At 64.9% G+C, this 54824-nt stretch carries 58 protein-coding genes (2 of these 58 running past the window's edge); 37 read left to right on the top strand and 21 right to left on the bottom strand.

The window, feature by feature from the left end; genetic code table 11:
• The 5 genes from ASC68_RS19330 to ASC68_RS19310 all read left to right on the top strand — a co-directional run.
• Nucleotides 1-937, top strand: the 3' portion of a protein-coding gene (locus tag ASC68_RS19330; protein WP_055882908.1) for an extracellular solute-binding protein. Its footprint begins 335 nt before the window's first position; only the last 937 of its 1272 coding nucleotides appear in the window; its start codon lies beyond the left edge, outside the window; the stop codon is at nt 935-937.
• Nucleotides 938-1094: 157 nt separating this feature from the next.
• Nucleotides 1095-1922, top strand: coding sequence for a sugar ABC transporter permease (locus tag ASC68_RS19325; RefSeq protein ID WP_082528324.1), 828 nt, complete (start codon nt 1095-1097; stop codon nt 1920-1922).
• Complete coding sequence (locus tag ASC68_RS19320) at nt 1919-2800, top strand: carbohydrate ABC transporter permease (protein WP_082528299.1); 882 nt, start codon at nt 1919-1921, stop codon at nt 2798-2800. Before ASC68_RS19325 ends, ASC68_RS19320 begins: the two co-directional genes overlap by 4 nt.
• An 11-nt stretch (nt 2801-2811) precedes the next feature.
• A complete protein-coding gene (gene ugpC, locus ASC68_RS19315; RefSeq protein WP_055882904.1) occupies nt 2812-3900 on the top strand; it encodes a sn-glycerol-3-phosphate ABC transporter ATP-binding protein UgpC in 1089 nt (362 codons plus the stop codon).
• 65 nt (nt 3901-3965) lie between these two features.
• Nucleotides 3966-5978 (top strand): aldo/keto reductase, encoded by a 2013-nt coding sequence (locus ASC68_RS19310; protein ID WP_055882902.1) that lies wholly within the window; start codon nt 3966-3968, stop codon nt 5976-5978.
• Nucleotides 5979-6132: 154 nt separating this feature from the next.
• On the opposite strand, the gene ASC68_RS19305 is transcribed toward ASC68_RS19310, so the two are convergent.
• Together ASC68_RS19305 and ASC68_RS19300 are read right to left on the bottom strand one after the other, a co-directional pair.
• Nucleotides 6133-6870 (bottom strand): SRPBCC domain-containing protein, encoded by a 738-nt coding sequence (locus ASC68_RS19305; protein WP_055882900.1) that lies wholly within the window; start codon nt 6868-6870, stop codon nt 6133-6135.
• Between the two features lie 11 nt (nt 6871-6881).
• Nucleotides 6882-7478, bottom strand: a complete 597-nt coding sequence (locus ASC68_RS19300; protein WP_055882898.1) for a helix-turn-helix domain-containing protein — start codon at nt 7476-7478, stop codon at nt 6882-6884.
• Between the two features lie 162 nt (nt 7479-7640).
• Between ASC68_RS19300 and ASC68_RS19295 the strand changes: the two genes are divergently transcribed.
• Both ASC68_RS19295 and ASC68_RS19290 read left to right on the top strand, forming a co-directional pair.
• Complete coding sequence (locus ASC68_RS19295) at nt 7641-8246, top strand: TRAP transporter small permease subunit (protein ID WP_055882896.1); 606 nt, start codon at nt 7641-7643, stop codon at nt 8244-8246.
• A 5-nt stretch (nt 8247-8251) separates the two neighbouring features.
• On the top strand, nt 8252-9730 hold the full coding sequence (locus ASC68_RS19290) for a TRAP transporter large permease subunit (protein WP_055883297.1): 1479 nt from the start codon (nt 8252-8254) through the stop codon (nt 9728-9730).
• Nucleotides 9731-9890: 160 nt separating this feature from the next.
• Here ASC68_RS19290 and ASC68_RS19285 read toward each other — a convergent pair whose 3' ends face one another.
• Complete coding sequence (locus tag ASC68_RS19285) at nt 9891-10994, bottom strand: TRAP transporter substrate-binding protein (RefSeq protein WP_055882894.1); 1104 nt, start codon at nt 10992-10994, stop codon at nt 9891-9893.
• A gap of 226 nt (nt 10995-11220) precedes the next feature.
• Here ASC68_RS19285 and ASC68_RS19280 point away from each other — a divergent pair, with 226 nt between their 5' ends.
• The 4 genes from ASC68_RS19280 to ASC68_RS19265 all read left to right on the top strand — a co-directional run bounded on the left by ASC68_RS19280 (nt 11221) and on the right by ASC68_RS19265 (nt 13937).
• Nucleotides 11221-11613 (top strand): hypothetical protein, encoded by a 393-nt coding sequence (locus ASC68_RS19280; RefSeq protein WP_055882892.1) that lies wholly within the window; start codon nt 11221-11223, stop codon nt 11611-11613.
• A gap of 15 nt (nt 11614-11628) precedes the next feature.
• Nucleotides 11629-12135 (top strand): sigma-70 family RNA polymerase sigma factor, encoded by a 507-nt coding sequence (locus ASC68_RS19275; protein ID WP_055882890.1) that lies wholly within the window; start codon nt 11629-11631, stop codon nt 12133-12135.
• The gene (locus tag ASC68_RS19270) at nt 12132-12953 is read left to right on the top strand and encodes an anti-sigma factor (protein ID WP_055882888.1); all 822 of its coding nucleotides are present in this window, start codon (nt 12132-12134) and stop codon (nt 12951-12953) included. Before ASC68_RS19275 ends, ASC68_RS19270 begins: the two co-directional genes overlap by 4 nt.
• Nucleotides 12954-13172: 219 nt before the next feature.
• Nucleotides 13173-13937: an aminoacyl--tRNA ligase-related protein gene (locus ASC68_RS19265; protein WP_055882886.1), complete on the top strand. Its 765-nt coding sequence runs from the start codon at nt 13173-13175 to the stop codon at nt 13935-13937.
• A gap of 114 nt (nt 13938-14051) precedes the next feature.
• Here the strand turns inward: ASC68_RS19265 and ASC68_RS19260 are convergent, their stop codons facing one another.
• A complete protein-coding gene (locus ASC68_RS19260) occupies nt 14052-15224 on the bottom strand; it encodes an alpha-hydroxy acid oxidase (protein WP_055882884.1) in 1173 nt (390 codons plus the stop codon).
• 242 nt (nt 15225-15466) lie between these two features.
• Between ASC68_RS19260 and ASC68_RS19255 the strand changes: the two genes are divergently transcribed.
• Nucleotides 15467-16033, top strand: coding sequence for a hypothetical protein (locus ASC68_RS19255; protein WP_055882882.1), 567 nt, complete (start codon nt 15467-15469; stop codon nt 16031-16033).
• A 34-nt stretch (nt 16034-16067) separates the two neighbouring features.
• Here the strand turns inward: ASC68_RS19255 and ASC68_RS19250 are convergent, their stop codons facing one another.
• Nucleotides 16068-16742 carry an alpha/beta hydrolase gene (locus tag ASC68_RS19250; protein ID WP_055882881.1) on the bottom strand — a complete coding sequence of 225 codons (675 nt, stop codon included), beginning with the start codon at nt 16740-16742 and terminating at the stop codon, nt 16068-16070.
• Nucleotides 16743-16867: 125 nt separating this feature from the next.
• Here ASC68_RS19250 and ASC68_RS19245 point away from each other — a divergent pair, with 125 nt between their 5' ends.
• Nucleotides 16868-17704: a helix-turn-helix transcriptional regulator gene (locus ASC68_RS19245; RefSeq protein WP_055882879.1), complete on the top strand. Its 837-nt coding sequence runs from the start codon at nt 16868-16870 to the stop codon at nt 17702-17704.
• A gap of 48 nt (nt 17705-17752) precedes the next feature.
• Here ASC68_RS19245 and ASC68_RS19240 read toward each other — a convergent pair whose 3' ends face one another.
• Complete coding sequence (locus ASC68_RS19240) at nt 17753-20338, bottom strand: heavy metal translocating P-type ATPase (RefSeq protein WP_055882877.1); 2586 nt, start codon at nt 20336-20338, stop codon at nt 17753-17755.
• A gap of 130 nt (nt 20339-20468) precedes the next feature.
• Between ASC68_RS19240 and cueR the strand changes: the two genes are divergently transcribed.
• Both cueR and ASC68_RS19230 read left to right on the top strand, forming a co-directional pair.
• Nucleotides 20469-20876 carry a Cu(I)-responsive transcriptional regulator gene (gene cueR / locus ASC68_RS19235; protein WP_055882876.1) on the top strand — a complete coding sequence of 136 codons (408 nt, stop codon included), beginning with the start codon at nt 20469-20471 and terminating at the stop codon, nt 20874-20876.
• The gene (locus ASC68_RS19230) at nt 20863-21276 is read left to right on the top strand and encodes a GNAT family N-acetyltransferase (RefSeq protein ID WP_055882874.1); all 414 of its coding nucleotides are present in this window, start codon (nt 20863-20865) and stop codon (nt 21274-21276) included. The genes cueR and ASC68_RS19230 overlap by 14 nt, the downstream gene beginning before the upstream one ends.
• A gap of 199 nt (nt 21277-21475) precedes the next feature.
• Here the strand turns inward: ASC68_RS19230 and ASC68_RS19225 are convergent, their stop codons facing one another.
• Entirely contained in the window at nt 21476-22948 is a 1473-nt protein-coding gene (locus tag ASC68_RS19225; protein WP_055882872.1) for an NAD-dependent succinate-semialdehyde dehydrogenase, read from the bottom strand.
• Nucleotides 22949-23063: 115 nt separating this feature from the next.
• Between ASC68_RS19225 and ASC68_RS19220 the strand changes: the two genes are divergently transcribed.
• On the top strand, nt 23064-23972 hold the full coding sequence (locus ASC68_RS19220) for an SMP-30/gluconolactonase/LRE family protein (RefSeq protein ID WP_055882870.1): 909 nt from the start codon (nt 23064-23066) through the stop codon (nt 23970-23972).
• Nucleotides 23973-24144: 172 nt separating this feature from the next.
• Here ASC68_RS19220 and ASC68_RS19215 read toward each other — a convergent pair whose 3' ends face one another.
• The 5 genes from ASC68_RS19215 to ASC68_RS19195 all read right to left on the bottom strand — a co-directional run bounded on the left by ASC68_RS19215 (nt 24145) and on the right by ASC68_RS19195 (nt 27404).
• Nucleotides 24145-24366, bottom strand: a complete 222-nt coding sequence (locus tag ASC68_RS19215) for a hypothetical protein (protein ID WP_055882868.1) — start codon at nt 24364-24366, stop codon at nt 24145-24147.
• A gap of 167 nt (nt 24367-24533) precedes the next feature.
• The gene (gene rnk, locus ASC68_RS19210) at nt 24534-24938 is read right to left on the bottom strand and encodes a nucleoside diphosphate kinase regulator (protein WP_055882866.1); all 405 of its coding nucleotides are present in this window, start codon (nt 24936-24938) and stop codon (nt 24534-24536) included.
• A 257-nt stretch (nt 24939-25195) separates the two neighbouring features.
• The gene (locus ASC68_RS19205; protein WP_055882864.1) at nt 25196-25567 is read right to left on the bottom strand and encodes a DUF1493 family protein; all 372 of its coding nucleotides are present in this window, start codon (nt 25565-25567) and stop codon (nt 25196-25198) included.
• Nucleotides 25568-25572: 5 nt separating this feature from the next.
• The gene (locus ASC68_RS19200) at nt 25573-25851 is read right to left on the bottom strand and encodes an acylphosphatase (RefSeq protein ID WP_055882862.1); all 279 of its coding nucleotides are present in this window, start codon (nt 25849-25851) and stop codon (nt 25573-25575) included.
• A complete protein-coding gene (locus ASC68_RS19195; protein WP_055882860.1) occupies nt 25851-27404 on the bottom strand; it encodes an altronate dehydratase family protein in 1554 nt (517 codons plus the stop codon). The genes ASC68_RS19200 and ASC68_RS19195 overlap by 1 nt, the downstream gene beginning before the upstream one ends.
• A gap of 165 nt (nt 27405-27569) precedes the next feature.
• Between ASC68_RS19195 and ASC68_RS19190 the strand changes: the two genes are divergently transcribed.
• From ASC68_RS19190 to chrA, 11 genes are all read left to right on the top strand, one after another.
• Nucleotides 27570-28325 (top strand): GntR family transcriptional regulator, encoded by a 756-nt coding sequence (locus ASC68_RS19190; RefSeq protein WP_055882858.1) that lies wholly within the window; start codon nt 27570-27572, stop codon nt 28323-28325.
• A gap of 92 nt (nt 28326-28417) precedes the next feature.
• Nucleotides 28418-28849: an RbsD/FucU domain-containing protein gene (locus ASC68_RS19185; RefSeq protein WP_055882856.1), complete on the top strand. Its 432-nt coding sequence runs from the start codon at nt 28418-28420 to the stop codon at nt 28847-28849.
• A 3-nt stretch (nt 28850-28852) separates the two neighbouring features.
• Complete coding sequence (locus tag ASC68_RS19180; protein ID WP_055882854.1) at nt 28853-29863, top strand: DUF3616 domain-containing protein; 1011 nt, start codon at nt 28853-28855, stop codon at nt 29861-29863.
• An 86-nt stretch (nt 29864-29949) separates the two neighbouring features.
• Nucleotides 29950-30801, top strand: a complete 852-nt coding sequence (locus ASC68_RS19175; protein ID WP_055882852.1) for a fumarylacetoacetate hydrolase family protein — start codon at nt 29950-29952, stop codon at nt 30799-30801.
• A gap of 189 nt (nt 30802-30990) precedes the next feature.
• A complete protein-coding gene (locus tag ASC68_RS19170; protein WP_055882850.1) occupies nt 30991-31554 on the top strand; it encodes a dihydrofolate reductase family protein in 564 nt (187 codons plus the stop codon).
• A 332-nt stretch (nt 31555-31886) separates the two neighbouring features.
• On the top strand, nt 31887-32624 hold the full coding sequence (locus ASC68_RS19165) for an FCD domain-containing protein (RefSeq protein WP_055882848.1): 738 nt from the start codon (nt 31887-31889) through the stop codon (nt 32622-32624).
• Nucleotides 32625-32759: 135 nt separating this feature from the next.
• The gene (locus ASC68_RS19160; protein WP_055882847.1) at nt 32760-33896 is read left to right on the top strand and encodes a sugar ABC transporter substrate-binding protein; all 1137 of its coding nucleotides are present in this window, start codon (nt 32760-32762) and stop codon (nt 33894-33896) included.
• 174 nt (nt 33897-34070) lie between these two features.
• Nucleotides 34071-35624 carry a sugar ABC transporter ATP-binding protein gene (locus tag ASC68_RS19155; protein ID WP_055882845.1) on the top strand — a complete coding sequence of 518 codons (1554 nt, stop codon included), beginning with the start codon at nt 34071-34073 and terminating at the stop codon, nt 35622-35624.
• Nucleotides 35621-36694 (top strand): ABC transporter permease, encoded by a 1074-nt coding sequence (locus tag ASC68_RS19150; protein ID WP_055882843.1) that lies wholly within the window; start codon nt 35621-35623, stop codon nt 36692-36694. Before ASC68_RS19155 ends, ASC68_RS19150 begins: the two co-directional genes overlap by 4 nt.
• Before the next feature lie 10 nt (nt 36695-36704).
• Nucleotides 36705-37670: an ABC transporter permease gene (locus tag ASC68_RS19145; protein ID WP_055882841.1), complete on the top strand. Its 966-nt coding sequence runs from the start codon at nt 36705-36707 to the stop codon at nt 37668-37670.
• Between the two features lie 201 nt (nt 37671-37871).
• Entirely contained in the window at nt 37872-39041 is a 1170-nt protein-coding gene (chrA, locus tag ASC68_RS19140; RefSeq protein ID WP_248310568.1) for a chromate efflux transporter, read from the top strand.
• Here chrA and ASC68_RS19135 read toward each other — a convergent pair.
• Complete coding sequence (locus ASC68_RS19135; RefSeq protein ID WP_055883295.1) at nt 39038-39412, bottom strand: RidA family protein; 375 nt, start codon at nt 39410-39412, stop codon at nt 39038-39040. The genes chrA and ASC68_RS19135 overlap by 4 nt on opposite strands.
• Nucleotides 39413-39709: 297 nt before the next feature.
• Here ASC68_RS19135 and ASC68_RS19130 point away from each other — a divergent pair, with 297 nt between their 5' ends.
• From ASC68_RS19130 to ASC68_RS19105, 6 genes are all read left to right on the top strand, one after another.
• Nucleotides 39710-40411 (top strand): DedA family protein, encoded by a 702-nt coding sequence (locus tag ASC68_RS19130; RefSeq protein WP_055882837.1) that lies wholly within the window; start codon nt 39710-39712, stop codon nt 40409-40411.
• Between the two features lie 57 nt (nt 40412-40468).
• Complete coding sequence (locus tag ASC68_RS19125; RefSeq protein ID WP_055882835.1) at nt 40469-41170, top strand: DedA family protein; 702 nt, start codon at nt 40469-40471, stop codon at nt 41168-41170.
• Nucleotides 41171-41212: 42 nt separating this feature from the next.
• A complete protein-coding gene (locus ASC68_RS19120; protein WP_055882833.1) occupies nt 41213-41788 on the top strand; it encodes a tetratricopeptide repeat protein in 576 nt (191 codons plus the stop codon).
• A 90-nt stretch (nt 41789-41878) separates the two neighbouring features.
• On the top strand, nt 41879-42172 hold the full coding sequence (locus ASC68_RS19115; protein ID WP_055882832.1) for a GNAT family N-acetyltransferase: 294 nt from the start codon (nt 41879-41881) through the stop codon (nt 42170-42172).
• 150 nt (nt 42173-42322) lie between these two features.
• Nucleotides 42323-43342: a L,D-transpeptidase gene (locus tag ASC68_RS19110; RefSeq protein WP_055882830.1), complete on the top strand. Its 1020-nt coding sequence runs from the start codon at nt 42323-42325 to the stop codon at nt 43340-43342.
• A gap of 101 nt (nt 43343-43443) precedes the next feature.
• On the top strand, nt 43444-43893 hold the full coding sequence (locus tag ASC68_RS19105) for a hypothetical protein (protein ID WP_055882828.1): 450 nt from the start codon (nt 43444-43446) through the stop codon (nt 43891-43893).
• Between the two features lie 107 nt (nt 43894-44000).
• Here the strand turns inward: ASC68_RS19105 and ASC68_RS19100 are convergent, their stop codons facing one another.
• Nucleotides 44001-44606: an alpha/beta hydrolase gene (locus tag ASC68_RS19100; protein ID WP_055882826.1), complete on the bottom strand. Its 606-nt coding sequence runs from the start codon at nt 44604-44606 to the stop codon at nt 44001-44003.
• The gene (locus ASC68_RS19095) at nt 44606-45550 is read right to left on the bottom strand and encodes a VOC family protein (RefSeq protein WP_055882824.1); all 945 of its coding nucleotides are present in this window, start codon (nt 45548-45550) and stop codon (nt 44606-44608) included. Before ASC68_RS19095 ends, ASC68_RS19100 begins: the two co-directional genes overlap by 1 nt.
• Nucleotides 45551-45749: 199 nt before the next feature.
• On the opposite strand from ASC68_RS19095, the gene ASC68_RS19090 reads away from it, so the two are divergent.
• Nucleotides 45750-46541: a siderophore-interacting protein gene (locus ASC68_RS19090; protein WP_055882823.1), complete on the top strand. Its 792-nt coding sequence runs from the start codon at nt 45750-45752 to the stop codon at nt 46539-46541.
• A 4-nt stretch (nt 46542-46545) separates the two neighbouring features.
• Here the strand turns inward: ASC68_RS19090 and ASC68_RS19085 are convergent, their stop codons facing one another.
• The 5 genes from ASC68_RS19085 to ASC68_RS19065 all read right to left on the bottom strand — a co-directional run bounded on the left by ASC68_RS19085 (nt 46546) and on the right by ASC68_RS19065 (nt 50807).
• Complete coding sequence (locus tag ASC68_RS19085; RefSeq protein WP_055882821.1) at nt 46546-46860, bottom strand: hypothetical protein; 315 nt, start codon at nt 46858-46860, stop codon at nt 46546-46548.
• A gap of 88 nt (nt 46861-46948) precedes the next feature.
• A complete protein-coding gene (locus tag ASC68_RS19080; protein WP_055882819.1) occupies nt 46949-47704 on the bottom strand; it encodes a TIM barrel protein in 756 nt (251 codons plus the stop codon).
• Between the two features lie 81 nt (nt 47705-47785).
• Nucleotides 47786-49093: a nicotinate phosphoribosyltransferase gene (gene pncB / locus ASC68_RS19075; protein WP_055882818.1), complete on the bottom strand. Its 1308-nt coding sequence runs from the start codon at nt 49091-49093 to the stop codon at nt 47786-47788.
• A gap of 252 nt (nt 49094-49345) precedes the next feature.
• Nucleotides 49346-50089, bottom strand: coding sequence for a sugar transferase (locus tag ASC68_RS19070; RefSeq protein ID WP_082528297.1), 744 nt, complete (start codon nt 50087-50089; stop codon nt 49346-49348).
• A 259-nt stretch (nt 50090-50348) separates the two neighbouring features.
• Nucleotides 50349-50807 carry a hypothetical protein gene (locus tag ASC68_RS19065; RefSeq protein ID WP_055882816.1) on the bottom strand — a complete coding sequence of 153 codons (459 nt, stop codon included), beginning with the start codon at nt 50805-50807 and terminating at the stop codon, nt 50349-50351.
• Nucleotides 50808-51099: 292 nt separating this feature from the next.
• Here ASC68_RS19065 and ASC68_RS19060 point away from each other — a divergent pair, with 292 nt between their 5' ends.
• The 3 genes from ASC68_RS19060 (at nt 51100) to ASC68_RS19050 (ending at nt 54538) form a co-directional block, all read left to right on the top strand.
• Nucleotides 51100-51870: an SDR family NAD(P)-dependent oxidoreductase gene (locus ASC68_RS19060; protein WP_055882814.1), complete on the top strand. Its 771-nt coding sequence runs from the start codon at nt 51100-51102 to the stop codon at nt 51868-51870.
• Between the two features lie 177 nt (nt 51871-52047).
• A complete protein-coding gene (locus ASC68_RS19055) occupies nt 52048-53196 on the top strand; it encodes a mandelate racemase/muconate lactonizing enzyme family protein (protein ID WP_055882812.1) in 1149 nt (382 codons plus the stop codon).
• Nucleotides 53197-53362: 166 nt separating this feature from the next.
• Nucleotides 53363-54538, top strand: coding sequence for an ROK family transcriptional regulator (locus ASC68_RS19050; protein WP_197421307.1), 1176 nt, complete (start codon nt 53363-53365; stop codon nt 54536-54538).
• A gap of 165 nt (nt 54539-54703) precedes the next feature.
• Here the strand turns inward: ASC68_RS19050 and ASC68_RS19045 are convergent, their stop codons facing one another.
• Nucleotides 54704-54824 carry the 3' portion of an FGGY-family carbohydrate kinase gene (locus ASC68_RS19045; RefSeq protein WP_055882808.1) on the bottom strand. Its footprint extends 1277 nt past the window's final position, so the window shows 121 of its 1398 coding nt (coding positions 1278-1398); the start codon falls outside the window, past its right edge; it ends in the stop codon at nt 54704-54706.

Raw genomic sequence — 54824 nt, 5'->3', positions numbered from 1 at the left:
CAACGGCAAGGTCGATTATGCCGGCTTCGCGCCCTATAAGGTCGAGCTTGCCACGGTGAACGGCCAGACCTACTCGCTGCCCTTCGACTCCGGCGTCACGGGCCTGTTCTACCGCTCCGACTACCTCTCGGAAGCCGGCTTCGATGCCGCGGCGCTGCAGGATATCACCTGGGAGCAGCTGATCGACATCGGCAAGACCGTCAAGGAGAAGACCGGCCACCCGCTGCTCGGCGTCGACATCAATGACGCGGGCACCATCCGCATCATGCTGCAATCGGCCGGCAAGTGGTACTTCACGCCCGATGGGCAGGCCGACATCGCCGGCAGCCCGACCTTCAAGGCGGCGCTCGAGACCTATTCGAAGCTGCTGCAGACCCCCGAGATCTACAAGCCCGTCGCCGGCTGGAACGAATATACCGGTGCGTTCGTCTCGGGTGAGACCGCCGCCGTCTATACCGGCGTGTGGATGACCGCCACCATCAAGGCCGCCAACCAGTCCGGCAAGTGGGGCGTTGCGCCGCTGCCCAAGCTCTCGAACGTCGAAGGCGCCACCCACGCCTCAAACCTCGGCGGCTCGAGCTGGTACGTGCTCTCGTCCTCGGCTGAAAAGAACGAAGCCTCTGACTTCCTCGCCACGGTCTGGGGCAAGGACGTCGACTTCTACCAGAAGATCCTCGTCGACCAGGGTGCGCTCGGCTCGCTCCTCGCCGCTCGTGAAGGCGCCGCATACAAGGCCAGCGACGAGTATTTCGGCGGCCAGGCCGTGTGGCAGAACTTCTCCGATTGGCTCGCTGCCGTGCCGGCCGTGAACTACGGCATCTTCACCCAGGAAGTCGATGCGGCGATCGTCGCGCAGCTTCCGGCCCTCGCCAAGGGCGGTTCGGTCGATGAGGCCATCGCGGCCATCGACGCCCAGGTGAAGCAGCAGATCCAGTAAGATCCTCCCCGGGGGCGGGTTCGCCCGCCCCCATCTCCGGCATATTGCCGCCCCCCGGGCGGCAAATGTCATTGGCATCTTTTTGGGCGGGAGCGTTTGCGTGGCAGCACAAACGAAACTCGAGCGTTCCGAGCAGATCAACGGCTGGCTCTTCGTTATGCCCGCCTTGGTGCTGCTTGGGCTCTTCATGGTCTACCCCATCGTCTGGTCGCTCTGGATGAGCTTCCAGACCGGTCGCGGGATGAATTTCAGCTTTGGCGGCTTCGCCAATATCGTGCGCCTGACGCAGGATCCGATCTTCCTGCGTGCCCTCGGCAACACCTTCACCTTCCTGATCATCCAGGTCCCGATCATGCTGGTGCTGGCGCTGCTGTTCGCGACAGCGCTGAACGACACGAGGCTGTGGGGCCGCGGCTTCTTCCGCACCGCCATCTTCCTCCCCTGCATCACCTCGCTGGTGGCCTACTCGATCCTGTTCAAGTCGATGTTCGCCAATGACGGCGTGATCAACGATTTCCTGCTCGCCAGCGGGCTCATCGCCGACCCGATCCCGTGGCTGGGCGACCCGTTCTGGGCCAAGGTCGTGGTGATCTCCGCCATCACCTGGCGCTGGACCGGCTACAACATGATTTTCTATCTGGCCGCGATGCAGAACATCGACCGCTCGATCTATGAAGCAGCGCGCATCGATGGCGTGCCGGCCTGGGCTCGCTTCTGGTACATCACCGTGCCGATGCTGAAGCCGGTGATCCTGTTCACCTCGGTGATCTCCACCATCGGCACGCTGCAGCTGTTCGACGAGGTCAATGTGCTGACCCTGGGCGGCCCGTCGGATTCGACGCTCACCCTGTCGCTCTACATCTACAACCTGACCTTCAAGTTCATGCCGAACTTCGGCTACGCCTCGACTGTCTCCTACGTCATCGTGGTGCTGGTCGGCATCCTGAGCTTCCTGCAGTTTCTGGTCGCGAGGGACCGTCGATGAGCACGCTCGATCAAGCCACCGAACTCAGCCCTGCGATTGCGGCGCGGCGTTCGAACCCCTCGTTCAACCTGCTCGCGCTGGTGAGCCGCGGTCTCGTCTACCTGCTGCTCAGCATCGCCGCCTTCGTTTCGATCTTCCCGTTCATCTGGATGTTCGTCTCGAGCACCAACACGGCCGCCGACGTGCTCACCGGCAAGGCGACCCTCGGCAATGCGCTATGGGCCAATATCGTCACCTTCTTCACCACGGTCGACGCGCCACGCATCTTCTGGAACTCGGCGTTTCTCGCCATTGTCGGGACGGTGCTGACGCTGATCATCTCCTCGCTGGCCGGTTACGGCTTCGAGATGTTCAAATCCCGCTTCCGCGAGAAGATCTTCGGCGCCTTGCTGCTGATGCTGTCGATCCCGTTCGCCGCCCTGATGATCCCGCTGTTCATCATGATGGCCAACCTCAAGCTCATCAACACCTACGCCGCGATCCTGCTCCCGGCCATCGCCTCGATCTTCATCATCTTCTATTTCCGCCAGGCGACGAAGGCCTTCCCGTCGGAACTGCGCGACGCGGCCCGCATCGACGGGCTCAAGGAGTGGCAGATCTTCCTCTATGTCTACCTGCCGGTGATGCGCTCGACCTATGCGGCGGCCATCATCATCGTGTTCATGGCCAACTGGAACAACTACCTGTGGCCGCTGATCGTCCTGCAGACCAACGAGCAGAAGACCATCACCCTGGTGATCCAGTCGCTGAGCTCGGCCTACTATCCCGAATGGGGCGTCATCATGGTGGGGACCATCCTCGCCACGCTCCCCACCCTCCTCATCTTCTTCGTGCTCCAGCGCCGCTTCGTCGAAGGCATGCTGGGCGCGGTCAAATAAGGTCTCTCAACATGAGCAATCTGAAGCTGAGGGGCATCCGCAAGGCCTTTGGCAACCTCGAAGTGATCAAGGGCGTCGACCTCGACATCAACAGCAGCGAGTTCGTGGTCTTCGTCGGCCCGTCCGGCTGCGGCAAGTCTACCCTCCTACGCATGATCGCCGGACTCGAGCCGATCACCTCGGGTGAGCTCGATATCGGCGGCGAGCGCATGAACGATGTCGATCCCAGCAAGCGCGGCATCGCCATGGTGTTCCAGACCTATGCGCTCTACCCGCATATGACGGTGCGCGAGAACATGGGCTTCGCGCTGCGCTTTGCCGGCAAGCCCAAGGACGAGATCGAAAAGCAGGTGAAGGAAGCCTCGCGCATCCTCGAACTCGACCCGCTGCTCGATCGGCTGCCCAAGCAACTCTCCGGCGGCCAGCGCCAGCGCGTCGCCATCGGCCGTGCCATCGTCCGGCACCCGCAGGTGTTCCTGTTCGACGAACCGCTGTCGAACCTCGATGCCGAGCTACGCGTCCACATGCGCATCGAGATCGCGCGGCTGCACAAGGAACTCAAGGCGACGATGATCTACGTCACCCACGACCAGGTCGAGGCGATGACGCTGGCCGATAAGATCGTGGTGCTGCGCGAGGGCGAGATCGCCCAGGTCGGCGCCCCGCTGCAACTCTATGACAACCCCGACAACCTGTTCGTCGCCGGCTTCATCGGTTCGCCCAAAATGAACTTCATGGCCGCCGAAGTGGTGGATCGCGACAACGGCAAGCTGGTCGTCGCGCTCGCCAACCACGGGGGTACGAAGGTCGCGTTGCCGATCGCCGATTCCAGTGCCAACAAGGGCGATAAAGTCACCCTGGGGGTTCGGCCGGAGCACTTCGCCGATGCCGGCAAGGGGGACAGCGACATCACCGTTGGCATCGACGTGGCCGAGCATCTCGGCCAGACCAGCTACCTCTATGCCCGGGCGCCGGGCGGCGAGCAGCTCATCATCGAGCGCGAGGAATCGCGCGACCATGGCGCTCTCGACAGCCTCACCGTCGCGATCAGCGCCCGGCACGCCTTCCTGTTCGACGCCGCCGGCAAGCGGCTGCGCTGACAGCATTTCCACCCAGGCTCCGCGCGGCGCGGCGCCGTTCTTCCGATTTCGAAGAGGACTTCCAATTGACCAAAATCACCGCACCGATCCGCTGGGGGATCATCGGCCCGGGCGCCATCGCCAAGGACTTCACCCGCGGCCTCAAGGACTCGCGCCTCGGCAAGCTCGAAGCCATCGCCACCCGCAACCCGAACAAGCCCGGCCTCGCCGAGGATTTCCCGGGCGCCCGTGTCATCCACGGCTATGACGCCTTGCTCGCCGACCCCAACGTCGATGCGGTCTATCTCGCTTTGCCCCATACCGGCCACGCCGAGTGGGCGATCAAGGCGGCCGAAGCCGGTAAGCACGTGCTGGTCGAAAAGCCGATGGCGCTGACCGCCTTCGAGGTCGACGCGGTGATCCATGCGCACAAGAAGGCCGGCACCTTCGTTGGCGAAGCCTTCATGTACCGCCTCCACCCGCAGACCCAGAAGCTCTGGGAGCTGGTGAATTCCGGCACCATCGGCGAAGTGCGCGCCATCAAGTCGAGCTTCGGCTTCCAGATGGGCAAGTTCATCCCCGACCACCGCATCTTCGCCTCCGAACTGGCCGGCGGCGGCATCCTCGATGTCGGCGGCTACCCGGTCTCGATGTCGCGCTTCATCGCCGGCGCCTCGCTCGGGCGGCCGTTCGCCGATCCGGTGAAGGTGTCCGGCATGGCCCGCCTCAATGCCGAGGGCACCGATGACTGGGCTGCGGCGCTGCTGCAGTTCGAGAACGGCATCATTGCTGAGGTCAGCTGCTCGGTGTTCGTCAACCAGGACAACGTGCTGCGCATCCTCGGCTCCGATGGCCGCATCGAAGTGCCGAACTTCTGGTTCGCCGATGGCGGGCGCGAAGGCGGTAACGGCAAGATCGACATCATCCGCAATGACGGCAGCCGCGAGACGATCAGCGTCGGCAAGCAGAAGCACCTGTTCTCGTTCGAGGCGGATGCGGCTGCCGAAGCCATCCTCGCCGGCCGGCAGGAGCTGACCGCGCCGGGCATGACCTGGGCCGACAGTCTTGGCCAGGCCCGCGCGCTCGACAAATGGCGCGCCGATGCCGGCATCGAGTTCAGCATCGAGAAGTCGACCCGCCGCATCAACACGCTGTCGGGCCGGCCGCTCAAATCCGGCGGCACGGTGATCCCCAAGCGCACCATCCCGGGTGTGCAGAAGCCGGCCTCCGCCGCTGCCCTCGGCTTCGAGGATTTCCGCACCTTCGCTTCGGGCGCCATCCTCCTCGATGCGTTCTGGGAAAAGGGCGGCAACATCTTCGACACCGCCTTCATTTACGCCGGCGGCTACACCGAAAAGCTGTTCGGCGAGTGGCAGAAGTCGCGCGGCGTGCGCGAAGAGGCCGTGGTGATCGGCAAGGGCGCCCATAGTCCGCTGGTCTACCCGGACGTCATCTCCAAGCAGTTGACCCAATCGCTCGATCGCCTGCAGACCGACTATGTCGACGTCTACTTCATGCACCGCGACAATCTCGACGTGCCGGTCGGCGAGTTCGTCGACGCCATGGATGCCGAGGTGAAGAAGGGCCGCATCCGCGGGCCGTTCGGCGGCTCCAACTGGACCCGCGAGCGTTTCGACGAGGCCATCGCCTATGCCGACAAGCACGGCAAGCAGCGGCCCGGGGCACTCTCCAACAACTTCGCCCTTGCCGAGATGCTCGACCCGATCTGGGCCGGCTGCGTCACCTCGTCGACCGCGGAGTGGAAGCAGTGGCTGAAGGATCGCCAGATCCCGAACTTCTCCTGGTCGAGCCAGGCCCGCGGCTTCTTCACCGACCTCGCCGGCCGCGATAAGCGCGACAACGAGGAGATGGTCCGCGTCTGGTACAATGAGCAGAACTTCGTCCGCCGCGACCGGGCGATCGAACTGGCCACCAAGCTCGGCAAGAGCCCGATCCACGTGGCCCTCGCCTATGTGCTGGCGCAGGACTTCCCGTCCATCCCGCTGATCGGCCCGCGCAAGCTGGGCGAACTCGACGACAGCATGAACGCCTTCGACATCAAGCTGACGCCTGAGCAGGTGCAGTGGCTGGAGGGGTAATAGCCCCTCTATTACTGAAGCAGACGCCCCCCTCCCATCCTCCCCCATAAAGGGGGAGGTGCCCCGCCGGTGTGGTTGGCACGATCGAAGACAGAGCCTCGGCTCTTCACCTCCCCCTTTATGGGGGAGGCCGGGAGCGGGCCGTCTCTATCCGTCAACCCACCTTCACGAACCGCTCGCCCCACCACGCCGTCCAGCGCTGCTGCAGCGCCGCGAACACCGCGTCCGACAGCCCGAACGTCGTCAGCACCGCGGTGCCGCCGCCGTTGGGTCCGCCATTCGGCGCCGGCTGGTCGGTGATCACCATGAGCCCATCGCCCCAGCCATCGACGCTCATCCCCACCTGGTGCCCCGAGTGGTGCCACACAGTACCCGCCACCCGCTCACCCACCGGCAGCTCGAATGCCGCCTTGCTGCCCGCAGCGGCGCTCCATAGCGGCTTGAGCCCCAGCGCTTCGACCGGCAGCGCCCCCGGCGCCTGCAGCTTGCCCGACAGGAACAGCGTCCGCCGTTTCGCTCCCGGGTGCCGCTCGAGATAGTGCCGCAGTTGCTGGAAGAACGTCGTCCAGCCCTCCCAGGTATCCTCGTAGAACGCATTCCAGTCGCCGGTCACCGCGCTGCTGCGCACCACGCGCAGGACCGTGCCGCCAGGCGCGGTTCTGAGCTCCATCCGGTCGGCAATCCCCTCGTGCTCGTGGATGGCAACGACCTTGTTGGCCGCATCCGCGGTGGCATGTTCGAAGAAGATGAACTGGATTTCGTCTTTCAGCGTATCGGCGTCCCAGCCGAACCAGTTGAGCATCTGCGCGGGGTCGCGCAGCGCCGCCCACACAGTCTCGATCGGCGCCGCGATGGTCATCTCGACGATAACCCGGTCCTGCTTCTCAACCATCTGCAACTCCCTCAGTTGATCTTGTCTGGCCTCTTGGCCTTGATCGCCGGGTGCCCGCCGATCAGCAGCCGGTAGCGCCGGCCCTCGGCCTTCGGCGCAAACTCTTCGGCCAGGCCCGCGACCATCGCCGTCAGCCGCTCGGCAAAGGCCTCGATATCCTGCGGCGCGGCAAAGCCGATATCCGCCTCAATGGTGAAGGTGAGCAGCCGCGTACCCTCATCTGCCGCGGCGGCCTGCATCCGCGTCACCTCACGCACCGTCTCGGCTGACCGCGCCACCAGGTGCTCGGCGGCGAACCGATCCTGCTTTTCCACCGCCGGCGGGACGCCAAAAATGGAGGGATCGACGACGAACGAACCGGCCCTGGCGACGAACAACCGCTCGGTGAAGCCGCGCCGCTGCCGCTCGCCGGCAGGCATCACCAGCCCCGCCTTCTCCAGTGCATGCAGGTGATAGCCGACCTTCTGCCGCGGCAGCTCAAGCGCCACCGCCAGCGTTGCCGCCGAACCCGGCTCGCGCAGCAGCGCCAACAGCTTCAGCCGCAGCGGCGTCATCGCCTGCCGCGCCTTGTCCGCATCCTCGAGCAATACCGCGGTGGTGTTATCCATGCACCCTGCTACAATAGACAACTTTTGTTGTCAAATGTACCAGTTCACAACAAACCGTCTGCGTGGCGGTTGACGCGACCCGCCGACACATGTTGCCTTGCGGTCTGGACTTCGCCAGCAGAGCGGGCCGGACAGGAACGAGGGCCGGGGGAACAGCTGCCTATGGCGCTGGCTTTGCGCTTTACGCGCATCATTGACGAATTGAGCCGCCAGGTCGGCCTTATCGCCATCTGGCTGGTGCTGTTCTCGGCGCTGGTCTCGGCCTTCAACGCGATTTTCCGCTATTCGATCAGCGGCATGATCTGGCTCGAGCGCAGCTATGGCGGCGGCGTGTTCGGTGGCCTGGTGTGGTTCTACACCCAGTATTCCAACGTCCTCAGCGAGTCGGTCTGGTACATGTTCGGCGGCATGGTGATGCTGGGCGGCGCCTGGACGCTGAAGCTCAACGAACACGTACGCGTCGACCTGTTCTATGGCGCCATCAGTGAGCGGGCGCGAACCTGGATCGACCTGCTCGGCGGGCTGTTCTTCCTGCTGCCGCTCTGCATCCTCCTGATCTGGTTCACCTGGCCGTGGTTCCTGCAGGCCTGGACGCAGAACATCATGTCCAACGCCGCCGGTGGCCTGCCACGCTGGCCGGTGCGGTTGATGCTGCCGCTCGGCTTCGGTGTGCTGCTGCTGCAGGGCATCGCCGAGATCATCAAGTGCATCGCCGCGCTCACCACGGATTATGTCCGCGAGTTCGCCTACGAGAAGCCGCTGCAATGATCGACATGATCCGCGAAAACATGGCGCCGATCATGTTCGGCGGGCTGGTGGTGTTTCTCATCATCGGTTACCCAGCCGCCTTCTCGCTCGCGGCGATCGGCCTCTTTTCCGGCCTCGTCGCCATCGAGCTCGGGCTGATCGCGCCGAACTTCCTCGGCAACCTCACCTACCAGCTCTACGGCGTGCTCAGTAACGAGCTGCTGCTGGCCATCCCATTCTTCACCTTCATGGGGGTGATCCTCGAGAAATCCGGCCTCGCCGAGGATCTGCTCGATGGTTTTGGCCAGCTGTTCGGCGGCATTCGCGGCGGGCTGAGCTACGCGGTGATCATCGTCGGCGCCATTCTCGGCGCCATCACCGGCACCGTCGCCGCCTCTGTGATCGCCATGGGGCTGATCTCGCTGCCGGTGATGATGCGCTACGGCTACAATGTGCGCCACGCCACCGGCGTCATCGCCGCATCCGGCACCATCACCCAGCTGATTCCGCCTTCACTGGTGCTGATCGTCCTCGCCGATCAGCTGCAGCGCTCGCCGGGCGAAATGTATATCGGCGCCACCGGCGCCTCGATCGTCCAGGTCCTCTTATTCATGGGCTGGGTGTTCATCCTGTCGATCTTCCGCCCCGAGGATGTGCCGGCCCTGCCCCCCGAGGCCCGCACCCTGCGCGGCTGGCCATTGTGGAAGAAGATCATCCGCGGCACGGTGCCGAGCCTGGCGCTGATCTTCATCGTGCTCGGCACCATCTTGCTCGGTCTTGTCACCCCCACCGAAGCGGGCGCCATGGGCGTCGTCGGCGCCATCCTCCTCGCCTGGTTCAACCGCCGGCTGAGCTGGGGGCTGATGTGGGAGGGCATGAACTCGACCATGCGGCTCACCGCTATGGTGGTGTTCATCCTGTTGGGCGCCCGCGTCTTCAGCCTCGTCTTCCAGGGCGTCGGCGGCGGTCACTGGATCGAGCACCTGCTCTCTCACCTGCCCGGCGGCGTGGTCGGCTTCCTGATCTTCGTCAACATCTTCATTTTCGTGTTGGCGTTCTTCCTCGATTTCTTCGAGATCGCCTTCATCGTCATCCCGCTGCTGGCGCCGGTCGCCGAAGCCATGGGGATCAACCTGGTCTGGTTCGGCGTGATGATCTGCGCCAACATGCAGACCAGCTTCATGCACCCGCCCTTCGGCTTCGCGCTGTTCTACCTGCGCGGCATCGTCCCCCGCGACAAGGTCAAAACCCGTGACATCTATATGGGCGCCATCCCCTGGCTGATCTTGCAGCTGATCCTCGTCGGCATCCTCATCGCCTTCCCCGAGCTGGTGACCTTCTTCCTCGATAAGCCATCGGAGGTCGACCTCAACACGGTCGAGATCGTGCTGCCGTCGAGCGGCGGCGGCGCAACCCCCGCCCCGAGCTTCGAGGCGCAGCCTCCACCCTCGTTCGGGGCGCCAGCGCCAGCGTACGAAGCCCCGCCTCCGCCGAGCTTCAACTGACCCCGGTCTGGCCTCTCCCACCGGGTCATTCCCGCGAAAGCGGGAACCTCCGTTTGCGATGCGAGCCCCAAAAAACAGAGATCCCCGCTTTCGCGGGGATGACTACTGAACGGCCGGGTGGACGGAGGCGGCGGAACGAACCGCCGCCCCGGTGCCAACCTTACAGTGCGTTGTTGCGCTGCTGCGCCTGCAGGAACGCGTCGAAGTTGAGCTCGGCAACCTGGTTCCACAGGTAGTGGTCCTTGCGGAACGCCTTGATCGAGTCCCAGATCTTCTTGAAGTTCGGGCTCGATGCCTCGAACTCGGCATAGGCCTCGGTCGACGCCTTGAAGGCCGCTTCCATGATTGCCGGGCTGAACGGTTTGAGCTGCGCCCCGGCCGCCACCAGCTGCTTCAGCGCAGTGGGGTTCACATAGTCGTACTTGGCCAGCATGTCGTTGCTCGTCGCCTGGCAGGCGGTCTTCAGCAGTGACTGGTAGGCCGGCGGCAGTTCTTCGAACTTTGCCTTGCCGATCAACGCATGCACGGTCGGGCCACCTTCCCACCAGCCCGGATAGTAGTAGTACGGCGCGACCTTCTGGAAACCGAGCTTCTCGTCGTCATAGGGCCCCACCCACTCGGCCGCATCGAGGGTGCCCTTCTCCAGCGCGTTGTAGATTTCGCCACCCGGCATCGGCGTCGGAATCACGCCGAGCTTGCTCATGATCGCCCCGGCAAAGCCGATACGCATCTTGAGGCCCTGCAGGTCCGCGATCGAGTTGATCTCCTTGCGGAACCAGCCACCCATCTGCGCGGCGGTATTGCCGCACGGAAAGCCGACGATGTTGTAGTTGGCGAAGAACTCGTTCGACAGATCCAATCCGCCGCCGTGATAGTACCAGGCGCTCATGCCACGCGCATTGAGCGAGAACGGGATGGCGGCCAGTGCCGCCCAGGCGACGTCCTTGCCGGAGAAATAATACCCGACGGTGTGGGCCATCTCGACCGTACCGGCCGAAACCGCATCCACCACTTCGAACGGCGGCACGATTTCGCCGGCGGCGAACACATCGATGGTGAAATTCCCGTCGGTCGCCTCGCTCACATATTTCGCCAGCGTTTCGCCGCCGCCATAGATGGTGTCGAGTCCCTTGGGGAACGACGACGCCAACCGCCAGCTTACCTTGGGCTGGCTCTGCGCCAGCGCTGGCGCGGCGAGGGTTGTCGCTGCTGCGGCACTGGCGGTGATCGCGGTGGCCGACTTGAAGAATTCACGCCTCTTCATTCAGGTAGTCCTCCTTGGCTGTTGCCTGGCCGTCCCATCCGGCCTTGTGCGTAGATGAACAGGCGTTACTGCGGCTGTCCACCCGCCGCGAACCTCGACGCTGTGGCAGCGTGATCAAATTCCTCACAAAATCGTTCGGCCGCGGGAATAAACCCCGAGCTGCGGTGTTGGAGACAATGAGGCGCGGCCTAATGCCCGTGCCCGAAAAGCCCAACGGAGGGACATCATGAAACTTGCAGTCACGCTCGGCGCTGCCGCGCTCGCCCTGTTCGCCACTGCCGCCATCGCCGAGGATTATGTCGGTGGCGCCATCAAGACGATGGAGATCGGCGGCAAGGAAGTGCTGGTCGGCGCCAACGACATGACGCTCTACACCTTCGACAAGGACGCTGTCGGCGTCACCAACTGCTATGACAAGTGCGCCGAGAACTGGCCGCCGCTGATCGCTGATGCCGGCGCTAAGCCCGAGGGCGATTTCACCCTGGTTGACCGCACCGACGGCTCCAAGATGTGGGCCTACAAGGGCTGGCCGCTCTACTTCTGGGTGAAGGACGAGAAGCCTGGCGACACCACCGGCGACATGGTTGGCGAGGTCTGGCACACTGCCGTCGAAAAGTAAGCCGGCCAGAGCCACATGGACTTCCTGGATGAGATCGAGGCGACGGTTCCGGCGTTGCGCCGCTATGCGCGCGCGCTGACGCGCAACGCCGACCGCGCCGACGACCTCGTCCAGGATTGCCTCGAACGGGCGATCCGCAAGCGGAGCCTGTTCGCCCCGACCGGACCGCTGCAGGCCTGGCTGTTCCGCATCCTGATCAACCTCTGGCGCAACGACCTTCGCTTCGAGCGCCGCCGTGGAGAGCACGTTCCCATCGACAGCCTTGTTTCCGAACCCGCGGTGCCTCCGGCCCAGCCGGGCCGTATCGCCCTCGCCGAAATGTCCCGCGCCATCGACCGCCTGCCTGACGACCAGCGCGAGGCGCTGCTGCTGGTCGTGCTTGAAGGCATGAGCTACCAGGACGCCGCCGATGTCCTCGGCATTCCCGCCGGCACGTTGATGTCACGCCTCGGCCGCGCCCGGGCGGCGCTCCGCGCATTGACCGGCAGCGGCGAGGAACCCAGATTGAGGTCGGTCAAATGACGAACCTCGCCCCAATTTCCGAAACTGACCTGCACGCCTTTGTCGATGGCCAGCTGCCGCCGGAGCGTGCCGCCGAGGTCGAGGCCTGGCTCGCTGCCCATCCCGACAAGGCCGCCGAACTGGTCAACTGGCAGCGCCAGAACGAGGCGCTGACCGCGCTGTTCGGCAGCACGGCCGACGAGACCGTGCCATCGCGGCTCGACCCGCATCTGATCGCCCGCTCACCCGCCGCTACCCGCAGCTTCGGCTGGGCGCAGGCCGCCGCCGCGGCGGTGGTGACGCTGGCGCTGGGCGGCGCCCTCGGCTGGGCCGGCCGCGACTATTTCAGCCCGCCGCCGCGCCAGGAGCTGATCGCCTCGGCGGTCTCGGCGCACGCCCTCTACGTCAAGGAAAACCGCCACGCCGTCGAAGTCGCCGCCGCCGACAAGGAACACCTCGTCTCGTGGCTGTCCAACCGCGTCGAGCGCCCGATCAACCCACCCGACCTTGCCGCCGACGGTTTCACCCTGGTCGGCGGCCGGCTGCTGCCCGGCTATGGCGCAGAGCCCACCGGCCCCGCCGCGCAACTGATGTACGAGAACGCCGCACAGGAGCGGGTCACCGTCTACATCACCGCCGCCTTGCCCGACCGCCGCACCGACAAGGAGTTCACGGCGCGCGACAATCTCGACGCCTTCTACTGGGCCAACGACAAGATCACCTGCACGGTCGTCGGTGATCTGCCCGAAGTGCAGATGCAGGCGGTGGCAAAGAAGGTGTACCAGCAGCTCACCTGGCGTCCGGACGGCGCGCCGGGCGGTGCCTGGGGCGGCGTCTGACGCGGGCGCTTGCGCCGCGGCACACGCTCGCATAGGTTCGCGCCCATGTTCCAGTCTGCGAACATTGCTGCATCCATCGTTCCGGCCGCGCTCCGTGGCGCCGGTCGTCGAGGTATGGGCGTCTTCGGCTAGACGCGGGGGTTCGGCATGCGCCGTCTCCGCCCGCCGGAGACGTAAAGCCCGAACCACATCCCCACACCGCTAGAACGAGAGAGCAGCATGCTTTCCCTTTATGACGCCAACGGGCTCGTCCACTGGAACGAGCGCGAAATCCGCCTGCGCGACAGCGCCATCTCCTACATTTCGGCCGAGGTCACCGTGCTCCTCCGCTCGATCAACCCCGCCTGGGATATCCGGCGCGTCGAAGCGCCGATCCTGACGCCGCGCGAACTGATCTCATCGGCCTACGGCCCGGACGATATCTACGTGCCGCAGCGCAGTTCCGACACCGAGCGCGAACTGGTGCTTCGGCCGGAGACCACGCCCTCGACCTATGTCTACATGACGCACCAGCTCAACACTCACGCCAAAACCCGGCTGCCGTTCTGCGTCTGGCAGGCCGGCAAGTCGTTCCGCCGCGAGCAGGACCAATCGACCCGGCACGTCCGGCTCAAGGAGTTCTGGCAGATGGAGTTCCAGTGCGCCTATGCCGCCGATACCGCCAACGACTACCACACCGCGGTGCTCGAACCGGTGCGCCGGATGATCGCCGCGGTGACCCGCCTGCCGACCCGTATCGTGCCGTCTGACCGGCTGCCGGCCTATTCCGAGATCACCATGGATATCGAGGTGGACAATGGCGACAAATGGATGGAGGTCACCTCCATCTCCCGCCGCACCGATTTCCCGCAGAAGGCTGTGGTCACCGGCAAGAACGGGACGCGCGAGATCGACGTGCTGGTGGTCGAAATCGCCATCGGCCTCGATCGTTGCATCTACAACTGGTCAATCGCCGACGAGCGCGAAGCGGCTCTTACCGCCTGATGCAGGATGGGCGGGGAGCAGCGATCCCCGCCTACCACTGCTCCCCTCCCCCTTGAGGGATGCGACAGCGTCGGCCCCGTGCATCGCAATCGTGCGGTGATTATCCCCGCCAGCTCAGTAGCCCTGCCGCTTCTGCAGGTCGTTCGAGTAGATATTGTGGAGCCCGATATTCCTGACGTCGCGCTCGCCCATCAGGGCCATGGTGACGTCCATCTCCTTGTTGATGATCTGCAGCGCCCGGGTGACGCCCGCCTCGCCGCCGGCGCCCAGCCCGAAGGCCATGGCGCGGCCGACAAAGGTGCCCTTGGCGCCGAGCGCCAGCGCCTTCAGCACGTCCTGACCGGAGCGGATGCCCGAATCCATCAGCACTTCGGTGCGGTTGCCCACCGCATCGACGATCTCGGGCAGCACCCGGATGGTCGAGGGCGCGCTGTCGAGCTGCCGCCCGCCATGGTTGGAGACGATGATGCCGTCGGCGCCATTCTCCACCGCCAGCCGGGCATCCTCGGCATCGAGGATGCCCTTGACGATCACCGGACCGCCGAAGCGCTTCTTGATCCAGGCGATGTCCTTCCAGTTCAGCGTCAGGTCGAACTGCGTCGCCGTCCACTGGCTGAGCGAGGCAAGGTCCACCGCCTCGGTGACGTGGCCGGCAATATTGCGGAAGGTGCGGCGTTTGGTGCCCAGCATGCCCAAGGCCCAGGCCGGCTTGGTGGCGATCTCGAACAGGAATTTCGGGGTGATCGGCGGCGGCGCCTTCAGCCCGTTGCGGATATCCTTGTGGCGCTGCCCAAGAATCTGCAGGTCCATCGTCAACACCAGCACCGGGCACTTGGCCGCCTTGGCGCGGTCGATCAGCCGTTCGATGAACGGCTTGTCGCGCATCACGTAGAGCTGGAACCAGAACGGCTTGGTGGTGTTCTCGGCCACGTCCTCGATCGAGCAGATCGCCATGGTCGAGAGGGTGAACGGGATGCCGAACTTCTCCGCCGCCCGCGCCGCCTTGATCTCGCCGTCGGCCGACTGCATGCCGGTCGACCCCACCGGGGCGATCGCCACCGGCATCGACACCGGCTGGCCCATCATCGTCGTCGCGAGGTTACGGTTCTCGAGATTGACCGCCACGCGCTGCCTGAGCTTGATCTTTTCGAAGTCGGTGGTGTTGTCGCGATAGGTGCTCTCGGTCCACGACCCCGAGTCCGCGTAGTCGAAAAACATCTTGGGCACGCGGCGCTTCGCGGCCTTCATCAGGTCTTCGATGGTGAGATACTTGTCGAGATTGGCCATGTGCGCCCCGGAGAAACCTTGGCGCTTTCTAGTTCTCTGACATGTCAGTGGTCAATGCGACGTTGGACGTTCATTCGGAACCAGGCGTTGAACCAACGCAAATCCGGCGCGGGCTGACCCCCTACCGCGTCCCTACGGGGGGAGGGGACAGGGGTGGGGGTCAGCTCGCACCAGCTCCGCGGCGTTCATCACCGCTTCATCCTCGGCCGCGCACGTTCGCCGCCTTCAACGGAGAGACTCCCATGCGCATCGCCACCCTTGCCGCATTATCCGCCATCGCCTTCACCGCTCCCGCCCAGGCCGACTGCCTCGCCGACCTGAAATCGGTCCTCACCGGCTCGCTCACCGGCGGCCCCTATGTGATGGAACTCGTTTCCGACGATATGACCATGACTGCCGAAGTCGTACCCCCGGCGTCGATCCACGCCACCACCCATATCGGTGGCGCGACGCAGGAAATGACCGTGCATGACGGCAAGGCCTGGATGCAGATGGGCGGCGCCTGGACAGCAATGCCCGACAGCATGGCCGCCCAGATGACGGCCGGCATCAGCGGCGCCGCCGGGATGATCGACCAGGTGGCAGGCGCCGAATGCCTCGGAAGCCAGAATTTCGAGGGCAAGGACTACCTCGCCTTCAAGTACGACTTCGCCATGGCCGGCGTCGAAAGTTCATCGACGCTTTATGCTGACCCGGCCACCAAACTGCCGCTGCTGATTCTCGGCACCTCGACCGCCGCCGGCAAGACCACCGCCACCCGGGCCACCTACCGCTACGACCCGAGCGTGACGGTTTCCGCTCCGATGTGAGTTGGGAGACGCAAGCGGTCGGCGGGCGCCGTAATCACTGCATCGCGTTGAGCGTTGTCAGGATGGCCAGGAACTGCTCTGGGGCCGCGGCGATGACGTTATGCCGAACTGGCAACTCCTCGATCCGCCAGTCCGGCAGTTTCCTCAGGCGAGCAACGGTCGGCGGGAATGGGCTGTCGCTCCAGCCGGTCGCATAGACGAAGAGCTTTTCACGAACCTCCTGCCACCGCCCGGTCAGATGGATGGTCTGGAGAAACGACGCCAAAGGGTGTGGCCGGCAGCGGACGTCCATGCCCGCTGGCGGGCTAACGCCGAAGCCGTCGCCGTCGGCTCCTTCGATGGCGATGGTTCGGAAATAGTCGTTCATCAGCCGCCACCAGGAGTCACCGTCCTCCGGCACCAGCGCGTCGATATAGACGAGCGCCGATATGCGCTCGGCCAGCCGATCCGCCACGCCTGTGATCACCATCCCGCCGTAACTGTGCGCGCAGAGAACCACATTCGAGAGGTCCTCGAATTCAACGACGTTCGTCACGTCCTCGATGTGCGTGTCCAGGTTTGGCCGCATGACCGCCAGGTGCGATCTCTCACCCAGTCCCGTGAGGGTTGGCGTGAAGACGTCATGCCCGAGAGCGCGCAACCTGCGTGCGAAGGGCGAAAGTTCGCATCCGCCATGCCAGCCGCCCGGCACAATGACCACGTTTGCCATGAGTTACCTCTCGATCGACCAAGCCCGCGGGGGCGCCGCCAAACGTGTAGCGCCTTTCGCGGCACATGAATTTCGATATAATGGCAATTCATTATTGAAAACGGTCAAATGCGTGACGGTTAAACATGCGGCAGGCGCTTCAATACCCATGGACGGACCTGGACGTAGACCGGATCTCCGCCCCGGCAGTGTCGGTGCGGATCGACGTCGGCGAGGCGAGAGCGGAAGTACCCGAGCATCAGCACCGCAAGGGGCAGTTGGTTTTCGCGCTGGCGGGTGGGGTCACGTGCCGCATTCCGAATGGCCTCTGGATGGTGCCACCACATTGCGCGGTGTGGATACCCGGCAGTCTTCCACACAGCAACATCGCGACCGCCAATGCCAGGCTCTTCTTCGTGTACCTGGAGCCCGGTGCGGTCGAGCTCCCAGACCAATGCTGCACCCTCTCAATTTCGCCACTGCTGCGCGAACTGATCATTGAACTTGCCGACCGCGAGAACGCGAACGAAATCGATGATCTGCTGATCAAGGTCCTCCTGGCCCAATTGCCGCTGATGCCCGTGCAACAGCTGCATCTGCCGGTGTCCGCAGAGCCACGTCTCGCCACCATAGTGAACGCACTTGCAGCCAATCCCGCCGACCGCGCGACGTTGGGCGTCTGGGCTGGGCGCGTGGCGATGAGCGAGAGCAGCCTCAGCCGCCTGGTGGTTCAGGAGACAGGATTGACCTTCGGTCGCTGGCGGCAGCAGCTGCATCTGATTGTCGCGATACGCGAATTGTCCGACGGCGTGACGGTTCAGCAGGTCTCGGCTGATCTCGGCTACGCGTCGGTCGCATCCTTCATCACCATGTTCAAGAAGGCGCTCGGCAAACCGCCGGCCAAGTACCTCAGCAGCATTGCTCATGAGAGCGGCTCGCGCGGGTCGCCGTCGAGGCGTGGGCAGGCTGTGGGGGTGATCTGAGAGTCCCCGCGGAGACGGCTTTTGGCCGTCTCCCGTCCGTGGCCGACGCTACAACTTCACCGAGTTCAGCCGCAGCGCGTTGGCGATGACGCTCACCGAGCTCAGCGCCATGGCCGCCGCAGCGAGCATTGGCGAGAGCAGCCAGCCGGTCAGCGGGTAGAGCACGCCCGCCGCCACCGGAATGCCCAGCGCGTTGTAGCCGAAGGCGAACAGCAGGTTCAGCTTGATATTGCTGAGCGTCGCCTTGGAAAGCTTGCGCGCCTTGACGATGCCGTTGAGCTCGCCCTTCAAGAGCGTGATACCGGCGCTTTCGATCGCCACATCCGCCCCGGTGCCCATTGCCACCCCGACATCGGCTGCCGCCAGCGCCGGCGCATCGTTGACGCCGTCACCGGCGAACGCCACCGACTTGCCCTTGGCCTTCAGGCTCTCGATCAGCGTGTGCTTGTCCTCGGGCGCCATGCCCGCCTGTACCTCGCTGAGGCCGAGCTCGCGCCCCACCGCTTCGGCGGTGCCCCTGGCATCGCCCGTCGCCATCACCATCGCCACGCCATCGGCCCGCAGCGCCGCGATCGCTTCCTTTGCCCCCGCTTTGATCGGGTCCGACACCGTCACCACGCCGATCGCCACCCCATCATGGGCGACGAGGATCGCCGTCTTGCCCGAGCCAGCCTGCTGCTCGAGCAGCCCCGCCAGCTTGTCGTCGACGGTGATGTTCTGCTCCTTGAACAGCTTGAGGTTGCCGAGCAGCGCCGGCTTGCCGCCGACCATTCCCTTGATGCCGCGCCCGGTGAGCGAGGTGAAGCCTTCGGCCTCGTAGACCCGCGCGCCCCGCACCTCGGCGCCCTTGACCACCGCTGTGCCGATCGGGTGCTCCGAGTGCTTTTCGAGCGCCGCGGCGACAGCCAGCACGAAGCCTTCGTCGACGCCCTTCACCGGGATCACCTGGTCGAGCGTCGGCTTCCCCTCGGTGAGCGTGCCGGTCTTGTCGACGATCAGCGTATCGACCCGGGCAAAGCCCTCGAGCGCCTTGGCATCCTTCACCAAGACGCCGGCATGCGCGCCGCGCCCGGTCGCCACCATGATCGAGATCGGCGTCGCGAGACCCAGCGCACAGGGACAGGCGATGATCAGCACCGAGATCGCCGCGACGATCGCCTCGGCGAGGCCAGGGCCCCAGATCATCCACGCCGCGAACGCGGCAATAGCGATCACCACCACCAGGGGCACGAACCAGTTCGCCACCTTGTCGGCCAGCGCCTGAATCGGAGCGCGGCTGCGCTGCGCCTTGCCCACCAGCTCGACGATCTGGCTGAGCCGGGTTTCCGAACCGACCCGCAGCGCCTGCATGACGAAGCTGCCCTCGCCATTCAGCGTACCGCCGGTCACCGGCTCGCCCTTCAGCTTTTCCACCGGCACCGGCTCGCCGGTCAGCATCGATTCATCGACGAACGACTGCCCTTCGAGCACCTCGCCATCGACCGGCACCGCCTCGCCCGGCCGCACCCGCAGCCAGTCACCGGCCCGCACCTCTTCGATCGGCACTTCGATATCCCTGCCCTGCCACACCTTGCGCGCCGTCTTCGGCGCGAGGTTGAGCAATGCCCGGATCGCCTTGCCGGTGGCGTCGCGGGCCCTGAGCTCCAGCACCTGGCCGACGAACACCAGCGCCACGATCACCGCCGCCGCTTCGAAATACACCGGCGGCACGCCGTTCATATGCGTCATGCTCATCGGGAACAGCTGCGGGAACAGCACCGCCACCACCGAGAACAGGTAGGCCGCGCCCACTCCGAGCCCGATCAACGTCCACATATTGGGCGAGCGGTTCTTGAGCGAGTTCCAGAAGCGCCGGAAGAACGGCCAGGCCGCCCACAGCACCACCGGCGTGGCCAATGCCATTTCGATCCAGGTGGCCAGCGGCTCGCCGATCCACTCGCGCACCGGCAGGCCGACCATGCCGCCCATCGAGATGATGAGGATCGGGATCGACAGCCCGGCGCTCACCCATAGCCGGCGGGTGAAATCGACGAGTTCGGGGTTCGGGCCGTCATCGAGCGAGGCCACCATCGGCTCGAGCGCCATGCCACAGATCGGGCAATCGCCCGGGCCGTCCTTGACGATCTCCGGATGCATCGGGCAGGTCCACTTGGTCCCTGCCGCGACGGTCGACGGGTCGACCGGCGGCGCGCCATGCGAGTGGCCGTGGTGGCTGTGGTCGTGGCCCGCATGATCGTGTCCACCCTTCGCGGCGGTGCCGTGATCATGCCCATGCCCATCCCCGCAGCCGCAGGCGTCGTCCTTCGGTGCATTGAGGTATTTCTGCGGCTCGGCTTCGAACTTGCTGAGGCACCCGGCGCTGCAGAAATAGTAGCGCGTCCCCTCGTGCTTCAGCATGTGTTTGGCGGTCGTCCGATCCACCTGCATGCCGCAGACCGGGTCGGTCGCCGTCAGGTACTTTGCCGGCTCCGCCTCGAACTTGGCCTTGCAGCCGCCACTGCAGAAGCCGATCTCGCGGCCCTCATGCATGGTGCGGTGCGGTGTCTTGGCCATATCGACGGTCATGCCGCAGACCGGGTCGCGACTGACCGCGCCCCCTGACCCGTGCGAATGCTTGTGTTCAGCGTGATCCATGCTCGGCTCCTGTAGAACGTCTCCCGGCGGCTGAGCCCGGCGGAGACGCGACAAACGAAATCGTACTGGGCCCTGTTCTGCACCTTCCCATCATGGTAAGGTCAAGCACATTGTTCAGATAGGTGTTCCCATGCAGATCGGCGAGGCCTCCCGGCTCACCGGCGTATCGGCCAAGATGATCCGTCACTACGAATCCATCGGCCTCATTCCCAATGCCGACCGGCGCGACAGCAATTATCGCGATTACGGCCATCATGACATCCACCGTCTCGGTTTCATCCGCCGCGCTCGCGACCTCGGCTTCTCGATGGACGAAATCCGCGATCTGCTCCGCCTCTGGGGCGATACGCAGCGCTCGAGCGCCGACGTCAAGGCGCTGACCCAGAGCCACATCGCCGAACTCGACCAGAAGATCCGGCTGCTCGGCGAGATGCGCCACACCCTCGCCACCCTCGCCGATGCCTGCGATGGCGATCACCGTCCCGATTGCCCGATCATCGAAGGCCTCGCCGGAACGGAACTGCATGCAGGAAACTAAAGACAACACTGGCATCGAGATCGCCTACCGGCTCGATCCGTTCCCGAGCGAGGAAGAACTGGCCCCGCTGTGGCGCGCCGCCTGGGGCGACGACTGGGGCGGCGACCTCGCCTTCATCCTTACCCGCAGCCTCACCCACGCCTGCGCTTATGCCGGTACCCGCATGGTCGGCTACGTCAATGTCGCCTGGGACGGCGGCGTCCACGCTTTCCTGCTCGATACGACTGTGGACCCCGCTTTCCAGCGCCGCGGCATTGCCAAGGAGCTGGTGCGGCAGGTGGCCGACGCCGCCCGCGAGCGCGGCGCGCATTGGCTGCATGTCGATTATGAGGAGAAGCTGGATGGGTTCTACAAGGCGTGCGGGTTCAGGCCGACCGCGGCGGGGTTGATCAGGCTTTAGCCTCTGGCCCCGTGCGGGTGGCCACCCCCACCCAGCTCCGCTAAGGCTCCGCCTAGCTGCGCTACCCTCCCCACAAGGGGGAGGGAGACGACAGAGCCGAAGCCTGCAGTCGGGTCTCCCTCCCCTTGATGGGGAGGGTAGTGGAGCTTGGCAGCTTGCTGCCTAGCGAAACTGGGTGGGGTGGGGCCAATGCACCGCCTCAAACACTCAGGCAAAGATACTTGATGTCGAGATAGTCCTCGATGCCGTACTTCGATCCCTCGCGCCCATGCCCCGATTGCTTCACGCCGCCGAACGGCGCCACCTCGGTGGAGATCAGCCCGGTATTGATCCCGACCATGCCGTAATCGAGCGCCTCGGCCACCTCGAACACCCGGCCAAGGTCGCGCGCATAGAAGTATGACGCGAGCCCGAACTCGGTAGCGTTGGCGAGCCGGATCACCTCCTCCACCGTCTCGAAACGGAACAGCGGCGCCAGAGGCCCGAACGTCTCTTCGCGTGCCAGCATCATGTCGGCGGTCGCGTCGGCGACGATGGTCGGCTCGAAGAACAACCCCTCCTTGCGCTTGCCACCAACCAGCAGCCGGCCGCCCTTGCGTAGCGCGTCGGTGAGGTGCCGCTCCACCTTCTCCACCGCCTTCTCGTCGATCAGCGGCCCGGTGGTGATCCCCTCGCCAAAGCCGTCGCCCACCCTCAGCTTTTCCACTGCAGCGGTGAGCTTTTCGGCGAACGCATCGTAGACGCCGGCCTGCACATAGATGCGGTTGGCGCAGACGCAGGTCTGCCCGTTATTGCGGTACTTCGAGATCATCGCGCCCTCGACCGCCGCATCCAGATCAGCATCATCGAACACGATGAACGGCGCATTGCCGCCGAGCTCGAGGCTCAGCCGCTTGATCTGGTCGGCTCCTTGCCGCATCAGGATGCGGCCGACCTCGGTCGAGCCAGTAAAACTCAGCTTCCTGACCACCTCGTTCGAGCAGAACTCCTTGCCCAGATCCGACGAATGGGTCGACGGCAACAGGTTGAACAGCCCGGCGGGCAGCCCGGCCCGCTCGGCCAACACGCCAATGGCGATGGCGGAAAGCGGCGTTTCCGCTGCCGGCTTCGACACCACCGCACACCCGGCCGCCAATGCGGGAGCCACCTTGCGGGCAAGCATGGCGTTGGGGAAGTTCCACGGCGTGATCGTCGCGACCACCCCCACCGGCTGCTTGATCACGATGATCCGCTTGTCTTCCTGGTGCCCGGGAATGGTGTCGCCATAGACCCGCTTGGCTTCCTCGCCAAACCACTCGACATAGGCGGCGCCATAGAGCACCTCGCCCTTGGCCTCGGGCACCGGCTTACCCTGCTCGGCGGTCATGATCGCCGCCAGATCGTCGGCGTTCTCGACCATCAACTCATGCAGCTTGCGCAGCACGGCGGCGCGCGCCTTGCCGGTCTGCTTCGCCCAGGCCTGCTGCGCCGTCTCGGCTGCGGTAATCGCGAGCTTGGCTTCCGCCACGCCGCAGTTCGGCAGCACCGCCAGCACCGCGCCGGTCGAGGGGTTAGTCACTTCGAAAGTTGTGCCGTTTTCTGCCGTCTCGAGCCAGCGCCCGCCGATAAAGGCGGCGGCCTGCAGCAGCGAGGGATCCTTGAGGCGGGTGTTGAGCGCATCGGTGATCGGCATCGGTATTCTCCTTGAGGCGGAAGCTCTGCGCCTCGCCTGCAATGAACGCAAGTAGCCTTGCCGGGCTCCAAAACTTCCGATTGGATGCCGCCAAACAAACAAGCGGGGGACCAAAATGGCCGGCGTCTATCAGCATCACGAGAAAGAGTTCGGGCACCTGATCCAGGGCAGCGCCAAGCTCGAAACGCTCTATTCCGATTGCCGCTGGGCCGAGGGCCCGTGCTGGTTCGGCGACGCCAACCAGCTGGTCTGGTCCGACATCCCCAACAACCGCATGCTGCGCTGGACCCCCGACGGCGGCGCCTCGGTCTACCGGCACAACTCAAACTACATCAACGGCAACACGCGCGACCGTGAGGGTCGGCTGGTCTCCTGCTCGCATGGCGGCCGCAACGTCGTCCGCACCGAGCTCGATGGCTCGATCACCGTCCTCGCCGACAGCTATCGCGGCAAGAAGCTCAACGCCCCCAACGATGTGGTGGTGAAATCCGACGGCACCATCTGGTTCACCGACCCCGGCTACGGCATTCTCTCGGACTACGAGGGCTACAAGGGCGAGTTCGAGCAGGATGGCTGCTACGTCTTCTGCCTCGATCCCGCCACCGGCGTGCTGAAGGTCGGGATCGACGATTTCGTCCGCCCCAACGGCATCGCCTTTTCGCCTGACGAGAAACTCCTCTACGTCGCCGACAGCGCCTATAGCCACGGCGCCGACCTGCCGCGTCACATCCGGGTGTTCGACGTCAACGCCGACAACACCGTCAGCAATGGCCGCGTCTTCTGCGTCACCGATACGGGCCTGCCCGACGGTTTCCGCCTCGACGACCGCGGCAATGTCTGGACCTCGGCGGGTGACGGCGTCCACTGCTTCAACTCATCGGGCGTGCTGCTCGGCAAGCTCCTGACGCCCGACACCGTCGCCAATGTCGAATTCGGCGGCCCCCGCCGCAACCGCCTGTTCATCTGCGCCACGCAGAGCCTGCACAGCATCTACCTGGCGGTGAATGGGGCGACACGGCCTTAGCCGCCGAGCTGGCGCGGGCTGACCCCCCCCTGTCCCCTCCCCCTCAAACAGGGGGAGGGAGACGCCCACACGGGCGGCTCAGCATGGGTCTCCCTCCCCATTCCGGGGCGCTACCGCGCCCCTAGGGGGGAGGGGGCAGGGGTGGGGGTCAGCTCGCGCCGGCCTGAGAAGCTTACACCCGCCGCCGTGGCCTCAGCCTGGTGACGTTGTTGCCCAGCCGCTGCCTCACCTCGGTGCGAGGCGGCACACTTCCGCTGCGCACGGTGTCGGCGAACCAGTCGTCCTCGACGAAAGCGATGGTGTTGGAGCTGAGGTCATAGCGGATCGCCAGCGCCTGCCCGGTGGTCGAGCGCATGCCGGTGACGATTGGGTGGTGGGCACGTTGCTGGGCCATTCGAGCCTCCGAAGTGCGGCGCGGCCAATTTGGCCGCAACACTTCATTAACCACTGGCGATGCCCGGTCGATGACGGTTGGGCCGCACAATTGTGACAGTCCAACCGGCTGGTTTTGCTGATGATCCGGCTGCACACGAGCGGGCCGGGTGGCCCGCCGACCGCGAATCACGCCTGCGGCGCGACCGCCAGCACGGTCAGCACGTGCTTGTGGCCGTCACGCGCCTCCCAGGTGATCGACTGCCCGACATCGAGGCCGATCAGCGCCGTGCCGACCGGGGTCAGCACCGAGATCTTGCCCTGGGAGATATCGGCATCGACCGGATAGACCAGTTGCACGGTGCGCTCCGCGCCGTTGTCGGGCCGGTAGGTCACGGTCGAGCCCATCCGCACAATGCTCGAACCCAATTTGGGGGTCGGCACGACGCGGGCGCGTTCGATTTCATACAACAGGTCGTCGGCCGCATCGGAGCTGTGTCCGCTGCCGGCCAGTGCCAGGGCGATGAGTTTGCGGTGGTCGTCCTCGCTGAGGACGATACGCGGTTGCAGGTCATAGCGACGCATGGATTGCATCTGAGAAATTCCTTTCGATGCGCGAACGTCTGCGGGTCTTCGCCCGCGACGGTTCACGCTGGTGTTTGGGATGTGGCGCCTTGCTGGTGAGCCCGAGCGGAAAGCTCCGCGTGGGTTCGGGATGCCCCAGACCCGGCGGCGCCTAGGCGCGGATCATGGGGCTATATGCCTGCGACCGGGTTTTCCCGGCGCGGTGCCATACCGATGATGGTCGCGAAGCAAGACATGTCGGCAATATGGTGATGCGGCTGCCAAAGTCAAATATTGCCCGCGGCAGCAGCCTGTCCCGGGACCCGTCCCCCATGCTCCCACATAAAGGTCGCCAGCTCTCGAACGCTTAGTCGACGCCAGATTTTCTTTTCGCCCTTGAGAAAGCGGCGAATGGCCTGGATCATCTCATACCCCTGCGCTTCCGCGCCGAAGTAATCGTCGATGGCAAAGTCGGTGAAGTCGGCCCCCGTCTCGCGCTCCAGATAAACGAGAAGCTCGTACGCGTCGTCGCCGTCCACTCCGAGATCACCATTGATCGACGAAGAGGGATTCACGCGTTCGCGATCATGGTTTGTCTGGCAAGCAATCTCCCCCTCGAGCCACTGCTCGAACACCATGAAGCCGCGGATATCCTGCATCCCGGTCACGCCGTCGGCAGCGAACTGAAACCCGGCGGGATCGGGCCTTCATAGGGTCCGGTCCGCACGTCAGTCACCGCGGCAGCGGGCGGGCCGGCATTGAGTTCCATCAGGATGTGCTGGATTTCGCCCTCATCGCCGGCGAACACCGCTTCGACTGTGCCGTCACGCCGGTTCCGCACCCAGCCTTCGAGCCGCAGCGCCTCTGCCTCGCGCTCGACGAAAGCGCGAAAGCCCACTCCCTGCACCCGTCCAGTGATCACCACGTGGACGGCGCGCCGCATCAGAAGGTTGCGCCGATCTGCCAGGGCACGAACTCGTTGTCGCCGTAGCCCAAGAGTTCCGACTTGCTCTTTTCGCCCGAAGCGACGGCAAGGATCTTGTCGAAGATCTCCTGCCCCTTCTCTTCGAGCGAGCCGCCCTCGACCACTTCGCCGCCGTTGATATCCATGTCGTCGATCATCTTGTGATAGATGTCCGAGTTGGTGGCGATCTTGATCGACGGCGTCGGCTTGCAGCCATAGGCCGAGCCACGGCCGGTGGTGAAGCATAGTATATTTGCACCACCTGCGACCTGCCCAGTCGCCGAAACCGGATCGTATCCCGGCGTATCCATGAACACGAACCCCTTTTCGGTCACCGGATCGGCATAGTGATACACTGCATTGAGTGGAGTCGTCCCACCTTTTGCAGTCGCACCCAAAGATTTCTCGAGGATAGTGGTAAGTCCGCCGAGTTTGTTGCCCGGCGAGGGATTGTTGTTCATCTCCATATTGTTGCGCTCGGCGTAATCTTCCCACCAATGGATGATATCGATGAGCTTTTCGCCGACCTCGCGATTTTTGGCGCGCCGGGTAAGCAGGTGCTCCGCCCCATAAACCTCCGGCGTCTCCGACAGAATCGCCGTGCCGCCATGCCGCACCAGGATGTCGGCCGCGACGCCCAGCGCCGGGTTGGCAGTGATGCCCGAATAGCCATCCGAGCCACCGCACTGCAGCGCCAGCATCAACTCCGACGCCGGCACCGTTTCGCGCCTGGCCTTGTTGACGATCGGCAGCATGGCTTTGACCGCCTCGACGCCGGCTTCGACGGTCTTTTTCGTGCCGCCGACTTCCTGGATTGTCATGGTGCGGAAGGTCTCGTTCTCGGTGACCCCATAGGCCTCCTTGAGCCGGGGGATCTGGAAGCCTTCGCAGCCCAGCCCCACCATGATCACCCCACCCATGTTCGGGTTGGTGGCATAGCCCCAGGTGGTCTTCTTCAAAATGTCGAAGATCACCCCTCGATAATCGATGACACAGCCATTGGCCTGCTTCAGCGCCACGATGCCATCGACATTCGGGTATTGCTCGAGAATGCCCGAGCGCTCGACCTCGCGCGCGATGAACCCGGCCACCGTGGTCGAGCAATTCACTGAAGTGAGAATGCCGATATAGTTGCGGGTGCCGACCTGGCCGTTGGAGCGGCGAAACCCCTGGAACGTCGCCCGCTGCGCTTCCGGCACGAACTCCACCGGCACGACGCCCTCGCCGAAGGCATAGTCGCGCTTGAACGCCCCATGCTCTTCGCCGATCGTCACATTGTGCTCATGCACCCATTCGCCTGGCGGGATCGCGTCCTTGGCGAAGCCAATGATCTGCCCGAACTTGACGATCGGCTCGCCGGCCGCGACCTGCCGCACGGTGAACTTGTGGCCCTTGGGCACCCGTTTGGTGGTGCGCACCCCCTGCGGCGTATCGGTGCCGACATCGAGATTGCTCAGCGCCACCGCGACATTGTCTTGGGCGTTGAGCAGCAGGGTTTTGGCGGCGGCGGGGCGGGACATGACATCGGACATCGGCGGCGGCTCTTTTGATCCTGGATTCGGGACAGGAACTGCCAACACCACTCAAAAGCCACCAAAACTATTGTACGCCCGAGCTAGCCCGCTTGCGGCGGAAAACCAGGCGGGTGACAAGCAGGTGCGATTGAAAAGCTCCGGCACTCCAACTAACATGTTAGCATGAAGACCGAGGCAAGTCCCTACTCATTTCTGTCTACGCCGGCGACCCCGACGCGTGGCAATGTCACCGTGTTCGTCACCGACACGTTGCGCCAGGCCATCGTCCAGCTTGACCTCAAGCCCGGCGAAGTGATCGACAAGGGCGCCATCTGCGAGCGGCTGGGCGTCTCGCGCTTCCCGGTCTCGGAGGCGCTGGCTCGCCTGCAGGCCGAGGGCCTGGTCGATATCCTGCCGCAGCGCGGCTCCACCGTTTCGCTGGTGCGCATCGCCGACGTGCTCGAATACATGCTGATCCGCAAAGCGCTCGAGGCCGAAGCAGTGCGCGTCGTCACCGGCAATCACAGCCCGGAGCTGATCGACACGCTGCAGCGCAACATGAGCTACCAGCGCGCCGCCGTGGAGATCGACGACCAGAACGGCTTCCACGAGCGCGATCTCGAGTTCCACGACATCGTCTTCGGCGACATGCGCTTCACCAAGGTGAAGGGCGTCATCGAGAACACCCGCGCCAATCTCGATCGGGCTCGCCGGCTGATCCTCACGCCGCGCCGGTTGAGCGTCACCCTCGCCGAGCACCAGAAGATTCTCGACGGCATCACCGCCGGCGACGCCGCGATCGCCTCGGCCGCCATGCGCGCCCATATCGACTCGGTGATGGCCGAGCTCATCGCCTTCGCCGTCGAGCACGCCGAACTCTTCGCCGATGGCCAGTTGCTGCGGGAAGATCCAGCCCACTCGGCGTTTCCGTTCGGGTAGGCGGCAGTCGGCAGTGGTGCACCGCTCCCTCTCCATTCTTCTACTGCCTACTGCCTACTGCCGAACTCCAATCCACCAACGAGACCCCTCGCATGCTCAAAAACATCCCCCCGATCCTCGGCCCTGACCTGCTCTACATCCTGCGCGCCATGGGCCATGGCGACGAGATCGCCATCGTCGATGCCAACTACCCCGGCGACAGCGCCGGCCCGCAATTGGTGCGGCTCGACGGGATCAGCGCCACCGAGGTGCTCGACGCCATCCTCACGGTGATGCCGCTCGATACCTTCGTCGACGAGCAGGCCTTCGGCATGGAAGTGGTCGGCGACGCCAAAAAGCGCGAACAGACCCACAAGGATTTTGACAAGCTGATCAAAAAGCACGAGCCGGAGATGAAACTCAGCCTGCTCGAGCGCTTCGCCTTCTACGAGCGCGTGCACGGCGCCTACGCGGTGATCCAGACGGGCGAGCGCCGCCTCTATGGCAACGTGCTCCTGAAGAAGGGCATCGTCCGCCCGGAGTAACCCATGCCGCGGCGCGTCGATCCGCCGTTCATCGCCACCCGGGAGCTCGCCGTGATCGGCGAGTTCCGAAGCGGCGAGACCGCGGTCGCCACCGACCTCAGCGGCATCGCCAGCGCCGCCCCGCTGAACCGCCGGCGGCGCAAGTGCCTCGTCATCGACAACGAAGGGCTGTTCGCCCAGTTCGCGACGCTCGACCTCGATGCCGCAACCCTGACGACCGGTGCCGTGGTGCCGCTGCTGCCCACCGACCGCGACGCGCTCGAGGCCGTCGGCAACGCCCCCGATGACGGCGATCCCGGGCCCGATCGCTACATCCTCGATGGCGAAGGCGTCGCCTGGCTCGACCCGCACTATTACGTCACCGGCTCGCACAGCATCCACGACTGGGTCGCGCCCGAGGGCAAGAAGCGCGCCGACTATCGTCGCTCCGCCCACCTGGTGGCCCGCATCAGCCGCGATGGCCGCCGCCCCGAGCTGAGCTTCCGCCTCAACGAACTGCTGGCGCATCGCAAAAGCTTTGCCCCGTACTTCCTCAAATCGCCCAACAAGCGCGATGGCCTCAATATCGAAGGCCTCGCCGCCTGGCGACGCCGGCTCTATTTCGGCTTCCGCAGCCCGGTCATCGACGGCAAGGCGCTGTTGCTGAGCGTCCGCGCCGCCGCGCTGTTCACCCCAGGCGCCGATCTCGCCCCCAGAACCCTGCGTGTCCCGCTCGGCCGCGGCGCCGGCATTCGCGATCTCGCCATGTTGCCCGATGGCCGCCTGCTCATCCTCTCCGGCCCCGCATCCGACGCGACGGCGGGCTTCGCCATCCATCTGTTCGACCGCAAGCGCGAGACAGTACGCCGCCTCGGCCGGCTCGCCCCGATCGAGGGCGACAAGGTCGAGGGCCTGCTGCTCGCCGGCTATGCGTCCGCCGCGAACGGCAGTGCCAGCGCCGAACTGCTGGTGCTCGCCGACCACCCGGCCAACGGCCACCCCCGGCTGTTCACCCTCGACATTCCGCCTGCCTGAATGCACCGAACGGATTCGACCATGGTTGGCCTCGACTCCGCGTGGGTCTGGCCCTATCCCTTCCCGCCAAGTCTGAGGAGCATTCCATGAAACTTCTGCGCGTCGGCGCCAAGGGCGCCGAAAAGCCCGCCATCCTGCACACCGACGGGACCTATCGCGATCTCTCGTCCGTGGTGCCCGATATCAACGGCGCCTCGATCGGCGCTGCCGGTCTCGCCAAGATCAAGGCGGCCGACCATGGCAGCCTGCCGGTGCTCGACCAGGGCTCGCGTATCGGCCCCTGCGTCGGCAATGTCGGCAAGTTCATGTGCATCGGCCTCAACTATGCCGACCACGCCGCCGAGACCGGCGCTGCCATTCCGGCCGAGCCGATCCTGTTCATGAAGGCCACCAGCGCCATCATCGGCCCGAACGACGACGTGATCCTGCCCAAGAACACCCTGAAGCCCGACTGGGAAGTCGAGCTCGGCGTCATCATCGGCAAGGAAGCCAAGTATATCGAGGAAAAGGACGCGCTGGATTACGTTGCCGGCTACTGCGTGGTGAACGACCTTTCCGAGCGCCACTTCCAGACCGAGCGCGGCGGCCAGTGGACCAAGGGCAAGTCGGCCGACACCTTCGGCCCGATCGGCCCGTGGCTGGTCACCAAGGACGAAATCAAGGACGTGCAGAACCTCGGCATGTGGCTCGACGTCGATGGCCACCGCTACCAGGACGGCTCGACCAAGACCATGATCTTCGGCGTCGCCCACCTCGTCGCCTATCTCAGCCAGTTCATGAGCCTGCAGCCGGGTGACGTGATCACCACCGGCACCCCGCCGGGTGTCGGCATGGGCCAGAAGCCCACCCCGATCTGGCTGAAGCCGGGCCAGACCATGAAGCTGGGCATCGAGGGCCTGGGCGAGCAGCAGCAGAAGACCAAGGCCTACGCCGCCTGAGGTTTCGCCACTGAGTTTTGAAGGGCGTCGGTCGCAAGGCCGGCGCCCTTCGCTTTGGGTGCCGAAGCTCGCTGACCACGGTGGCTGACGGCATGCACGGCAAGCACATCACTTAAGCAGCCTACTAACTATTGACTCCAGCCCGGCTCCGCTTTAGTTAAGCCATAACTTAACCAATGAGGACCAACCATGCGCAAACTCAAGATGCACCTGCATATCTCGCTGGATGGCTATGCCTCCGATGCCGCTGGCGGCTTCCATTGGGTGACCTACAACGACCAGATCGCTGCTCGCGCCAAGCAGCTGACCGCCAATGCCGATGCCGTGGTCTTTGGTCCCAAGACCTACAAGGGCATGCAGGGCTACTGGCCGAGCGTCCCGAACGATCCCGACGCCACTCCTGGCGAGCGCGCCCATGCCGACTGGATCGCGCACGCCACCAAGATCGTCGTCTCCACCAGCCTGCCCGAAGCCGAGGCCAGTTGGGAAACCTCCCTTCTGCTGCGGGATCCCGCTGAGCTCACTGCCATCAAGCAGCAGCCGGGCGGCGACATCGTCAGTTTCGGCAGTCCGCTGCTCGTCCGCAGTTGCCTCGAGCGCGGCCTGATCGACGAATTGCACCTGTTCCTCAACCCGATCCTGCTCGGTGGCGGCCAGGCCGTCTTCGGTTCTGGCGTTGAGAGTAAGCTTCGCCTGTTGGAAGCCACGCCCCTGCCCGATGGCGTCGTGGCGCTGACCTACACACCGAACTGAGGCAGATCACCCCTGCTCCTGAGCCGGTCGCCGGCAGGTTTTTCACAGCCTCGCAGCACCTGCTGCGGGGTTTTTCGGTGTTCCACATTCACTCGCGGCGCACCCTTGCTAACATGTTAGCATTCAATGACTTTTCCGCGCCATTTGACATCTGTGCAATCGTTGTCAGATCAGTTTGAACTACTATTTGTCATACCAGATGACGTCACAATCTCGCATAAGCTTCCATTGCGGGGCTATTGACAGCCAAAAACACTGAAACTACCGTGCCGCTGGTCCTACAAATGTAGGATTGAGGGATCTACTACAACTTGTGTCGAGGCAATCCGGTCATGACGGCCAGGAGCGATGTCGTTCGGCTGAAGCAAGGGGGCGCGCGCCAGAAGCATGGCGCCGTGCACCTCTATGATTCCGCCGTCGAAACCCTGGTCGGACAGATCAAGGCGCTGATCGACAAGCGCAATCTCGGCGTCGGCGATCCGCTGCCGTCGGAGCGCGAGCTGGGTGAGATGTTCACGTCGAGCCGCACCACGGTGCGCGAGGCGATGCGCATCCTCAAGGCCTATGGCGTGGTCGACGTGCGCCCCAAGGTGGGCGCGGTGATCATCGATCGGCGGATGGACGCCGTCTTCGAACTCTACTCGTTCAATACGCTGGAGCTGAGCCGGCAGACCTTCCTCGACACCCAGGGCTTCCGCCAGCTGATCGAGGTCGGCGCGGTCGACCAGTTGTTCGATCGCGCGACGTCCGAGGATATCGTCGAGCTGAGAACCATCAACGACACCATGCGCGAGGAGGAGCAACTCCACGTCGCCGCCCAGCACGACTTCCGCTTTCATTCCAAGCTTGTCGGCATCCTCGGCAACAAGCAGGTCAACGAGATCTATCGGATCATGAAGCCGGTGATGCTCAAGATCATGGAGAGCGGCGTCAACCGCATGAAGACCCATGGTGTCAGCTTCGACGAGCATGGCGGCATCGCCGACGCGCTCGAGAGCCGCAACCGCTTTGCCTTTCAGTATCGCATGAGCCAGCACCTCGAAGCGGGGCTGGCTTTGTTCAAGGAGTAGAATTTGGCGACGCCCGAGCGGCGCGCCGGATGGGCCGAAACGGCCCCGACGACAGGTGGGCGGGGGAGGACTACCGGCCACCACAGACCAGCGACTGCCTAGCTGTTTCAGATCGTTCTCTGGGAGGAGAAACCTATGAACGCACTACGCATTGCCTCGGCCGCGCTTGTCGGCCTGCTCGTCTCGACCAGCCTCAGCTATGCCGGACCCAAAGTGGTTGCCGGCCCTGGCGCCGACCCCACCTGCTTTGCCCCGTGGAACGCCGAGACCAAGTATTTCCAGTGGGACAAGCAGGAAGGGCCGTACCGCATCGCCGTGGTCAACGGCTATGTCGGCAACACCTGGCGCATCCAGATGATCAAGACCGCCAAGGCCTTCGCTGAAGACCCGGCGATCAAAGACAAGATCAAGGAGTTCAAGGTCGTCTCGACCGGCACCGACGCGCCGGCCCAGCTCGGCGCCATCGAGGACTTCATCAACCAGGGCTTTGACGCCATCGTCACCATCGCAGTATCGCCGGAAGGTTTTGACCGCGTCATCCGCCTCGCCGACCGCGAGAACGTGGTGATCGTGCCGTTCGACAACATCCTCGATACCGACGCGGTCATGATGGTCAACGAAGACCAGCTGCAGATGGGCCGTGACTGGGGCAGCTTCGTGCTCAAGGAGCTGGCTGCCAAGGGCAAGACCTCGGGCAAGATCCTCGAAGTCCGCGGCCTTGCCGGCAACTCGGTGGACCGTGATCGTTCGATCGGCATCCACGAGGTGTTCGATGCCACCCCCGGTCCTTGGGAAATCGTCCAGGTGGTCGGCAACTGGGATGACGGCACCGCCCAGAAGGTCACCGCCGACGCCCTCGCCGTGCACGGCACCTTCGATGGCGTCATCACCCAGGGTGGTTCGACCGGTACCGTACAGGCCCTGCTCGATGCCAAGCACCCGTTCGTCCCGGTGGGCGGCGAAGCCGAGAACGGCTTCAGGAAGCTTGTCGCCAAGCACTCCGGCGAGGGTCTTGTCGGCCTCTCGATCGGCCAGTCGCCCGGCCTCGTCGCCATCTCGATGAAGGCAGCCATCTCGGCTCTCGAGGGCAACGTGATGCCGCAGCTCATCTCGGTGCCGCTGCCGTCGGTCGATTACACGGGGCTCAAGGACGGCGAAAACTTCTGGACCGACCTGCCGGACAACTTCTTTACCGTCAACGAATTCCCGCCCTGCGGCGTGAACATCTCGGGCCCGGCGATCATGGCCCAGACCGAGGAGAACGTGCAGTAGACCTCCGCACGTCCTGGAGCGCGGTCGGCAAGGTCCACGAGGCCTTCGACCGCGCGACCAGCGGTGAACGGAAACCCGGGCGCTTCGCGAGAGCGACGCCGGGTTTCCAGGCGGTGCCGGGTCCCATCGCCCGGCACTGCTTCTCCCCCTTCATTCGACGGCTGAGGATTGACGATGCTGGACGGGCGGGCCGCGCGGCCATTTGCCGAACTGAGCGGCGTTTCCAAGTATTTCTCGGGGGCACGGGCGCTCGAGGGTGTCGACTTTTCGTGCCGCGAGGGCTCCATCCACGCCATCCTGGGCGAAAATGGCGCCGGCAAATCCACCCTGATCAAGATCATGGCCGGGGTGGTGCAGGCGGATACCGGTACGCTCAGCGTCGAAGGTATGCAGCACCGCTTCTCGCGCCCCTCCGAGGCAGCCAAGGCCGGCATTGTCTGCGTGTTCCAGGAGCTGTCGCTGCTGCCCGACCTGTCGGTAGCCGACAACATCTCGATATCCGATCCACCGCGCCGCTTCGGCCTGATCGACCGCCGCGCCCAGCGCGAGCGCGCCGAGGCGCTGCTGGCCCGCATCCACTGCGAGGACGTCGATCCGCGCGCCCTGATCCGCGATCTCTCGCTGTCGCGCCGGCAAATGGTCGAGATCGCCAAGGCGCTCGGCAAGAATCCGAAACTGCTGATCCTCGACGAAGCGACCTCGGCGCTGACCAGCCGCGACGTCGAAACCGTCTACAACGTGCTCGCCGAGCTGAAGGCCGAGGGCACCGGCATGCTGTTCATCTCGCACCGCATGCACGAGGTCGAGGCGCTTTGCGACACCCTCTCGGTGTTCCGCAACGGCCGCCACATCGAAACCTTCTTGAAGGGCGCCCGCACTCAGGACCAGATCGTCAAGCTGATGATCGGCCGCGACATCGTCCATCAGTTTCCGGTGAAGCCGCCGGCGCTGAGCCGCAAGCCGCATCTCGCCGTCACCGACCTCAAATGGGAAAACCGCCTCAACGGCGTCTCGCTGTCGGTCGGCAAGGGCGAGATCGTCGGGCTGGGCGGCCTCGATGGTCAGGGCCAGAAGGAACTGCTGCTCGCCCTGTTCGGTGTCCTCCGCGGCGTCGAGGGCAAGGTCACGGTCGGTGGCGAGGGCGGCATCCCGGCCTCGCCCGCCGACGCCAAGGGCGGCCGCAGCCGCATCGCGCTGGTACCGGAGGATCGGAAAACCGAGGGCCTGATGCTGCCCATGTCGATCGCCGATAACCTCCTGGTCGCCAGCTTCGACAAGGTCCGCCAGGGACCGTTCATCGATCCCGCGAAGTCGCGGCAGGCGGTGGCCGACGCCATCGCCCAGCTGCAGATCAAGCTCAACAAGCCTGACGATCCGGTCGCCAGCCTGTCGGGCGGCAATCAGCAGAAGGTGGTGATCGCCAAATGGCTGCTGACCCAGCCCGAGGTGATGCTGCTGAACGATCCCACCCGCGGCATCGACGTCGGCACCAAGCAGGAGCTCTACCGGCTGATGCGCGAGCTCGCCGACAAGGACACCGCGATCCTGTTCTACTCGACCGATTACGCCGAGCTGATCGGCTGCTGCGACCGCGTCGCCGTGATGTATGACGGCCGCATCGTCACCGAGTTCAGTGGCGACGCCATTACCGAGGAAGCGCTGGTTGCCGCCGCGCTCAACATCACCAGGCCGGCCGATGCACCGGCCCGAGAGGCGGTGCCCGCATGAGCGCCGTCACCGCCAGCACCCCGCCGCGCGCCTCGGCGCTCGCCATGTCGATCCGCCAGAACCGCGGCTTCTATGGCGCCATCCTGCTGCTCGCCGCGCTCTACATGGTCTACAATTTCATCCACCCGCGCGGTTTTTCCACCAACGTCTTCATCGCCAACACCAATGAATCGGTGGCGCTCGCCTTCGTCGCCATGGCGCAGGCGATGACGGTGATCGTCGGCGGCCTCGACCTGTCGGTCGGCGCCGTGATGACCCTCACCAGCTGTATCGCCAGCGAACTGGTGCGGGGCGAACCCTGGCAGATTATCCTCGGCTGTCTCGTCTCGGTGGCCGCCGGCGCCGGCTTCGGTCTCGTCAACGGCCTCGTCATCGTCTATGGCCGCCTGCAGCCGATCATCGCGACGCTCGCCACCGGAGCCGTCGCCATCGGCCTGGCCCTGTTGATCCGCCCGCAGCCTGGCGGCGAGGTCGATCTCGACCTCAACTGGGCCGTCACCAATTCGATCAAGGACCTGGCCGAGACCTATCACCTGTTCGAAGACGGCGAGGCCGCCTGGCTGCAGCCCATCGCCTGGGTGCCGGTGCCGCTGCTCATCCTCGTCATCATCACCGCCGCGGTGTGGATGCCGTTCCGCCGCACCGTCACCGGCCGTACCCTCTATGCCATCGGCTCGTCCGAAGGCGCCGCCTATATGTCCGGCCTGCCGATCAATCGCGCCAAGCTCTGGGCCTTCACCCTCGCAGGGTTCTTTGCCGGCTGCGCCGGGCTCTATCTCGCCATCCAGACCGGCTCCGGCAACGCCGATATCCCGCAGGCCGGCGCCTACACACTCAATTCCATCGCCGCCGTGGTGCTGGGCGGCATCTCGCTGCTCGGCGGTGTCGGCACGGTGATCGGCGCCCTGATCGGCGCACTGATCCTGCGCGCCATCTCGTTCTACTTCCGCATCCTGTCGATCGATCCGCTGCTGCAGCCGCTGGTCGAAGGCGTGGTGCTGCTTGCCGCCGTCAGCCTCGGCGCCATCCGCACGTTGCGGGTGAAGAACCGTCTCGAACTCTTCAGGTAGGACCGGACCCATGGCCAACGATCTCACCCTGCCCCGCCTGAAATCCGACGATCTGCCGATCGTCATCTCCGCCGGCTTCGTGTTGGTGATCCTGGCGCTCGGCTCGATCTATACCGTCGCAACGCTCGGCACGATGCCGCTGCTCAGCCCCAATTACCTGCTTACCCAGCTGCAGACCGGCGCCTTTCTCGGCATCGTCGCGGCCGGGATGATGATGGTGATCCTGCTCGGTCACATCGATCTCAGCGTCCCCTGGACGATGACCGCCGCCGCCATGATGGCGACCACCGTCGGCGGCCCCGCTGCCATCCCCACCGGCCTCGCCATCGGCCTGCTGGTCGGGCTGTTCAACGGCTTCGGCGTCGCTTACCTCCGCATCCCCTCGATGATCTTCACTCTCGGTGTCGACTCGGTGATGCGCGGCCTGATGATCGCCCACACCGGCGGCTTCGCTCCGCAGGATTCGGCCACGCCGCTGATGCGCTACCTCGCCGCCGACAAGATCCTCGGCATTCCCGTCGCTATCTTCGTCTGGGCCGCCGTCTCCATCGTCATCGCCGCAATCCTCAGCCGCACCGCCTTCGGCAAGGCCATTTACGCCACCGGCAACCGCGAGGCGGCGTCCTATCTCAGCGGCATCCGCACCCGCTGGGTCATTGTCGGCGCCTTCGTCATCTCCGGTCTCTGCGCCGCGCTCGCCGGCGTGCTGCTCGCCGGCTATTCGGCCAAGGCCTACCAGGGTATGGGCAACGCCTACCTGCTGCCGGCCATCGCCGCGGTGGTGATCGGCGGCACCCACATCCTGGGCGGCCGCGGCCGCTTCATCGGCACGGTGGTCGGGGTGATCCTCATCGTGCTGCTCAACTCGGTGCTGTCGATCATGCAGATGCCCGAGGCCGGCCGGCAGATCATCTATGGCCTAGTGATCATCATCATGCTGCTGGTCTACGGTCGGACGGCGAAGGTAACGAGTTGATTGTGACGAGGGGCTCTGGCACAGCCGTCCGCTAGCCACCGGCCGTCATCCCGGCGAAAAGCCGGGACCCACTGCTCGGGCGGCGCAACGCGCCGGATATCTCCGGTCTTTCACGGCAAGTTCGGAGAAGCCGCAGCGCGCGGAGCCACCGAGCGCTGGGTCCCGGCTTTCGCCGGGATGACGACGGAGTGTGTGTCGGCGATGCAGCAAAGCAGGAACACCGTCGCCGAGGTCTTCCGCGTCTTCCTGCTGCTCGGGCTTACCAGCTTTGGTGGCCCCGTGGCTCATCTCGGTTACTTCCGCACCGAGCTGGTACAGCGCCGCGCTTGGCTCGATGATGCCGCCTATGCCGATCTGGTGGCGCTCTGCCAGTTCCTACCCGGCCCCGCCTCGAGCCAGGTCGGCATCGCCATCGGCAAGCTGCGCGCCGGTTACTGGGGCGCCGTCGCAGCGTGGGTAGCTTTCACCCTACCCTCGGTCGTCCTGCTGCTGGCTTTCGCCTACGGCGCCACCCGCCTCGCCGGCCCGCTGGCCGACGGCGTCCTGCATGGGCTGAAGCTCGCGGCACTCGCCGTGGTCGCACAAGCCGTGTGGGCCATGTCGAAGTCGCTGACCCCGGACCTCAAGCGCCGCCTCATTGCTCTTGCTGCCGCGGCGATCGCGCTGCTGCTCCCATCCGGCCTGACCCAGCTGGCGCTGATTGCCGCGGCAGCTCTCGCCGGATACCTCTTGGCGCCGCCCGCCGCTGCCCCGCGCCTCGCCTTTGATCGCACCAGCAGCATCTTCCTCGCCCTGTTTTTCGGCCTGCTGCTCGCCCTGCCGATCCTCGCCGCCACCGGCAATGCCACTTTGGTGGTCGCCGAGAAATTCTACCGCACCGGCTCGCTGGTGTTCGGCGGCGGCCATGTCGTGCTGCCGCTGCTCGAGGCCGAGCTGGTGACCCCCGGCCTGATCGACCGCAACCTGTTCCTCGCCGGCTATGGCGCGGCGCAGGCGGTTCCCGGCCCGCTCTTCGCCTTCGCTGCCTATGTCGGCGCGCTGCTCGACGCGCCGCCCAATGGCATCGCTGGTGCGCTGCTCGGGCTCAGCGCCATCTATCTGCCCTCGTTCCTCCTGGTGTTCGGCGCCCTGCCCTATTGGCAATCGCTGCGCGCCAACCCGCGCCTGCGCGCCGGGCTCGATCTCGCCAACGCCGCCGTGGTCGGCCTGCTGCTGGCAACGCTCTATGATCCGGTGTTCACCAGCGCCGTCTTCGGCCCGCTCGATCTCGCCTGGGGCATCGCCGCGCTGGTCCTGCTGCTGATCCGAACCCCGCCCTGGCTGGTGGTGCTGCTGAGCGCCGCGGCCGGCGCCGGGCTGGCGCTGCTCTAAGGCCGCCGCGCGATCAGGTCGATCTCGACCAGTGCCCCCACCGCCAGCGCAGTGACGCCGACCGTGGTGCGGGCCGGCAGTTTTCCGGCCTCGAAGAAGCTCGGCCACATCGCGTTGAGCGCCGCATAGTCGCGCTGGAACTCGGTGAGATAGATGCGCGCCATCGTGACGTGCTCGAGCCCCAGCCCGATGCCGCCGAGGATCAGCTTCAGGTTGTCGATCACCCGGCGGGTCTGCGCCTCGATACCCTCCGGCAACGGCGCGTCGGGCGCCGCCGGGTCGGTCGGCATCTGCCCGGTGATGAACACGAAGCCATCGGCCTCGACCGCATGGCTGAACGGCGCCACCGGCTGTGGTCCACTGGAAATCATGTGATGGATGGGCAGCGACATCGTTCATTCCTGCTGTCTTTGCCGCCCGCTCGCCCCCACGGCCCCGAGCTCAGCAGAGACGGCATAAAGCGCTTTCAGGAAAAATTGCAGACTTTTCCGCTTCGAAAGCGCGACAATTTACATGCTCTACCACGTTCACGCGGAGTTCATGCACCCCTCTTCAAATAGTCGCAAAGCGGGTGCCCATGGCGGCTGGTGGCGCCCGGCCATTCATGACACGCTGCTGCGTGGGGCTTGGGGCTCCGCGCCTTATTCCAGGGGAGCTTCCAGGAGCCTATGTTCGAATTTCTTCACTCCATCTCGACCTGGCTCGAGCTGTTCCTGCAGGGCATCTCCGACAATTTCTGGCTTTCGCTGCTGTTCATCTTCCTCGTCTGCATCGGTGAGGCCGTGTTCATCCTCGGCCTGCTGGTGCCGTCGCTCCCCATCCTGCTGCTGACCGGCGGCCTGATCGCGCAGGGCAGCCTGCCCTTCTGGCCGATCTTCTTTGCCGCGGTGCTCGGCGCCATTATCGGCGACGCCATTTCCTACACCGTCGGTTACCTGCTCAAGGACAAGATCCGAACGGTCTGGCCGTTCAAGAACCACCTGAAACTGATCGAGCAGGGCGAAGTGTTCTTCGCTCGCCATGGCGGCAAGGCGATTTTCATCGGCCGCTTCATCACCGGCGTCAAAGCCGTCATCCCCGGCGTCGCCGGCATGATGAGCATGCCCTACCGGCACTTCTCGGTGATCAACGTCATCTCCGCTTTCGTCTGGGCGGCCGTGCATATCCTGCCCGGTGTGCTGCTCACCGGCTGGCTCAAGTCCATCGGGCTGAGCCTTGAGATGGTGATCATCGTCGGCGCCATCGTCTTGACCGTGGCCTTCCTCGTCGTCCACTTCTGGAAGCGCATCCTCCTCGTCTTCGCCCCGTTCATGGGCGAGTTCGGCCGCTCGCTGCAGGCCCGCTGGCAGAAGCCCGAGGCCGGGCACTAGGAAAGCCTCTCAAACCCCTGTCATCTGGCTCTCACGTCGGCTCGCTATTGAGGGCCGATGCTTGAGATTTTCACTGCGCTCACTGGCTGGCTGGAGATGGTGCTCGAAACCATCTCGGGCAATTTCTGGCTCAGCCTGTGGTTCATCTTTCTGATCGCCGCCACCGAGGCGGTGTTCATCCTCGGCCTGTTCATCCCCTCGACCCCGGTGCTGCTGCTGGCCGGCGGGCTGATCGCTGAGGGTAAGCTGCCGTTCTGGGAGATCTACCTTGCCGCGGTGCTCGGCGCCGTGGTCGGCGATGCGATCTCCTATACGCTCGGCTTCTGGCTCGAGGGCCGGATCAAGACGCTCTGGCCGTTCCGCAACCACCTGCCACTGATCGCTCGCGGCGAAGCCTTCTTTGCCCGGCACGGCGGGAAGTCGGTGTTCATCGGGCGGTTCATCCCGGGGGTGAAGGCGGTCGTCCCCGGCATTGCCGGCATGTTCGGCATGAACTACCGGCACTTCTCCGTCATCAACGTCACCTCGGCCTTCGTCTGGGCCGCGGCGCATATCCTTCCCGGCATGCTGCTCTCGGCCTGGCTGAAATCCATGGGGCTGAGCCTCGAGCTGGTGATCATCGTCGGCGCGCTGGTGCTGGTCGTGCTGTTCCTCCTGCTGCATTACTGGCGGTCGATCCTGCTCGCCGCCGCGCCCTATCTCGGCGCCTTCGGCCGCAGCATCGCCGCTCGCTGGCAGAAGCGCGAGGCGGAGCACTAACTCCTACTTGCGCCGCGCCGGCATGAGGTCGAATATTGCGCGATGCTGCACATCCCACGTCGGCTCGCTTCGATCCTGACGCGCCTCTTGATGGGGCTCATGCTGCTGCTCGCGGCAGGCCCGGCTTTCGCCGACGACGCCGCCGACCGCGCCGCCATCGACAAGCTGTTCGCCCAGTTGCGTGTGGCGCCGAATGCCGAAACCGCACAGGCGATCGATGCGCAGATCTGGACCTATTGGACCACCCCGTCCGACCCGATCCTCGCTGGCCGCATGCGCGAGGTGCTGACGGCGCGCGGCATGGGCGACGCGGCCGGCGCACTGCGCCTGCTCGACAAGCTGATCGCCGACTATCCCGATTATGCCGAAGGCTGGAACCAAAGGGCCACCATCTATTACACGCTGGGCGATTTCGACGCCTCGATCGCCGATTGCGAGAAAGTGCTGGCCCTCGAGCCGCGCCACTTCGGCGCCCTCTCCGGGCGCGCCCTGATGTACCTGCAGCTGGGCAAGCGGGCGCTGGCGCTCAAGGACATGGCCGCAGCCCTGGCGGTGCACCCGTTCCTCAATGAGCGGCGTCTGTTCCCCGAACTGGGTGAGCCGATGACGCAGATCTGACCTGCCCCCACCGCCCTTCCGCCTGTCCGCTGCCACCCCATATGACATGCATTACCGGCGCTCACCCGCCGCCGAACTGAAAGGCCAGCTATGTCTGACGAACTCCCCGTCGAGCACGAAGAAGCCAACGGCCGTGGCCGCTACGTGGTCTATCTCCCCGACGGCTCCGAAGCCGAAATGACCTATCAGCGCCGCGACGCCAACACCATCATTGCCGACCATACCGGCGTGCCGCCGCAGCATCGCAACCTCGGCCTGGCGCTGAAGCTGGTGGAAACCGCCATCGCCGACGCCCGCGCCACCGGCAGCAAGATCGTACCGGTCTGCTCCTACGTCGTGGCGCAGTTCCGCCGCCACCCCGAATGGGCCGACCTGCAGGCCTGACCTCGGCGACTGCCTCCCGGCGTGGGCTTCGCCCTCGTCCTGCCGGTCGCTTTTTAGCCAAATGCTAACCATCCGGCGCCTCCAAGGGGGCGCTGAGGCAACTTGTAGCCCGCTGGCGCGCTTTCCTGTTCCCTAAAGGAATTGGAAACCATGCGCCGCGCGCTCGCCATCCTCGCTTTTGCCCTTACCGCTGCCGCTGCCCACGCGCAGGAGGCGGTAGCCCTGCCGATCCCTCCACTGACTGCCGAGGCGGTGAACGCGGCCGACATCTCGACCATCGCCGCGATCTATGCGACCGTCGCGCCGGCCGATCCCGCAGTTGCGGTCGAGCGTCACCCCGACCCGGCCGTGATCCGCCTGCAGGTGCTGCTCGATCGTGCCGGCGCCTCGCCGGGCGTCATCGATGGTTTCGATGGCGACAATGTCCGCAAGGCCGTGCTGGCCTTCGAGCTGATGCGCGGGCTGCCGCCCGACGGGGCGCTCGACCCCGAGGTGCTGGCGGCGCTCGAAACCGGCGGGCCGGTGATCGGCGACTACGCCATCATCGCCGATGACCTCAACGCCATCGGCGAGCCGATCCCCAGGGACTATGCCGAACAGGCGAAGCGCAGGTTCCTCGGCTACGCCTCGATCGAGGAGTCGCTGGCCGAGCGCTTCCATATGGATATCGACCTCCTGAAGGCGCTCAATCCCGGCGCCGGTTACACGGTCGGCGAACCGATCTACGTCGCCGCCTATGGCCCCGATCTCAAAGGCGAGGTCGTGCGCATCGAGGCCGACAAGTCACTGCGCCAGGTTCGTGCCTATAGCGCCGACGATCGGCTGCTTGCCGCTTATCCCGCCACCATCGGCTCGGAAGAGAACCCCTCTCCGTCGGGCACCCACATCGTCGAAGGCGTCGCCCCGATGCCGGAGTACACCTACAACCCCAAGGTCAACTTCCAGCAGGGCGAGAACACCGAAGTGCTCACCATCCCGCCCGGTCCGAACGGTCCGGTCGGCTCGATGTGGATCGACCTGAGCGAGCCGACCTTCGGCATCCACGGCACCCCGGAACCATCTCTCATCGACAAGACCGGCTCGCATGGCTGCGTGCGGCTGACCAACTGGGATGCCAATGAGTTGGCGAAGATGGTGAAACCCGGCGTGCCCGTCGACTTCGTCGGCTGATGTGGTTCTATGCGCCACCGGGTGAGTGGCGCCGGCCGGCGAGCCGGCGCGAGGCAACCGATCCGCCCCGGGAGCATTGGTCAGGTACAAGGAGAAGGCCAATGCTGAAACAAGGCACCGATATCAAGAGCTTCTTTGAGGCTTATGCCAAACGCAGCAACGCTGCGCTGCAGGATCCGCCCGTCGAGGATGTCGACGGCACCGTGGCAAGCTTCGCGCCCTACCTGGTCGAATCGAGCCCGCAGGGCGTGATGGGCGGCGCCAACAATACCGAGTTCAGGAACATGATCGGCCAGGGCTTTGCCAAATACCGCAACGTCGGTGGCACTGCCATGCGGATCACCGGCGTCAATGTCACTGAACTCGATGACGCCAACGTCATGGCGACGGTCGACTGGGAGTTCGACTACAAGCGCAGGCGGGACGGCAAGACCGGCACAGTCGGCTTCGCCAACCGCTACTTCCTCAACGTCGCCGGCGATACGCCCAAGATCTTCGCTTACATCACCCCCGACGAGCAGCAGGCGATGCAGGAGCACGGGTTGATCTGATAGGGGAGACAGCAGTCGGCAGTCGGCAGTCGGCAGTCGGGAAGCCCTGCCACTGGGCACCTATCCCTGCAACACGATTGCCGACTGCCTATTGCCGACTGCCGATCTCACGCCAGGAAATCCCGCACCGCGAGCAGTTCCTCGCGGCGGATTTCGTGGCCGCCTTCGTGCCAGAACAGCGATACCTCGGCGCCCTGCTCCTTGAAGTAGGCCGAGAGCAACTCCGCCGAATGCACCGGCGCGATAGGGTCACGCCGGCCGGCCGTGATGATGATCCGCTTACCCTTCAGTCCCGGTTGCGGCTTGGGGGTGAACGGGATCAGCGGGTGCATCAGCACCGCCACGTCGAACTGTTCCGGCGCCTCGAACAAGACCGAGGCGAGGATATTCGCCCCGTTCGAATACCCCAGTCCGAGCACTTCCTTCGCGTTCCCCTTGCTGGCGCCGACAAAGCCCGCGAGCTTCCTGGTCGCCCGCGCCAGGTCCGCCATGTCGTAGCGGCCCTCGCCGACGCGCTTGAAGTAGCGTAGCGCTCCGCCTTCGGAGACGTCGCCGCGCACCCCGATGCGTCGCGCCCCGGGCTTCAGTTCGGCCGCGAGGTCGGTGAACTGATGTTCGTCGCCGCCGGTACCGTGCAACAGGTAGAAGGCCGGCGCATCCGAGGATGCGCCGGGGATATCCACGTTGACGTAGCTGTCGATCGTCTCGGCCATCATGCCGGCTCCTTCTCTTCGAGCGGCTGCAGCGTCTGCTCCAGCGTGCTTCTCAGGTGCTCGTGCTGCTTGGGCAGCTTCAGCGCTTCACCCAGGTGCGCGGTGTCCTCGTCCCGGTCGAAGCCGGGTTCGTTCGTCGCGATCTCGAACAGCACACCGCCCGGGGTCCGGAAATAGATCGCCCAGAAATAGTCGCGGTCGATCACAGGCGTCACCTGGTAGCCGGTGTCCAGCAAGGCCTTGCGCACTTCGAGCTGCGCCGCCCGGTTCTCCACTGCGAAGGCGATGTGGTGTACCGAGCCCGCGCCGAGATCGGCCCGGTTGGCATCAGGCAGCACCTCGATGTCGATGCTGTTGGCCGGGTTGCCATCCGGCCGGATCAGCCGGTGGATGTTCTCCGAGCTTTCGGCGTTCTGGTAGCCCATGAACTTCAGCAGCTCTTCAGTGGCGCCGCCATCGCGCAGCCGCAGCGAGGCCGAATGGAAGCCACGGATCGCATGCTCGGCATCGACGCCATTGCCAGTCCACGGCAGCCGCGTATCGGCAGCATTCTCGACCAGGGCCAGCGCATCGCCCTCCGGCGCCCGGAAGCTCAGGCGCTTCTCGCCGAAGCTTTCGGAGAGTTCGAGATCCCCGACGCGATCCGCCGCCAGCCGCTCCTGCCAGTAGCCGAGCGAACCCTCAGGCACCGAGAACACCGTGGTGCCGACCTCGCCGACGCCAGGCCGGCCACGGGCGATGTGCGGGAACGGAAAGTGCGTCATCACCGTGCCCGGCGTGCCGACCTCATCACCGTAATAGAGGTGATAGACATCGGGCGCGTCAAAATTGACCGTCTGCTTGACCCGGCGCAGGCCGAGCGTCTTCGAAAAGAAGTGGTTGTTCTCGGCCGCATCGCGCGCCATCGAAGTAACGTGGTGCAGGCCCTTGATCTGAGTGATCATCGCTAACTCCTTGCGTCGGCTCTTGCCGATCGCGCTCCTGTGCCGGCCTTTGCCGGTCGCTTCGGCAGTAGAGATAGGGCACCGGCATTCACTCGAATAGCGCACCATCGGCGCAAGGGATTGTTTGTTTCGATCGAACAATCACAGCTTACGGGGTGTTCACTTGACCGATCGGATCGGCCTCGGCTAAATCTTGACTATGGAAGTCATAAATAGATCGCTCGAGCGCATCCGGCTCGAAACCCGCATCCGCATCCTCGACGTCGCCTCGGTCGTCGACCTCACCCCGCATATGCGCCGGATCCGGCTGACCGGCCCGGAACTCGAGGGCTTTCAGTCCCCGGGGCACGCCGACCACGTCAAGGTCTTCCTGCCCTCCGACGGCAAGCCGCTCCCCCGCCCTGAGCGCCATCCCGATGGCCTCGTCTGGCCCGACGAGGTGGCAAAGCCGTTCGTGCGCGAATACACGCCGCGCTACTTCGATGCCGCAGCGCTGACCCTCGACCTCGACTTCGTGCTGCATGGCGATGGCCCAGCCTCAGGCTGGGCGGCGGCCGCCAGGCCCGGCGACCAGTTGATGATCGGTGGTCCGCGCGGCACCATCCGTGTCCCCGAGGCGTTCGACTGGTACTTCATTGCCGGCGACGAGACCGCGCTGCCCGCCATTGGCCGCCGCATCGAGGAACTGCCCGCCAATAAGCCTGCTATCGCCATCATCGAAGTGCCCGAGGCCGCCGACGAGCAGCGCTTCGAAACCAGCTCTCCGGTGGCGATCCACTGGATCCACCGCAATGGCCGCGAGGCCGGCGCCGACAACCTGATCCTGCCCACAGTCGCCGAGATCGGCTTCCCACGCGGCGAAGGTTTTGCCTTCGTCGCCGGTGAGGCACAGATGGCCAAGGCGCTGCGCCACCACCTCGTCGCCCGCGGTTTCAACAACGACTACATCCGGGCCGCCGGCTATTGGCTGAGGGGCGAAGCCGGGGACTGACCGGCTACTGCTTGATGGTCAGCCTGCCCGGGTTGCGCAGTTGCGGCCGGCTACTTGATGACGGCGTGTCGAGCACGCAGTTGGCCATGGCAATCTGGTAGGCCCGCGCGACGCGAACCTTGCACTCGCCATAGATCACCGAGGTGAGCGGGTAGATCGCACAACCCGCATCATCGATATTGAACTGCACCAGCGCCTTCTGCAGGCAATCGGACTTTGCCGCGTTGTCCTTGGGAGCGGCTAGCGCTGCGCCGGCGACAAGTATGCCGACGCAAAAAGCGAGGCTGCGGATAAGCTGGAGTCGAGTGGGAGAGCGCATCTGGACCTCCTCCTGGATGGCCACGACGCTGTCACACCCAAGCTTAACTCACGCTGAGCGCCCCATCTCCGTTCCGTTCATTTTCGGCTTACACCGCATCGCGGAACTTCAGCGTCTCGACCGTCGGCCTGCTCGGCTTGTACTCGAGCCCGATCAGCCCGTCATAGCCCTGCGCCTTTAGCCATTCGAGCCGCTCGGCATAGTCCATGCGACCGCTGCCCGGCTCGCCGCGGCCCGGTGTATCGGCAAGATGCACATGCACGACGCGATCGAGCCGGCCGGCCAGCACCTCGATTTCCTCGCCCATCACGGCCGCGTGGTAGATGTCATAGAGCAGCTTGATTTCGGGCCGGCCCACCTCGTCGACGATGTCGAGCCCTTCCTCGGTCGAGGTGAGGTAATAGCCCGGGTGATCCACGCGGTCGTTGAGCGGCTCCAGCGCCAGCACCACGTCCGAGCCCTCGAGGATTCTGGCGGCTTCCTTCAGCACCTTGACGATCGCCGCATGCTGCGCCGCGCGCGCCATGCCGGGCTGGTTGTCGCCGGCCTGGGCGATGATCACCCTGGCGCCCAGCTGCAGCGCCGCCGCCAGCGAGGTGCGCACCCCCTCGAGGAACCACTGGTGCGATTCCGGATTGGTCAGCGGCGCGATCGGCTCACACAGAATCCCGGCCAGCGTCAGCCCGGTTTCGTCGAGCGCCAGCTTGATGGCGTCGCAATCCTTGTTGGAGAAACGCCAGAACTCGACAGCGTCGAGCCCCGCGGCCTTGGCCGCGCGGACCCGGTTGGCAACATCAGGTTCTTCGGTGGCGAACAGCCACTCGATACAGGCGGAGTAATGCATAAGACCTCAGATAACCAAGCGGGATCAGGGAAAGCTGTGAGACTCTTCCGATTCGATTCCCGCGACGAAAAACAGCGTCTGTCAGACGGTAACTTTGTGGGAAACCCGGCCCTTGTCGCCGAAGATCCTGATGTAGCGGCGGATTTCTGCCGCATCGCCGGTGGCCTTCTCCGGATTGTCCGAGAGCTTCACCGCCGGACGGCCATCCGCCTCGCTCACCTTGCACACCAGCGAGATCGGCTCAAGCTGCGGGTTGGGCCACGGCGAACAGCCCGAGAAATCGTTGGTGAGGTTGGTGCCCCAGCCGAAGGCCATGCGCACCCGGCCATGGAAGTGGTGATAGGCTTCCTCGATCATGTCGACGTCCAGCCCATCGGAGAAGATCAGCAGCTTGTCGCGCGGGTCGCGCCCGCGTTCCTGCCACCACTTGATGATCTTCTCGCCGCCCTCGATGGCGGGCGCACTGTCCGGCCGGAAGCCGGTCCAGTCCGCCACCCAGTCGGGCGCATGCCTGAGGAACGCATCGGTACCGAAGGCGTCGGGCAGGACGATCTTGAGATTGCCGCCATAGTAGCTCTCCCAATCCTGCAGCACCTGGTACGGCGTCTGTTTCAGCGCTTCCTCGTTCGGCGCGATTGCCGCCAGCACCATGGGCAGCTCATGCGCGTTGGTGCCCAGTGCCTCAAGGTCGTTGTCCATGGCCAGCAGCACGTTCGACGTGCCGGTAAACACTTCGAGCCCCAGCCCTTCCTTCAGCGCCTCGACGCACCAGCGCTGCCACAGGAACGAGTGCCGGCGACGGGTGCCGAAATCCGAGATGCGGAGCTCAGGGAGCAATTTCAGCCGCTCCACCTTCTCCCACATCTTGGCCTTGGCCCGCGCATAGACGACGTCGAGCGCGAACGGCCCATAGGCCTTCAACGCGGCACGACTGCGCAGTTCATTGATGATGGCGAGCGCCGGGATCTCCCACATCGTGGTCTCGATCCACTTGCCGTGGAAGGTCAGCTCAAACTGCCCGTCGCGCTTTTCGAGGTGGTAATCCGGCAGCCGGAACCCCTCGAGCCAGCGCAGGAACTCGGGCGAGAAAATCTGCTTCGAGCCATAAAAGCTGTTACCCGCCAGCCAGATCATCTCCTTCTTGCCGAAGCGGAGGGTCCGCGCATGGTCGAGTTGCGCGCGCAGTTCGCCCTCGTCGATATCGTCGGCGAGACGGACTGAGGTCTTGCGGTTGATCAGCGAGAAGGTGGCGTCGACTTTGGGGTAGAGCCCCCAGATCATCTGCAGCATCAATAGCTTGTAGAAATCCGTATCGAGCAGGCTTCTGACGATCGGATCGAGCTTCCAGGTATGGTTGTAAACCCGCCGGGCAATGTCGGTCTTCGGCATCACGCTTCCCTTCACTCGCCCGACACGTCCTGGAGCGCCTGCAGGAAAAGTCGTGAGACTTTTCCACCTCGAAAGCGCGACCAAGCCGATAACCTGGAGCATTCCGTCGTCTCAGCGAGACGATGGAAATGCTCTAGGCGGATCGGAGCGAAAAGAAAAGAGCACTCCATCGCCAAACGACGATGAAGGCCGCGCAATGGTGCGACAGGGGGCTGGCCTCCACGCGCGGGGCGCCGGGCCGCCCGACGTCCGTCAGTTGCCGGAGCCGGAGAGAAACTCGCTCTTGATCGTCATCCAGATGATCTTGAGGTCGAGGCCAAGCGACTGATTCTGGATATAGGCCAGGTCGTGATCGATCCGGCTGCACGAAGACTGCGCATCGGTCGTCGGTCCGCGCAGGCCATTGGCCTGAGCCCAACCCGACAGGCCTGGCCGCACTGCGTGCCGCAGCTCATAGTAAGGCACCAGGTCCTCATAGACCACGCCCGCTGCCTTCATGCCGATGGCATGCGGGCGCGGTCCGACCAGCGACATGTCGCCCCTGAGCACATTGAACAGCTGCGGCAACTCGTCGAGGCTGCGCGAGCGCATGAAGCGCCCAAGCGGCGTCACCCCGGGGTCGCCGGTCGTCACCTGTCGCACCCCGGTCGGATCGCAGGCGTCTGTCCGCATGGTGCGGAATTTGTAGATGCGGAACGGCACGCCATTGCGGCCGTGGCGCCATTGCCGGAACAGCACCGGCCCGGGACTGGAAAGCTTGATGGCGATCGCCAGCATCAGCAGCGTCGGCGACAGCGCGATCAGCGCCCCCGCCGAAAGCACGATGTCGATGGTTCGCTTGAGGATATCCTGAACGGTCGCCCGTGGCGGCCTCGCCGCGATCACCGGGATTCCGTTGTTCAAAGCCAGCGGCAGGCCATGTTGCGGTACCCGCCTGGTGAACGCGCGATCGATCGGGACCACATCCCCGATCTCGGACGAAAGAAAGACACGCAAGTTTTGCTCCGTCGCCTAGCCCAAAGCACTCGGCTGCATCCGCCAAGCGACTACATCCTCTCCCGCCCTCGGGAACGCGGCGCTCAGCCAGTAGCTCGGCCGAACTTCAAAATCGACGGCACGCCACCGCAATGGCACTACCGCTCATAAGCACCGTCAGCGTGTGGCCCGCTGCCCGGCACTGCCCAAACACCAATCCTCGCCTCACCCTGCGATGAGGCCTGGACCCTGCCATCGGGTTAGGCAGATAGCCGGCGCCTTAATTGGCGCTGGCCAGCTCCGGCACGGGGATCGCCGCCGTAGTAATAATCTGGCAATCCCTGATCGTGGCACTGATCTCGATGATCTGGGCCTGCTGAACCCCATCAGTCGAAAGCTGTGCCGCCGTTTCAATTGCGATCGGAAGCTCGGTCTGGTCTACCAGACAAGTTTCGTCGTCCTGGTAGAGCTCAACCAGAGCCGCCACCAGTTCAGCGATCGTCTCATTAGCGGCTTCCGAGGGCGCACCGATGCCCTTGAGGAAACCGTCCACTGCGGCAATACACTGGCCCCAGCGGTCCTTGTCGCCGTCATACTGTTCGCCCACCACCGGTGCGCAAACAGACATAACGCCAGGAATGTCCGTCGGAGCGCTCTGCGCCAGCGCAGCCGGGCTCCACAGGGCAGCCATGAAAGAAACCGCTGCCAGAGTTCCACACGCAAGTTTAAGATGAGGCATCTTACCCTCCTCCTCTTTGTAACACATTTTTAACACTAAGCGTCTGTCACGTCGAAAGTCAACGCGCCGCAACGACTTCGCCGATCACGTTATAGGCAGAACCGCGAAAATGGTTACCGGTGGAACTTCTTTATTACACCTCGGCAAACAACAACCGGCGGTGTGTTGCAGGCCGCTGCTTGCGGGCGGTGGCCGCCCGGCTGGCGGGTGACGGCGCCTATTAGTCCCTGTTTCCATCTTTCGCCAGCACCGTTCCGATGCTGATATGCCCGGCAACAACAGGGAGGACTTCATGCAACGTGTATTGGTCACCGGCGCGGCCAAGGGCATCGGACGCGCCGTCGCTGAGGCCTTCGCGGCCGAGGGCGCCAAGCTTGTACTGATGGATGTCGATGCCGCCGGGCTCGATGAGGTCGCGGCCGCGCTCAAGGGCAAGGCCGCAGCCACCGAGATCTGCGTCGGCTCCGTCGCCAGCCTCGCCGACTGCAGCCGTGCCGCGGCCATGGCGCAACAGAGCTTCGGCGGCCTCGACGTATTGAGCCACAATGCCGGTATCCAGACTTACGGCACCGTCGAGACCACCGACGAGGCGCTCTGGGACCGCACCCTCGACGTCAACCTCAAGGGCGCCTTCCTCATCTCGAAGGCCTCGATGGCCATGTTGCGCGCCTCAAAAGGCAGCGTCGTCCACATCTCCTCGGTGCAGGGTGTGGCCTCACAGGCCGGCGTCACCGCCTACTCGGTGTCCAAGCACGGCCTCATCGGCCTCGTCCGCTCGATGGCCGTCGACTACGCTCCCTACGGCGTGCGCGTGAACGGCATCGCCCCTGGCTCGGTCGATACCCCACTGCTCCGCAACGCTGTCGACGCCGCGCCCGACCCGGCCGCCGTGTATGCGGAAATCGACGCCATGCATCCGCTCGGCCGCATGGCCCACCCGTCCGAGGTCGCCAGCGCCGTGCTGTTCCTCGCTTCCGAAAACGCCTCCTTTATCACCGGCGAGGTCTTGCGGGTCGATGGCGGGATGCGTGCCAGATTGGGTGGCTCGCCCAAGACCAACTAAGCGCGAGGCGGGGGCCGCGACGGTCGATCGGCTGGAGCGGCCATGCCCTGGGGCCGGCCGTCGACGCCGGCTTCGCCCCGCCGGTTCATTCGCTCGTCCAATTGACTCCCTTCCGCCAATCAGGGCCCCTTCTCTCACAATCGAGCGGGACAACCCCGCCGCTGAGGAGCCATTGAAGTGAAGATTACCGCCATCAAGCCCTACGCCGTCTGGGTGGGCATCCGTAACCAGCTCGTCGTCAAGATCGAGACCGACGAGGGCATTTTCGGCTGGGGCGAAAGCGGCCTGTCGGGTCGCGAAAAGGCAGTAGTCGGCGCCATCGAGCACTACGCCGAGATCCTCATCGGCATGGACCCGTTCAAGATCGGCCACATCTGGCAGCTGCTCTATCGCAGCCAGTATTTCGAGGGCGGCCGCGTGCTGCAGGCGGCGATCTCGGCCATCGACATCGCGCTCTACGACATCAAGGGCAAGGCATTGGGAGTACCCGTTTACGAGCTCCTGGGCGGCAAGCAGCGCGACAAGATCCCGACCTTCGCCACCACCTCGGGCGAACCCGGCCCCGAAATGATCGAGCAGGCCAAAATGCTGATTGCCCATGGCTGGAACGCCATGCGGCTGTCGCCGTCGGGTCATGGCGAAACGGTCTACGAGCCGCGTGAGCATATCGGCAAGACCGCCAAGTGGATGGTCAAGGCGCGCGAGGAGCTGGGCGAGGACGTCATCCTCGGCATCGACTTCCACCACCGCCTGTCCGTGGCCGAGGCTGCGAGCTTCTGCCAGAAGATGCCGTCCGGCACGCTCGACTTTCTCGAGGAGCCGATCCGCGACGAGACCCCCGAGGCCTATGAATCGCTGCGCACCCTCACCGACATACCCTTCGCCATCGGCGAGGAGTTTGCGTCCAAGTGGCAGTTCCTGCCCTACATCGAACGCGGCATCCATCAGTTCAACCGCATCGACGTGTGCAATGTCGGCGGCCTGACCGAATCGATGAAGGTCGCCGGCTGGTCCGAGGCGCACTACGTGGACATGATGCCGCACAACCCGCTCGGCCCGATCTGCACGGCGGCCACCGTTCACTTCTCGGCAGCGGTGCCGAACTTTTCCTGGCTCGAGACCCGCTCCAGCCCGGCGGAACATCTCGGCTTCGACAATACCGAGTTTTTCCCCGTGCAGCCGCGGCTTGAGGGCTCGCACTACCCGGTCAGCAATGCCCCGGGGCTCGGCATCGAGGTCAATGAAGAACTGATCAAGCAGCAAAGCTTCAAGTTCTGGCAGGCACCCATGCTGCACCGCCGCGATGGCTCTGTGACCAATTGGTAGTGATCTCGTGGGTTGACGCCCCGCCGCGCCACCCCACTTAGTACTTGTGGACGCAGGAATCGAAGCTCAGCCCGTACTTCGGGCTGAGCGGCGTTGCTTCGGCGTCAATTTGGGTTGCGGCGAGGGCTTAGAATTGGCTGACTTTTTTGAACCCGCGGGACGCGGCGTGCAACATGCCAGCCTGCGCGCCGCCAATCGCCGCGCCGTGCTCACCACCATCACCTTCAGCCCCGGCATTTCCAACGCCGAAGTGTCGCGTCGCACCGGCCTCGCCCCGCAGACGGCGTCGGCGATCGTCACCGAGCTCGAGGATGATGGCCTCATCACCCGTGGCGATGTGCTGCGCGGCCGCCGCGGCCAGCCGGCGACGCCGCTCTACCTCGACTACGCCGGCGCCTATGGCATCGGCTGCGAGATCTCCTGGCACCACATCGACATCACCCTGATCAACCTCGGCAGCGAGGATCTCGGCCGCTATCGCCGCGATTTCGCCTACCCCGACGCAACCACCGTCATCGCCGAGGCGGCCGAAGCGATCGCCGGCCTTGTTGCCCGGCTCAGCCCCGCGCAGCAGCAACGCGTCGCCGGCGTCGGCCTCGCGACACCCAGCAACCTCGGTAGCCTGATCGGCAATGTCGACCCGCCGGCTGATCAGCTCGAGGCGTGGCGTGACCTCGATCTGCGCGCCGCGCTCGAAGCGGCGACGGGCCTCGCCACCACCTGGTTCAATGACGGCAACTGCGCCTGCTTCGCCGAAATGGTGATGTCGCAGCCACCGCGCCCGGCCAACCTGGTACACCTGTTCGTTTCGACCTATCTCGGGGCGGGCATCACCGCCGAACACACGCTGTGGGAAGGCCCGACCGGCAACTCCGCCAACCTCGGATCGATGCTGGTCAACGGCCATGACGGCCATCGCAGCTTCGGCCACGACATCGCCTCGACCACGGCCCTCGGCCGGCGCCTCGCCAAGGCGGGCATCGAACTGCCGGTCGGCAACCCCTCCGACTGGCCATGGGCAGATTGGGAAGCGCACATCGCCCCATGGGTCGAGGCGTCGGGCAGCGCCCTCGCCGAGATCATCGTCAATACCGGCGCCGTGCTGGAGATCGATCACGCCATCATCGACAGCACCGCCCCGCAGCCGATCATCGAGCGGCTGGTGGCGGCAACCGAGCAGTCGCTGGCCGAACTGGTGGTCATCGGCGCCAGGCGCCCTCGCCTCGTCGCCGGCACGCTGGGCGCCCGCGCCACCCCGCTCGGCGCCGCCCAGCTGACCATGTTCCGCAGGCATTTTTCGCGGGACCTGAGTGATATGCTGGCGGCGGAAGCGGGCGACTAGCTGGCCGCTGGGCTGGTGGTCGCGGACCCCCACCCCTGTCCCCTCCCCCTAAGAATGGGGAGGGAGACCCTCACACGGACATCGAGGCTGCCGTCTCCCTCCCCATTCTTAGGGGGAGGGATTAAGGGTGGGGGTCGGCCCGCACCGGCGTTCATCTAGTCCGGCCTAAACCCGCGCCAGCTCCCGCAGCATCACTGTAGCCCGCTCGAACCGCTGCTGCTGCCGCGCAATCCGCTCCGCCCGATCGGCCCTCGGCAGGAAAACCCTGCCCCGCGCCGCGGCGCCG

The sequence above is a fragment of the Devosia sp. Root105 genome (genome assembly GCF_001424865.1).
Taxonomy (GTDB): Bacteria; Pseudomonadota; Alphaproteobacteria; order Rhizobiales; family Devosiaceae; genus Devosia_A.
The sequence above is the reverse complement of the archived record's forward strand: the minus strand, read 5'-3'. Positions and strand labels throughout refer to the sequence as shown.

What these genes read in the sequence shown, in the direction of transcription:
- ASC68_RS19325 (WP_082528324.1), top strand. Translation starts at nt 1,095, where the DNA reads ATGCCCGCCTTGGTGCTGCTTGGGCTCTTCATGGTCTACCCCATCGTC.
- ASC68_RS19320 (WP_082528299.1), top strand. Translation starts at nt 1,919, where the DNA reads ATGAGCACGCTCGATCAAGCCACCGAACTCAGCCCTGCGATTGCGGCG.
- ugpC (WP_055882904.1), top strand. Translation starts at nt 2,812, where the DNA reads ATGAGCAATCTGAAGCTGAGGGGCATCCGCAAGGCCTTTGGCAACCTC.
- ASC68_RS19305 (WP_055882900.1), bottom strand. Translation starts at nt 6,870, where the DNA reads ATGGTTGAGAAGCAGGACCGGGTTATCGTCGAGATGACCATCGCGGCG.
- ASC68_RS19300 (WP_055882898.1), bottom strand. Translation starts at nt 7,478, where the DNA reads ATGGATAACACCACCGCGGTATTGCTCGAGGATGCGGACAAGGCGCGG.
- ASC68_RS19295 (WP_055882896.1), top strand. Translation starts at nt 7,641, where the DNA reads ATGGCGCTGGCTTTGCGCTTTACGCGCATCATTGACGAATTGAGCCGC.
- ASC68_RS19290 (WP_055883297.1), top strand. Translation starts at nt 8,252, where the DNA reads ATGATCCGCGAAAACATGGCGCCGATCATGTTCGGCGGGCTGGTGGTG.
- ASC68_RS19285 (WP_055882894.1), bottom strand. Translation starts at nt 10,994, where the DNA reads ATGAAGAGGCGTGAATTCTTCAAGTCGGCCACCGCGATCACCGCCAGT.
- ASC68_RS19280 (WP_055882892.1), top strand. Translation starts at nt 11,221, where the DNA reads ATGAAACTTGCAGTCACGCTCGGCGCTGCCGCGCTCGCCCTGTTCGCC.
- ASC68_RS19275 (WP_055882890.1), top strand. Translation starts at nt 11,629, where the DNA reads ATGGACTTCCTGGATGAGATCGAGGCGACGGTTCCGGCGTTGCGCCGC.
- ASC68_RS19270 (WP_055882888.1), top strand. Translation starts at nt 12,132, where the DNA reads ATGACGAACCTCGCCCCAATTTCCGAAACTGACCTGCACGCCTTTGTC.
- ASC68_RS19265 (WP_055882886.1), top strand. Translation starts at nt 13,173, where the DNA reads ATGCTTTCCCTTTATGACGCCAACGGGCTCGTCCACTGGAACGAGCGC.
- ASC68_RS19260 (WP_055882884.1), bottom strand. Translation starts at nt 15,224, where the DNA reads ATGGCCAATCTCGACAAGTATCTCACCATCGAAGACCTGATGAAGGCC.
- ASC68_RS19255 (WP_055882882.1), top strand. Translation starts at nt 15,467, where the DNA reads ATGCGCATCGCCACCCTTGCCGCATTATCCGCCATCGCCTTCACCGCT.
- ASC68_RS19250 (WP_055882881.1), bottom strand. Translation starts at nt 16,742, where the DNA reads ATGGCAAACGTGGTCATTGTGCCGGGCGGCTGGCATGGCGGATGCGAA.
- ASC68_RS19245 (WP_055882879.1), top strand. Translation starts at nt 16,868, where the DNA reads ATGCGGCAGGCGCTTCAATACCCATGGACGGACCTGGACGTAGACCGG.
- ASC68_RS19240 (WP_055882877.1), bottom strand. Translation starts at nt 20,338, where the DNA reads ATGGATCACGCTGAACACAAGCATTCGCACGGGTCAGGGGGCGCGGTC.
- cueR (WP_055882876.1), top strand. Translation starts at nt 20,469, where the DNA reads ATGCAGATCGGCGAGGCCTCCCGGCTCACCGGCGTATCGGCCAAGATG.
- ASC68_RS19230 (WP_055882874.1), top strand. Translation starts at nt 20,863, where the DNA reads ATGCAGGAAACTAAAGACAACACTGGCATCGAGATCGCCTACCGGCTC.
- ASC68_RS19225 (WP_055882872.1), bottom strand. Translation starts at nt 22,948, where the DNA reads ATGCCGATCACCGATGCGCTCAACACCCGCCTCAAGGATCCCTCGCTG.
- ASC68_RS19220 (WP_055882870.1), top strand. Translation starts at nt 23,064, where the DNA reads ATGGCCGGCGTCTATCAGCATCACGAGAAAGAGTTCGGGCACCTGATC.
- ASC68_RS19215 (WP_055882868.1), bottom strand. Translation starts at nt 24,366, where the DNA reads ATGGCCCAGCAACGTGCCCACCACCCAATCGTCACCGGCATGCGCTCG.
- rnk (WP_055882866.1), bottom strand. Translation starts at nt 24,938, where the DNA reads ATGCAATCCATGCGTCGCTATGACCTGCAACCGCGTATCGTCCTCAGC.
- ASC68_RS19205 (WP_055882864.1), bottom strand. Translation starts at nt 25,567, where the DNA reads ATGCAGGATATCCGCGGCTTCATGGTGTTCGAGCAGTGGCTCGAGGGG.
- ASC68_RS19200 (WP_055882862.1), bottom strand. Translation starts at nt 25,851, where the DNA reads ATGCGGCGCGCCGTCCACGTGGTGATCACTGGACGGGTGCAGGGAGTG.
- ASC68_RS19195 (WP_055882860.1), bottom strand. Translation starts at nt 27,404, where the DNA reads ATGTCCGATGTCATGTCCCGCCCCGCCGCCGCCAAAACCCTGCTGCTC.
- ASC68_RS19190 (WP_055882858.1), top strand. Translation starts at nt 27,570, where the DNA reads ATGAAGACCGAGGCAAGTCCCTACTCATTTCTGTCTACGCCGGCGACC.
- ASC68_RS19185 (WP_055882856.1), top strand. Translation starts at nt 28,418, where the DNA reads ATGCTCAAAAACATCCCCCCGATCCTCGGCCCTGACCTGCTCTACATC.
- ASC68_RS19180 (WP_055882854.1), top strand. Translation starts at nt 28,853, where the DNA reads ATGCCGCGGCGCGTCGATCCGCCGTTCATCGCCACCCGGGAGCTCGCC.
- ASC68_RS19175 (WP_055882852.1), top strand. Translation starts at nt 29,950, where the DNA reads ATGAAACTTCTGCGCGTCGGCGCCAAGGGCGCCGAAAAGCCCGCCATC.
- ASC68_RS19170 (WP_055882850.1), top strand. Translation starts at nt 30,991, where the DNA reads ATGCGCAAACTCAAGATGCACCTGCATATCTCGCTGGATGGCTATGCC.
- ASC68_RS19165 (WP_055882848.1), top strand. Translation starts at nt 31,887, where the DNA reads ATGACGGCCAGGAGCGATGTCGTTCGGCTGAAGCAAGGGGGCGCGCGC.
- ASC68_RS19160 (WP_055882847.1), top strand. Translation starts at nt 32,760, where the DNA reads ATGAACGCACTACGCATTGCCTCGGCCGCGCTTGTCGGCCTGCTCGTC.
- ASC68_RS19155 (WP_055882845.1), top strand. Translation starts at nt 34,071, where the DNA reads ATGCTGGACGGGCGGGCCGCGCGGCCATTTGCCGAACTGAGCGGCGTT.
- ASC68_RS19150 (WP_055882843.1), top strand. Translation starts at nt 35,621, where the DNA reads ATGAGCGCCGTCACCGCCAGCACCCCGCCGCGCGCCTCGGCGCTCGCC.
- ASC68_RS19145 (WP_055882841.1), top strand. Translation starts at nt 36,705, where the DNA reads ATGGCCAACGATCTCACCCTGCCCCGCCTGAAATCCGACGATCTGCCG.
- chrA (WP_248310568.1), top strand. Translation starts at nt 37,872, where the DNA reads ATGCAGCAAAGCAGGAACACCGTCGCCGAGGTCTTCCGCGTCTTCCTG.
- ASC68_RS19135 (WP_055883295.1), bottom strand. Translation starts at nt 39,412, where the DNA reads ATGATTTCCAGTGGACCACAGCCGGTGGCGCCGTTCAGCCATGCGGTC.
- ASC68_RS19130 (WP_055882837.1), top strand. Translation starts at nt 39,710, where the DNA reads ATGTTCGAATTTCTTCACTCCATCTCGACCTGGCTCGAGCTGTTCCTG.
- ASC68_RS19125 (WP_055882835.1), top strand. Translation starts at nt 40,469, where the DNA reads ATGCTTGAGATTTTCACTGCGCTCACTGGCTGGCTGGAGATGGTGCTC.
- ASC68_RS19120 (WP_055882833.1), top strand. Translation starts at nt 41,213, where the DNA reads ATGCTGCACATCCCACGTCGGCTCGCTTCGATCCTGACGCGCCTCTTG.
- ASC68_RS19115 (WP_055882832.1), top strand. Translation starts at nt 41,879, where the DNA reads ATGTCTGACGAACTCCCCGTCGAGCACGAAGAAGCCAACGGCCGTGGC.
- ASC68_RS19110 (WP_055882830.1), top strand. Translation starts at nt 42,323, where the DNA reads ATGCGCCGCGCGCTCGCCATCCTCGCTTTTGCCCTTACCGCTGCCGCT.
- ASC68_RS19105 (WP_055882828.1), top strand. Translation starts at nt 43,444, where the DNA reads ATGCTGAAACAAGGCACCGATATCAAGAGCTTCTTTGAGGCTTATGCC.
- ASC68_RS19100 (WP_055882826.1), bottom strand. Translation starts at nt 44,606, where the DNA reads ATGGCCGAGACGATCGACAGCTACGTCAACGTGGATATCCCCGGCGCA.
- ASC68_RS19095 (WP_055882824.1), bottom strand. Translation starts at nt 45,550, where the DNA reads ATGATCACTCAGATCAAGGGCCTGCACCACGTTACTTCGATGGCGCGC.
- ASC68_RS19090 (WP_055882823.1), top strand. Translation starts at nt 45,750, where the DNA reads ATGGAAGTCATAAATAGATCGCTCGAGCGCATCCGGCTCGAAACCCGC.
- ASC68_RS19085 (WP_055882821.1), bottom strand. Translation starts at nt 46,860, where the DNA reads ATGCGCTCTCCCACTCGACTCCAGCTTATCCGCAGCCTCGCTTTTTGC.
- ASC68_RS19080 (WP_055882819.1), bottom strand. Translation starts at nt 47,704, where the DNA reads ATGCATTACTCCGCCTGTATCGAGTGGCTGTTCGCCACCGAAGAACCT.
- pncB (WP_055882818.1), bottom strand. Translation starts at nt 49,093, where the DNA reads ATGCCGAAGACCGACATTGCCCGGCGGGTTTACAACCATACCTGGAAG.
- ASC68_RS19065 (WP_055882816.1), bottom strand. Translation starts at nt 50,807, where the DNA reads ATGCCTCATCTTAAACTTGCGTGTGGAACTCTGGCAGCGGTTTCTTTC.
- ASC68_RS19060 (WP_055882814.1), top strand. Translation starts at nt 51,100, where the DNA reads ATGCAACGTGTATTGGTCACCGGCGCGGCCAAGGGCATCGGACGCGCC.